General features: G+C 46.6%; 54 protein-coding genes and 3 tRNA genes (2 of these 57 cut by a window edge). 10 read left to right on the top strand and 47 right to left on the bottom strand.

The window, feature by feature from the left end; genetic code table 11:
• From DW835_RS05820 to DW835_RS05845, 6 genes are all read right to left on the bottom strand, one after another.
• Nucleotides 1-389, bottom strand: partial view of an ATP-binding protein gene (locus DW835_RS05820; RefSeq protein ID WP_118730829.1) — the beginning only. It extends 907 nt beyond the left edge of the window; 389 of the gene's 1296 nt are visible here — the first part of the coding sequence; it begins with the start codon at nucleotides 387-389; its stop codon lies off the left edge, out of view.
• Nucleotides 390-855: 466 nt separating this feature from the next.
• Nucleotides 856-2178 carry an IS30 family transposase gene (locus DW835_RS05825; protein WP_118730830.1) on the bottom strand — a complete coding sequence of 441 codons (1323 nt, stop codon included), beginning with the start codon at nucleotides 2176-2178 and terminating at the stop codon, nucleotides 856-858.
• A gap of 332 nt (nucleotides 2179-2510) precedes the next feature.
• A complete protein-coding gene (locus DW835_RS18605) occupies nucleotides 2511-4109 on the bottom strand; it encodes an InlB B-repeat-containing protein (protein WP_118730831.1) in 1599 nt (532 codons plus the stop codon).
• 280 nt (nucleotides 4110-4389) lie between these two features.
• The gene (gene ppdK, locus DW835_RS05835; protein ID WP_118538103.1) at nucleotides 4390-7014 is read right to left on the bottom strand and encodes a pyruvate, phosphate dikinase; all 2625 of its coding nucleotides are present in this window, start codon (nucleotides 7012-7014) and stop codon (nucleotides 4390-4392) included.
• 417 nt (nucleotides 7015-7431) lie between these two features.
• On the bottom strand, nucleotides 7432-9411 hold the full coding sequence (locus DW835_RS05840; RefSeq protein WP_118730832.1) for an oleate hydratase: 1980 nt from the start codon (nucleotides 9409-9411) through the stop codon (nucleotides 7432-7434).
• A 146-nt stretch (nucleotides 9412-9557) separates the two neighbouring features.
• Nucleotides 9558-10133, bottom strand: a complete 576-nt coding sequence (locus DW835_RS05845) for a TetR/AcrR family transcriptional regulator (RefSeq protein WP_118730833.1) — start codon at nucleotides 10131-10133, stop codon at nucleotides 9558-9560.
• A 276-nt stretch (nucleotides 10134-10409) separates the two neighbouring features.
• On the opposite strand from DW835_RS05845, the gene DW835_RS05850 reads away from it, so the two are divergent.
• Both DW835_RS05850 and DW835_RS05855 read left to right on the top strand, forming a co-directional pair.
• Nucleotides 10410-10484 (top strand) — tRNA-Pro (locus DW835_RS05850).
• A gap of 279 nt (nucleotides 10485-10763) precedes the next feature.
• A tRNA-Pro gene (locus tag DW835_RS05855) sits at nucleotides 10764-10838 on the top strand.
• Between the two features lie 506 nt (nucleotides 10839-11344).
• On the opposite strand, the gene DW835_RS05860 is transcribed toward DW835_RS05855, so the two are convergent.
• The 6 genes from DW835_RS05860 to DW835_RS05885 form a co-directional block, all read right to left on the bottom strand.
• Nucleotides 11345-12178 carry an alpha/beta hydrolase gene (locus DW835_RS05860; protein ID WP_118730852.1) on the bottom strand — a complete coding sequence of 278 codons (834 nt, stop codon included), beginning with the start codon at nucleotides 12176-12178 and terminating at the stop codon, nucleotides 11345-11347.
• 80 nt (nucleotides 12179-12258) lie between these two features.
• Nucleotides 12259-12450, bottom strand: a complete 192-nt coding sequence (locus DW835_RS05865) for a hypothetical protein (RefSeq protein WP_243037066.1) — start codon at nucleotides 12448-12450, stop codon at nucleotides 12259-12261.
• Between the two features lie 189 nt (nucleotides 12451-12639).
• Entirely contained in the window at nucleotides 12640-13683 is a 1044-nt protein-coding gene (locus DW835_RS05870; protein ID WP_118730834.1) for a low specificity L-threonine aldolase, read from the bottom strand.
• A gap of 140 nt (nucleotides 13684-13823) precedes the next feature.
• Entirely contained in the window at nucleotides 13824-15278 is a 1455-nt protein-coding gene (locus DW835_RS05875) for an aminoacyl-histidine dipeptidase (RefSeq protein ID WP_118504307.1), read from the bottom strand.
• A 297-nt stretch (nucleotides 15279-15575) separates the two neighbouring features.
• Complete coding sequence (locus tag DW835_RS05880; RefSeq protein ID WP_118504340.1) at nucleotides 15576-16907, bottom strand: MATE family efflux transporter; 1332 nt, start codon at nucleotides 16905-16907, stop codon at nucleotides 15576-15578.
• Between the two features lie 130 nt (nucleotides 16908-17037).
• Complete coding sequence (locus DW835_RS05885) at nucleotides 17038-17514, bottom strand: MarR family transcriptional regulator (protein ID WP_118504305.1); 477 nt, start codon at nucleotides 17512-17514, stop codon at nucleotides 17038-17040.
• A gap of 304 nt (nucleotides 17515-17818) precedes the next feature.
• Between DW835_RS05885 and DW835_RS05890 the strand changes: the two genes are divergently transcribed.
• The 3 genes from DW835_RS05890 (at nucleotide 17819) to DW835_RS17810 (ending at nucleotide 18667) form a co-directional block, all read left to right on the top strand.
• Entirely contained in the window at nucleotides 17819-18160 is a 342-nt protein-coding gene (locus tag DW835_RS05890; RefSeq protein ID WP_117465036.1) for a type II toxin-antitoxin system HicB family antitoxin, read from the top strand.
• Nucleotides 18161-18177: 17 nt separating this feature from the next.
• Nucleotides 18178-18248, top strand: a tRNA-Gly gene (locus DW835_RS05895).
• A 14-nt stretch (nucleotides 18249-18262) separates the two neighbouring features.
• Nucleotides 18263-18667 carry a hypothetical protein gene (locus DW835_RS17810; protein ID WP_147326645.1) on the top strand — a complete coding sequence of 135 codons (405 nt, stop codon included), beginning with the start codon at nucleotides 18263-18265 and terminating at the stop codon, nucleotides 18665-18667.
• Nucleotides 18668-18768: 101 nt separating this feature from the next.
• Here the strand turns inward: DW835_RS17810 and DW835_RS05900 are convergent, their stop codons facing one another.
• The 12 genes from DW835_RS05900 to DW835_RS05955 form a co-directional block, all read right to left on the bottom strand.
• The gene (locus tag DW835_RS05900; protein WP_118730835.1) at nucleotides 18769-20280 is read right to left on the bottom strand and encodes an alpha-N-arabinofuranosidase; all 1512 of its coding nucleotides are present in this window, start codon (nucleotides 20278-20280) and stop codon (nucleotides 18769-18771) included.
• Between the two features lie 130 nt (nucleotides 20281-20410).
• On the bottom strand, nucleotides 20411-21445 hold the full coding sequence (locus DW835_RS05905) for a LacI family DNA-binding transcriptional regulator (protein WP_117465035.1): 1035 nt from the start codon (nucleotides 21443-21445) through the stop codon (nucleotides 20411-20413).
• A gap of 76 nt (nucleotides 21446-21521) precedes the next feature.
• Nucleotides 21522-22382, bottom strand: a complete 861-nt coding sequence (locus DW835_RS05910; protein WP_118504299.1) for a carbohydrate ABC transporter permease — start codon at nucleotides 22380-22382, stop codon at nucleotides 21522-21524.
• Between the two features lie 3 nt (nucleotides 22383-22385).
• Nucleotides 22386-23300, bottom strand: a complete 915-nt coding sequence (locus DW835_RS05915; RefSeq protein WP_243029025.1) for a sugar ABC transporter permease — start codon at nucleotides 23298-23300, stop codon at nucleotides 22386-22388.
• Nucleotides 23301-23441: 141 nt separating this feature from the next.
• Entirely contained in the window at nucleotides 23442-24872 is a 1431-nt protein-coding gene (locus DW835_RS05920; RefSeq protein ID WP_118730836.1) for a sugar ABC transporter substrate-binding protein, read from the bottom strand.
• A gap of 88 nt (nucleotides 24873-24960) precedes the next feature.
• A complete protein-coding gene (locus DW835_RS05925) occupies nucleotides 24961-26901 on the bottom strand; it encodes a beta-L-arabinofuranosidase domain-containing protein (RefSeq protein ID WP_118504293.1) in 1941 nt (646 codons plus the stop codon).
• Between the two features lie 257 nt (nucleotides 26902-27158).
• On the bottom strand, nucleotides 27159-27947 hold the full coding sequence (locus DW835_RS05930) for an HAD family hydrolase (RefSeq protein WP_117465032.1): 789 nt from the start codon (nucleotides 27945-27947) through the stop codon (nucleotides 27159-27161).
• Nucleotides 27944-28174, bottom strand: coding sequence for a hypothetical protein (locus tag DW835_RS05935; protein ID WP_182430257.1), 231 nt, complete (start codon nucleotides 28172-28174; stop codon nucleotides 27944-27946). The genes DW835_RS05930 and DW835_RS05935 overlap by 4 nt, the downstream gene beginning before the upstream one ends.
• Before the next feature lie 87 nt (nucleotides 28175-28261).
• Nucleotides 28262-28618 carry a 50S ribosomal protein L20 gene (rplT, locus tag DW835_RS05940; RefSeq protein WP_022153562.1) on the bottom strand — a complete coding sequence of 119 codons (357 nt, stop codon included), beginning with the start codon at nucleotides 28616-28618 and terminating at the stop codon, nucleotides 28262-28264.
• Nucleotides 28619-28641: 23 nt separating this feature from the next.
• On the bottom strand, nucleotides 28642-28839 hold the full coding sequence (gene rpmI / locus DW835_RS05945; protein WP_022153561.1) for a 50S ribosomal protein L35: 198 nt from the start codon (nucleotides 28837-28839) through the stop codon (nucleotides 28642-28644).
• Nucleotides 28840-28905: 66 nt separating this feature from the next.
• A complete protein-coding gene (gene infC, locus DW835_RS05950; RefSeq protein ID WP_022153560.1) occupies nucleotides 28906-29400 on the bottom strand; it encodes a translation initiation factor IF-3 in 495 nt (164 codons plus the stop codon).
• Nucleotides 29401-29760: 360 nt separating this feature from the next.
• On the bottom strand, nucleotides 29761-30081 hold the full coding sequence (locus tag DW835_RS05955; protein WP_118504289.1) for a DUF1540 domain-containing protein: 321 nt from the start codon (nucleotides 30079-30081) through the stop codon (nucleotides 29761-29763).
• A 396-nt stretch (nucleotides 30082-30477) separates the two neighbouring features.
• Between DW835_RS05955 and DW835_RS05960 the strand changes: the two genes are divergently transcribed.
• A complete protein-coding gene (locus DW835_RS05960; protein ID WP_118504287.1) occupies nucleotides 30478-31116 on the top strand; it encodes a class I SAM-dependent methyltransferase in 639 nt (212 codons plus the stop codon).
• Between the two features lie 149 nt (nucleotides 31117-31265).
• Here the strand turns inward: DW835_RS05960 and thrS are convergent, their stop codons facing one another.
• From thrS to rho, 11 genes are all read right to left on the bottom strand, one after another.
• Nucleotides 31266-33029: a threonine--tRNA ligase gene (gene thrS, locus DW835_RS05965; RefSeq protein WP_118730837.1), complete on the bottom strand. Its 1764-nt coding sequence runs from the start codon at nucleotides 33027-33029 to the stop codon at nucleotides 31266-31268.
• A 383-nt stretch (nucleotides 33030-33412) separates the two neighbouring features.
• Nucleotides 33413-33991: a CarD family transcriptional regulator gene (locus DW835_RS05970; protein WP_022313537.1), complete on the bottom strand. Its 579-nt coding sequence runs from the start codon at nucleotides 33989-33991 to the stop codon at nucleotides 33413-33415.
• A gap of 96 nt (nucleotides 33992-34087) precedes the next feature.
• Nucleotides 34088-35251 (bottom strand): GDSL-type esterase/lipase family protein, encoded by a 1164-nt coding sequence (locus tag DW835_RS18690; RefSeq protein ID WP_347559357.1) that lies wholly within the window; start codon nucleotides 35249-35251, stop codon nucleotides 34088-34090.
• Nucleotides 35248-35535: a hypothetical protein gene (locus DW835_RS05985; protein WP_118730838.1), complete on the bottom strand. Its 288-nt coding sequence runs from the start codon at nucleotides 35533-35535 to the stop codon at nucleotides 35248-35250. Before DW835_RS05985 ends, DW835_RS18690 begins: the two co-directional genes overlap by 4 nt.
• Nucleotides 35536-35738: 203 nt before the next feature.
• Complete coding sequence (prfA, locus tag DW835_RS05990) at nucleotides 35739-36815, bottom strand: peptide chain release factor 1 (RefSeq protein ID WP_118504281.1); 1077 nt, start codon at nucleotides 36813-36815, stop codon at nucleotides 35739-35741.
• A 151-nt stretch (nucleotides 36816-36966) separates the two neighbouring features.
• Nucleotides 36967-37845 (bottom strand): peptide chain release factor N(5)-glutamine methyltransferase, encoded by an 879-nt coding sequence (prmC, locus tag DW835_RS05995; RefSeq protein WP_118504279.1) that lies wholly within the window; start codon nucleotides 37843-37845, stop codon nucleotides 36967-36969.
• Nucleotide 37846: 1 nt separating this feature from the next.
• A complete protein-coding gene (locus DW835_RS06000; protein ID WP_118504277.1) occupies nucleotides 37847-38842 on the bottom strand; it encodes a DUF1385 domain-containing protein in 996 nt (331 codons plus the stop codon).
• 100 nt (nucleotides 38843-38942) lie between these two features.
• On the bottom strand, nucleotides 38943-39143 hold the full coding sequence (rpmE, locus tag DW835_RS06005; protein ID WP_022153877.1) for a 50S ribosomal protein L31: 201 nt from the start codon (nucleotides 39141-39143) through the stop codon (nucleotides 38943-38945).
• A gap of 120 nt (nucleotides 39144-39263) precedes the next feature.
• Complete coding sequence (locus DW835_RS06010) at nucleotides 39264-39566, bottom strand: type II toxin-antitoxin system RelE/ParE family toxin (protein ID WP_118504275.1); 303 nt, start codon at nucleotides 39564-39566, stop codon at nucleotides 39264-39266.
• A complete protein-coding gene (locus DW835_RS06015) occupies nucleotides 39559-39822 on the bottom strand; it encodes a type II toxin-antitoxin system prevent-host-death family antitoxin (protein WP_022312769.1) in 264 nt (87 codons plus the stop codon). Before DW835_RS06015 ends, DW835_RS06010 begins: the two co-directional genes overlap by 8 nt.
• A 103-nt stretch (nucleotides 39823-39925) precedes the next feature.
• Nucleotides 39926-41500, bottom strand: coding sequence for a transcription termination factor Rho (rho, locus tag DW835_RS06020; protein ID WP_118504273.1), 1575 nt, complete (start codon nucleotides 41498-41500; stop codon nucleotides 39926-39928).
• Between the two features lie 306 nt (nucleotides 41501-41806).
• Here rho and DW835_RS06025 point away from each other — a divergent pair, with 306 nt between their 5' ends.
• Genes DW835_RS06025 through DW835_RS06035 form a run of 3 tightly spaced genes read left to right on the top strand, consistent with a single transcriptional unit; the run spans nucleotide 41807 to nucleotide 44466 of the window.
• Nucleotides 41807-42958 carry an NADP-dependent malic enzyme gene (locus DW835_RS06025; protein WP_117568617.1) on the top strand — a complete coding sequence of 384 codons (1152 nt, stop codon included), beginning with the start codon at nucleotides 41807-41809 and terminating at the stop codon, nucleotides 42956-42958.
• On the top strand, nucleotides 42958-43932 hold the full coding sequence (locus DW835_RS06030; protein WP_118504271.1) for a TIGR01212 family radical SAM protein: 975 nt from the start codon (nucleotides 42958-42960) through the stop codon (nucleotides 43930-43932). The genes DW835_RS06025 and DW835_RS06030 overlap by 1 nt, the downstream gene beginning before the upstream one ends.
• An 18-nt stretch (nucleotides 43933-43950) precedes the next feature.
• Nucleotides 43951-44466, top strand: coding sequence for a DUF4364 family protein (locus DW835_RS06035; protein ID WP_022312765.1), 516 nt, complete (start codon nucleotides 43951-43953; stop codon nucleotides 44464-44466).
• A 22-nt stretch (nucleotides 44467-44488) separates the two neighbouring features.
• On the opposite strand, the gene DW835_RS06040 is transcribed toward DW835_RS06035, so the two are convergent.
• From DW835_RS06040 to DW835_RS06070, 7 genes are all read right to left on the bottom strand, one after another.
• Nucleotides 44489-45841 carry a replication-associated recombination protein A gene (locus DW835_RS06040; protein WP_118730839.1) on the bottom strand — a complete coding sequence of 451 codons (1353 nt, stop codon included), beginning with the start codon at nucleotides 45839-45841 and terminating at the stop codon, nucleotides 44489-44491.
• A gap of 85 nt (nucleotides 45842-45926) precedes the next feature.
• Nucleotides 45927-47252: a diguanylate cyclase gene (locus DW835_RS06045; RefSeq protein WP_118730840.1), complete on the bottom strand. Its 1326-nt coding sequence runs from the start codon at nucleotides 47250-47252 to the stop codon at nucleotides 45927-45929.
• A 130-nt stretch (nucleotides 47253-47382) separates the two neighbouring features.
• Entirely contained in the window at nucleotides 47383-48924 is a 1542-nt protein-coding gene (locus tag DW835_RS06050; protein ID WP_118668228.1) for a hypothetical protein, read from the bottom strand.
• 36 nt (nucleotides 48925-48960) lie between these two features.
• Nucleotides 48961-49932 (bottom strand): SHOCT domain-containing protein, encoded by a 972-nt coding sequence (locus DW835_RS06055; RefSeq protein ID WP_118730841.1) that lies wholly within the window; start codon nucleotides 49930-49932, stop codon nucleotides 48961-48963.
• A 28-nt stretch (nucleotides 49933-49960) separates the two neighbouring features.
• Complete coding sequence (locus DW835_RS06060; protein ID WP_022313028.1) at nucleotides 49961-50482, bottom strand: LemA family protein; 522 nt, start codon at nucleotides 50480-50482, stop codon at nucleotides 49961-49963.
• A gap of 50 nt (nucleotides 50483-50532) precedes the next feature.
• Entirely contained in the window at nucleotides 50533-51096 is a 564-nt protein-coding gene (locus tag DW835_RS06065; protein ID WP_118504267.1) for a hypothetical protein, read from the bottom strand.
• A 137-nt stretch (nucleotides 51097-51233) separates the two neighbouring features.
• Nucleotides 51234-51971 carry a LytTR family DNA-binding domain-containing protein gene (locus DW835_RS06070; RefSeq protein ID WP_022312819.1) on the bottom strand — a complete coding sequence of 246 codons (738 nt, stop codon included), beginning with the start codon at nucleotides 51969-51971 and terminating at the stop codon, nucleotides 51234-51236.
• A 143-nt stretch (nucleotides 51972-52114) separates the two neighbouring features.
• On the opposite strand from DW835_RS06070, the gene DW835_RS06075 reads away from it, so the two are divergent.
• On the top strand, nucleotides 52115-52906 hold the full coding sequence (locus tag DW835_RS06075; RefSeq protein ID WP_117466585.1) for a MerR family transcriptional regulator: 792 nt from the start codon (nucleotides 52115-52117) through the stop codon (nucleotides 52904-52906).
• 1 nt (nucleotide 52907) lies between these two features.
• Here DW835_RS06075 and DW835_RS06080 read toward each other — a convergent pair whose 3' ends face one another.
• The 5 genes from DW835_RS06080 to clpB all read right to left on the bottom strand — a co-directional run.
• Nucleotides 52908-53609, bottom strand: a complete 702-nt coding sequence (locus DW835_RS06080) for a polysaccharide deacetylase family protein (protein WP_181968730.1) — start codon at nucleotides 53607-53609, stop codon at nucleotides 52908-52910.
• A gap of 150 nt (nucleotides 53610-53759) precedes the next feature.
• Nucleotides 53760-55970: a methyl-accepting chemotaxis protein gene (locus DW835_RS06085; protein ID WP_118539651.1), complete on the bottom strand. Its 2211-nt coding sequence runs from the start codon at nucleotides 55968-55970 to the stop codon at nucleotides 53760-53762.
• 102 nt (nucleotides 55971-56072) lie between these two features.
• Nucleotides 56073-57332, bottom strand: a complete 1260-nt coding sequence (locus DW835_RS06090; RefSeq protein WP_172594769.1) for an ASKHA domain-containing protein — start codon at nucleotides 57330-57332, stop codon at nucleotides 56073-56075.
• Nucleotides 57325-57498 carry a DUF4250 domain-containing protein gene (locus DW835_RS06095; RefSeq protein WP_022312824.1) on the bottom strand — a complete coding sequence of 58 codons (174 nt, stop codon included), beginning with the start codon at nucleotides 57496-57498 and terminating at the stop codon, nucleotides 57325-57327. The genes DW835_RS06090 and DW835_RS06095 overlap by 8 nt, the downstream gene beginning before the upstream one ends.
• Nucleotides 57499-57600: 102 nt before the next feature.
• Nucleotides 57601-57671, bottom strand: the final stretch of a protein-coding gene (clpB, locus tag DW835_RS06100) for an ATP-dependent chaperone ClpB (protein ID WP_022312825.1). Its footprint extends 2530 nt past the window's final position; only the last 71 of its 2601 coding nucleotides appear in the window; the start codon falls outside the window, past its right edge; its stop codon occupies nucleotides 57601-57603.

Consider the following 57671-nt stretch of genomic DNA (forward strand, 5'->3'; position numbering starts at 1 on the left):
GCTCTGTTGACGGCAACGCCCAACAGGCTGCCTGCCACAATAATATGATAATCCGGGGCATCCTCACAAAAATATTTCAATGACGTTAAAGCCCTTTCGCAAAGCTGTACCTCGTCAAATACAATCAATGTTTTTTCTTTTACAATCGTCTGACCTGCAATATGAGATAAAATCGGTATCAAATAATCAGGACTGATCTTTTCCTCAAAGGTTTCATTCAGTTTTGGATTCGTTTCAAAATTGAAATAGGCTACATTTTCATAATGAATTCGCCCGAACTCTAAAATAGAATAAGTCTTCCCCACCTGTCTTGCCCCCTGCAAAATAAGAGGTTTGCGGTGTTCATTTTCTTTCCATGCTTCCAGAAAACCCATGATTTTTCTATACATGATCCATCCTCCTTAAAGGTCCTGAATATAGTATAATTATTATTCATGTAAAATTCAATATGTTTTTGTGCTGTTTTTGCATTAAATGCATGAATATTTTTATAAAATCATCATTTTCCGACATGTTTGCTATGGTTTTTACATTTTTTGGTAAATAGCAAATTTAACTTCCGTTTTGCAAAAGTAACTTCTGTCTGAATTATTTTTGCAAGATTAACTTCGGAATCAGCACCTTGAAAACAGAAATAAGTCTTGCGAAAACAGTGCCAACTGGAAATTAGTATTGCAGGAGTGGACTTTAGTATTACAAACCGCTTGAAATAGGGCTTTTTAGCATGTTACTATACTCTTGAAGTCATATTTTACTGTATGCAAATAAGAAGTCATCGCTTCGTTTGCATGTTTGCAAGGGAAACTTCCACCTCTGGGATATGGGTGACATGATCAGGAGATGACATTGGCAGTTTTACTTCAGCAGTTCAGGTTTTAGTATGATTTCATTAGCAGGAACAGCTTCCAGGTTAAGCTTAGAGGCTGTATCCGCGCCATAAAAGAAGCTGAATAGTTGATGTGCGGATCGATTATTCAGCTTCTTTCTTGTATAGGAGTTAATGTGACTCATCATCAGGTTGACTTTATCCTGTGTAAGAAAAGCAAATGATGTTTTCTTAGGAACAATCCTTCTGATGAATTCATGAGTTACTTCAATACTTCCTTTTTGATCAGGACGTTGCGGATCACAGTAAAACACATAGGTTCTGCGTCTTCCATCCTCATCAAACTCTATTGCCAACGGATCCGTAAATTCGCTTCCGCGATCTGCTAAGATGACCTGGAACATCTCACAGAATTGTTCCCGCCCAAGTATCTCATAAAGATGGTTCACCGCTTCTGTTACCGACTTGGCTGTATTCGCTTCCCTAAGATATGCCAGCATAAGGGAACAGTTTCTAAAGAATACTGTAAGCAGCACCTTTGTGGAATCCCTGGTGCCTTCTACCGAATCCATTTCCACCACGTTGAAATCAGGATGTCCTTTCATAAAAGCTTCAAAATCTTCGTAGGTACGCCCGATATGGCATTTCTTATCGACACGTACAACCTTTTTGGATTTGCGTTTTTTATAACGCACTTTTCTTGGAAGATCTATATTTCCAGCAGAAAGTATGCCGGCATCTATGTAGTTATAAATGGTCCTTTCATCTATCATGATTTCTGCTGCATTGTTCATACAAATTTGATGAATCGACTGGCCTTGTTTGATAAGAGGCGAAAGGATGGCATCAAGCCGATCCAGTTCTTCTGGTGTTATATCGATACCCTTACGGGAATCAGAACGTGTCTTTTCGTATGTTTTATGAGCTTCCTTTGCATCATAGAACTGTTTGGCAAGAGTACAGGAACGTACCTGTTTACATGAATTGCAAGCATAGGGTGCTTTCTTTAGACTTGAACATTTTTCCTCTTCAAAATCAGGACAATTGACCATGCACAAAGCACACTCAGAACAGTATGTTTTTCCGTGCCATAACCGATTAATAAACCCACAGCTATCTTCGCCACAGATATACTGCCTAGTGCATCTCTTTCTGTGTCTGCATGGATTATAGCCTCTGGAACGCGTACCAGTATTTCGATAATCAAGATGGGCTTTCACTTCTTTAGAAACAGTTGATGGATCCTTGCCTATCAGAGCGCCTATTTCAACGAACGTCTGCCCCTCTTTTAAAGCTTTCTGTATGGTAATGCGATCATCCAGTGTCAGATGCTTATATTTATAGGATGACATGTATTTATCCTCCTTAGTCTTGCTGCCATCTCCTGACACTACTGAAGTGATTACCATTATTACACAAAAAAGAAAAGGAAGATCATCTATTTACAAGACTATCTTCCATCTTCATGTTTGTATGACTTATTTCTGTTTTATAAAATATAAAAGCCTTAGTAACTGGAAGTTACTTTTTCAATTGAGTTTTTACATTTTTTACGTTTTTACATTTTTTTACATTTTTACATTTCTTTACAAGGAATCGCGTTTGCAGTAAAAGCAACCCCCGCCACAGGTTTTTATTCCTGTAGCGGGGGGTGCTGTAAAATATGGGATTCAACTATCGCAGATCAGTATTCCAATACATAGGTTGCTGTCTCGGTAATCGGGAAGCATACCTGTCCGCCTGCATTCGAAACTGTCTTGACAATGCGGGTTCTGCCGTTGGCATCTACCTTGTAAACCGTCACTTCTCCGTTTTTCACGGGTACTGTGGTATGGAATACAACGTTTGTACCCAATGCCTGTTTGTTGGTAAAGTCGATGGTTCTGGAATGCTCTGTAACAGTATCCTTATGTTCAAAGTTGGTTTCCTTGTAACCGGACAACTTGCTCTTTGCAAGGAAGGTTACTGCATCTGAGTTGCTGATGAATACATGCAGGCCACGCAGAGCTGAGGTGGACACTGCTTTCACTGTTGCTGCAGGAATTGTCTTGTCAAAGCCGCTGGCATCTACATGAAGCAGATCCTGGTTGGCACCGGATACATTCTGCTGCTTGTCTTTTGTCTGGGTAGAGATCACTTTTGTAATGGCATCCCATCCGGTGATCTGCTCTCCTGCGATATTTGTGGTGGTCAGTACCGGTTCAGGAGCTACTGAGCCGGAGTCAGAGGAATCACTGCTGGTGTCTCCGGCGGACGGTGCAGTTGTCGGGGTTACAGGAGCAGGTGCCGGAGTCGGGGTCACAGGAGCAGGCGCCGGGCTCGGGGTTACCGATGGATTTTCAGAATCATCCGATGTTGTGCCCGGAGTTCTCAGAACGTAATAAGTATGCTGGATCATATTTTCTTCCAGAGTTGCTGGATCCGGATAATAACCTACACTTTTGTACTTGGAGTCATATACAATATAACATACGGTACTATAATTATAGATTCTTCCTATAATAACCTCATATGTATCCGTAGGATACGGATATCGCACAATATATTCGTCCGCAAATTTTTCTGCCTCTTGCAAGGTAAAAAAGGGCAGTTCCGCACTCTCCAACTCTTTTATGGTCGTTGCTCTCACCCAGTCCTTACTACCATCCGGCCATTTTTTGCACCAATGTGCATGAATTTCTGTTGCTGAGCTGTATACATTATATGACGATGCCTCATTTTTATTACTCTCGGGCTTGTCACTCTGAGGATCGTCATACCAGCCCGTAAATATATAGCCATCTCTAGTAGGTGTCGGGAGACTTGTAAGCATTCCGGCTATCATTTTAACGCTAGTGTTCATACTCATTTGCCCTTCGTGAAGATTAAATGTGGCATCATACTGGGGATAATAATAATATGTGGCGTTATTCAGATCCAATTCTGTACACGAATCTTCTACAGCCTCATATGAATTTAAATACTTTTTATACAGATAGATATAACTGTCACCTTTTTTCCCTAGCAGGTAATAATAATTACCGTTTGTACTGTCGCTTAGCGTGAAATATTTTAAATGAACTTCTTTCGCTGCGCTAATAAAGTTAATATAAGTTGCATTGTCTAATTGACTCAAATCCGCTAAGTTTTTAATTACATCCTCTTGATTCTCAGCTGTGACTTCTGTCCAGCCCGTGTTTACACTCTCTGCCGCCTTTGCGTGCATCTCCGGCACCATGCCTGCTATCAACGTAATAGCCAGTGCCAGACTAAGCACCTTTCCTAAAAATTTTGTTTTTCTCATTCTCTTTCCCCTTTCTTCTGTACTTCCGATTTCTATAAATCTGAGTTGTGTTTATTATAACAGCATTTCCAGAAAATAAGCGGCAGATTGCACCAATCGACCCAAAAACGACATCAATCGACCGGGACGGAAATATCGTGCTTTAATTCAGACGAAATAGTAACAAAAAAGAGCCTCATTACTGATATTTCTATCAGTAATGAGGTTCTCATCTTATTCTCATATACCCCAATTTATTGCTTGCGCAATACCCTCTCAGATCTGCGTGTTTACCGCCAAATTACTTATCGGCGATAGCAGCCTGTGCTGCAGCCAGTCTTGCGATAGGTACACGGAAAGGTGAGCAGGATACATAATCCAGACCAATCTTGTGGCAGAACTCTACGGAAGAAGGATCTCCACCGTGCTCACCACAGATACCAACGTGCAGCTTAGGATTTACAGGCTTACCAAGCTTGATAGCCATCTCCATCAGCTTGCCGACACCGGTCTGATCCAGCTTAGCGAACGGATCGTTCTCGAAGATCTTGGTATCATAGTAAGCGTTCAGGAACTTACCTGCATCATCACGGGAGAAGCCGAAGGTCATCTGGGTCAGGTCGTTGGTACCGAAGCAGAAGAAATCAGCTTCCTTAGCGATCTCATCAGCAGTCAGAGCTGCTCTGGGGATCTCGATCATGGTACCTACTTCGTACTTCATATCTACACCGGCAGCTGCAATCTCAGCATCAGCTGTCTCGACAACTACCTTCTTAACGAACTTAAGCTCCTTCACTTCACATACCAGAGGGATCATGATCTCGGGCTCTACATTCCAATCGGGATGTGCCTTCTTAACCTCGATTGCCGCACGGATAACAGCCTTGGTCTGCATCTTGGCAATTTCAGGATAAGTAACAGCCAGACGGCATCCTCTGTGACCCATCATAGGGTTGAACTCATGCAGAGAAGCGATGATGGTCTTGATGGTCTCTACGCTCTTGCCCTGTGCCTTAGCCAGCTTCTCAATGTCAGCTTCCTCGGTAGGAACGAACTCATGCAGAGGCGGATCCAGGAAACGGATGGTAACAGGGTTACCCTCCAGAGCCTCATACAGCTGCTTGAAGTCGTTCTGCTGATAAGGCAGAATCTTCTCCAGTGCTGCTTCTCTCTCCTCTACAGTGTCGGAACAGATCATCTCACGGAATGCTGCGATTCTGTCCTCTTCGAAGAACATATGCTCAGTACGGCACAGACCGATTCCTTCAGCGCCCAGCTCACGAGCCTTCTTAGCGTCTGCAGGAGTATCTGCATTGGTACGAACTTTTAACTTACGATATTTGTCAGCCCAAGCCATTACACGGCCGAACTCACCGGCGATGGTAGCATCAACAGTCTTGATCTCGCCATCATAGATGTTACCGGTAGTACCATCGATGGACAGCCAGTCACCTTCATGGAAGGTCTTGCCAGCCAGAGTGAACTGCTTGTTCTCCTCATCCATAGCGATATCGCCACAACCGGATACACAGCAGGTACCCATACCACGAGCAACTACTGCTGCGTGAGAGGTCATACCACCACGAACGGTCAGGATACCCTGGGAAGCCTTCATACCGGTGATATCTTCAGGAGAGGTCTCCAGACGAACCAGAACAACTCTCTCTCCTCTTGCATGCCATTCTTCTGCATCTTCTGCGGTGAATACGATCTTACCACATGCAGCTCCGGGAGAAGCACCAAGACCCTTGCCGATAGGAGTTGCAGCCTTCAGAGCAGCGGTATCGAACTGAGGATGTAACAGAGTATCCAGGTTACGAGGATCGATCATTGCAACTGCCTCTTCCTCGGTTCTCATGCCCTCATCTACCAAATCACAAGCGATCTTCAGAGCTGCCTGAGCGGTTCTCTTACCATTTCTGGTCTGTAACATGTACAACTTACCATGCTCAACAGTGAACTCCATATCCTGCATATCTCTGTAATGATCTTCCAGAGTCTTACATACTTCCTGGAACTGAGCAAATGCCTCAGGGAATTTGTCAGCCATCTCAGCGATCTTCATAGGTGTACGAACACCTGCTACTACGTCCTCACCCTGTGCGTTGGTCAGGAACTCACCGAACAGGCCCTTAGCACCGGTAGCCGGATCTCTGGTAAATGCAACACCGGTACCACAGTCATCACCCATGTTACCGAATGCCATAGACTGAACGTTAACAGCAGTACCCCAGGAATAAGGGATATCGTTGTCACGACGATAAACGTTTGCACGCGGGTTGTCCCAGGAACGGAATACAGCTTTGATAGCGCCCATCAGCTGTTCCTTGGGATCATCAGGGAAGTCTACACCGATCTTAGCCTTGTACTCAGCCTTGAACTGGCCAGCCAGTTCCTTCAGATCATCAGCAGTAAGCTCAACGTCCTGCTTAACACCCTTCTTCTCTTTCATTGCATCGATCAGCTGCTCGAAGTACTTCTTACCTACTTCCATAACAACGTCGGAATACATCTGGATAAATCTTCTATAGCAGTCCCAAGCCCAACGAGGATTGCCGGACTTCTCAGCGATTACGTTAACAACGGTCTCATTCAGACCAAGGTTCAGAATGGTATCCATCATACCGGGCATGGATGCTCTTGCGCCGGAACGAACGGATACTAACAGAGGATTCTCGTGGTCGCCGAACTTTTTGCCGGTGATCTCTTCCATCTTAGTAATGTACTCGTTGATCTGACCCTGGATCTCTTCATTGATCTCGCGTCCATCTTCATAATACTGTGTACATGCCTCTGTTGTAATGGTGAAGCCCTGAGGAACCGGCAGACCAATGTTGGTCATCTCAGCCAGATTCGCGCCCTTACCACCAAGCAGTTCGCGCATGTTTGCATTACCTTCGGTAAACAAATATACCCATTTCTTCATACTTCTTTGTCTCCCTTTTTATAATATTTTTGACAAAACTTTGTAACCCAAACCATTACCGGAGCATTTCGGCCTCGGTTTTTAGTACTTTGATATTGTAACAATCTACCAATATAATATCAAGCCGAAATTGATAATTTTTTGACAGACTACCGATTTTCGTGCACAATGTCGAAAATAGCTATTGTGTTTTTGTTTGTTTTGTCTAGTACTTTGGTATTATGTAACCGCTTACATTTGTTCAACTTTCTTTACATGCTTTTTACAGAAGCTTTTTGCATAAAAAAGAATATCGCTTGCGAGATTCTCCGCCTGCGGCGGGTCGCTTTTGCGACATATTTCATAACCGCCGCAGTGCGAAGACTCCCACCGGATTTTTCCGATGGGAGTCTTTGCACTTTTATTCCATATACAATTCTAATCCAGCATGCCGTCCTTGATCACGTTGTGGTCACGCAGCAGTTTTTCCACTACAGTACCCTTCACTACGCGAAGCAGAGGCTTCTTCAGTGCATTTAAAGGTCCGGGCAGTTCAATCTCCAGGGGAGACATGCCATCCATCAGCTTCACGCTGCTGTCCAATAACTCTCTGACATCATATACACTTCCCCATACCTCAGGCACACCTCTGTCTACACCTAACAGTCCATAGACAGCCTCCATAGCGGTTCTCACGGAATACTCTGTGGTGAACACGGTGTCTCTCGGGGTCTCTGCAAACTGGCCTAAGAAAGCGAAGTTCACACAGCCGTCGGGAATGACATCGGGACGGTCACCCTTGGTTCTGGGCATGAAGAATGCGGTAATATAAGGCATCATGGTAGGTACGCAGACTGCGCTGTGCTCTGCCAGATCCTCGATATCTTCTACGGGCACACCTAAGTGATACAGCCACTCTTCGGTGATCTCTTTACCGGTACAATCCTTCATGGGCTTCTTAATATAATCGCCGGGTACGTCGGTAAACAGACCGTATACCCATACACATACCTGATTTTTGTCCTGTTCCTTGAACTGTCCCTGACGGTTGATTGTCCAGCTCATGAGCCACTTGGAATCCTGGCAGCTTACGATACCGCCGGTTACGACCTTACCGCTTCTGGGGTCACGCTTGCAGATATTGGTGATATAAGGAATGATCTTGTCATCCAGTGTGGTCACGGTAGCGGATTCCCAGTTAGTCTTGGAGACATCAGAACAGAACTTCTCGGGATGTCCGAAGGAAGGATCCTGTTTTGCGATATTTTTCCACAGGCTCCATACGCCGCTGGTGCGAACCTCTGCGTCACCGTTGGGTGCATGGTTCTGGTCACCGTAGATAGTACCCTCGGTACAGCTTCCGTTGGTAACGAATACCAGGTCATTCTCGGTGAGGACAATGCCCTTCTCTACACCTTTTACCTTACACTCAATAGCCTTTGCCACCTTTTTGCCGTCATTGATATCGAAAATAACATTTGTCACTTCGGTGTTGAACTGGAAGTCCACACCTGCTGCCTCCAGATACTTCTTCATAGGAAGGATCAGAGACTCGTACTGGTTGTACTTGGTGAACTTCAGGGCACTGAAGTCAGGCAGTCCGGAAATATGATGGATGAATCTCTGGAAGTAAAGCTTCATTTCCAGTGCGCTGTGCCAGTTCTCGAAAGCGAACATGGTTCTCCAGTATAACCAGAAGGTGGAGTTAAATACTTCATCATCGAAAACATCTTCGATGGTCTTATCATACAGATCCTCGTCCTTGGTCATGAACAGCTTCATGATCTCCATACAGCCCTTCTGGCTTAAGTTGAACTTGCCATCGGTGTGGGCGTCCTGTCCGCAATCCTTCGTTGCACGGCACAGGGAATAGTTGGGATCTTCCTTGTTCAGCCAGTAATACTCATCCAGCACGCTGGCTCCGGGTACTTCCAGAGAGGGAATGCTGCGGAACAGATCCCACAGACATTCAAAATGGTTCTCCATCTCACGTCCGCCACGCATGATGTAGCCTCTGGTCGGATCAAAAATGCCGTCACAGGCACCGCCTGCGATGTCCATTGCCTCCAAGATGTGGATATGGGAACCTGGCATCTGTCCGTCACGTACCAGGAAGCATGCTGCAGCTAAAGATGCCAGACCGCTGCCTACGATGTAAGCGTTCTTCTCATCCACTCCTGCGGGCTTCTTAGGTCTTGCGAAGGCTTCGTAGTTACCGTTGGAATAATAGATGCCTTTGCTGTTTTTGTCATATCTGCCAAGTTCAGTGTTTCGGTAGTCCTGCTTTGCTGCCTTGACGGCTGCCTTTCTCTCTTCTTTCTTCACCTCTGCCTTATGTCCCTTGGTTACTGCTGCCACTGCGCCTGCACCTACTGCCAGCGCTGCCAGTCCCAGTCCGATATTATTCTTTTTTGCCATAATGATTACCACCTTTCTTTGATGACTCTCAAATGTTTTTCTGTTTACAAATAGTATCCTACTTCTTTTTTATAAGAAAACCAATTTACAAAAGAGGATAAATGATAAAGTTTTTATCATCCTGCCCTTTTTGTAAAGTACTTATACTATTTCAGAATTGCTTTTTCCGTCTGCTCAAAATTCTCGATGGAGCGGCTGATGTTTCCATAAAGAGTGATTGCCAGTTCTTCAACGATCTTATGATAATCATCCTTCATTCCCCGATCGATCCAGTCTAACATCACACCCACAAAACCATATTTGTAAAATCCGGCAATGAATTCCTTGTGTTCCTCCGCCACCTGCATACCGGCGCATTTTTCCTCCACCACGTCCACAATGAGCTGGTAGGTCAGCTTGTTTAAGTAGCTTTCGATCTTCTGGCGATCCACGCAGCGGTAGACATTCATAATGAAAGGTTTGTTCTCCAGCACTGCCTCGAAAATCTGGCAGAAGCCTTCTTGCCAGTTCTCGTAGGTCTTCTTCCCCTGCAGTGCCTTCGTGCCGTCTTCCACACAAACCCACTCTACCAAATCGTAAATATCTTTGAAATGATAATAGAAAGCCATGCGGCTGATGCCGCAGTCCTCTGCCAGTTCATTAATGGTGATCTTATCCAGAGGCTTCGTGAGAAGCTCTTTTTTCAAAGCTGCTTCCAGTGCCAGTTTCGTTGTATTGGCCATAACCTGTCCTCCACTGTTTTATGTATTATTTTCTGTTCTTCCTCGATATAGCTTATGTAATTCTATTATAAGCTCACGCATTCGTACCATCGTACTCTACATCTTACTTCACAGGATATTCATTCGCTAAGGTTGTCGTTCGTCAATCATGTAAACATGTTGACTTCCTTACACTCATTATATTGTACGACAATAGACTCAAAATAGGCAAATTAACTTTTTATTAAAAAACTCTTGCTTTTTGTAAAATTCCATGGTATCATCTTACTTGCGTTTCGGGGTGTGGCTCAGCTTGGTTAGAGCGCCGTCTTAGGGAGGCGGAGGTCGCGAGTTCGAATCCCGCCACTCCGATTCATGTATAGGCGTCAAAATCTTTTTACGAGGTTTTGACGTCTTTTGCTTTTGTATTTTATTTATTGATTTGGAAAAATAATGCTTTTTTCCATCCAGCCGCTAAAACAATGCACCTTTACTATTTTCACCCTCTTACTTATTAGGACTTCCTATTGCCTTACAAATGTAAAACATCCTACATTTGAAACCTTGCTTTTGAAAATTGTAGAAAAAATTTGAAAAATTTAAAAAATGGCTTGCTTTTTATAAAATTCTATGCTATGATAATTTTCGTTCCGGGGTGTGGCTCAGCTTGGTTAGAGCGCCGTCTTAGGGAGGCGGAGGTCGCGAGTTCGAATCCCGCCACTCCGATTCATTGTAAAGTCCTTGATTTTCAAGGACTTTTTTGTTACATTTCATGTTGTATCATGGTACTTTTCTGATTTTCTCTATGTTTCCTTTTGGTGTTTCCCTATAGCCACATATGCGTATTGAATCTTTCTGCTTGGAAGTCATCGGGGTATACTGTAGAATTTTGGTAGATTACGCCCCACTATCGAAACACTAACGGGGCTTATCTGAAACATTTTAAAGATTTACGCCCCGCTTTCAGAACGCCAACGGGGCTTATCTGAAACATTTTAAAGATTTACGCCCCGCTTTCAGAACGCCAACGGGGCTTATCTGAAACATTTTAAGATTTACGCCCCGCTTTCAGAACGCCAACGGGGCTTATCTGAAACATTTTAAAGATTTACGCCCCACTTTCTAAGTTTCGACGGGGCTTAGCACAAAGAAATTATAAATTAAGCCCCAGTACTCAAGATTTAGCGGGGCTTAACAAACACAATTTCAGCATGCTTATGAGCTCCACTTAATCATCCAGACACTCCTTTCCCATCTACCTCGCTGAAAAATTTTTCTATCAGTCTGTTTACCTCATCCGGTTGGTCAGTATTGGAATTATGACCGGCATTTTTTATCCATTTAAGCGGTAAACCTTCTCTCTGATGCCATTTCTTATTATAGCTTTTTGCTGAACCTGCTCTATCCTTTTCTCCACAGATAAGAAGTGCCGGACAACTGATACGATATGGCAGATCTGCTTTGATTGCCTCAGCAAGCATTCTGTACCCAAAACCGGCGAGCCCTGCATATTCTTCAGGATCTGAATCATAGGACATCATCATCTTCCGCATAAGATTCTGACCATAATCCGTCTCTGCGCACCCTCTTGACCCTGCCCTAAGAAGCACTTTCCATGGATATATCTTATATAATGGCTCTGCTCTTTCAAGAAGCCATATTTCCACTGCGGTCATATAAGACTTTTGAAGAGGTGCAGAATCAATGGAGATAAAGCCTTTTATCTTATCCGGATATAATTCCATATACATTTGAGCCAGATATCCCCCCATAGACTGACCGATAATTATGGGATTATAAATTTCTTCTTTTACTAAGATTTCATAAAGCCATTCTGCCATGTCAGACAGACTGTAATTATTCGTAAATGGTCTGGATAATGCATGTGATGGTGCATCCCATACAAACACATTCTGTCTCTTCTCAAAATATTCTGTCTGCTTTTCAAAAAGCCTATGGTCTGCCGTAAGTCCCGGTAAAAACACTAACGTAATTTTCTGCTTGTCTATTATATTTACAAAATAATGAATGCAGCCACAGGGTGTCTTATAACTGTTTTCTGTCATTTCCCGTCCCCTTTCCATAAACCATTTCCCAATGATTTATCCTTCATATGCCACCTTCATTGACCGATTAACAGAAGACCTCATTGGATATCGCATTGACCTGCCTTAGCTTGTTTATAAAGCAGACCGCTTTTAATAAACAATAATAAGAACATTACGGTTATCGCATACGGCTCTCTTGCCATAGCCAAAAACAAAACAGCAATTATACTAAGTCCTACAGACAAAGCGGTAATTATCTTTTTACCTTGTTCAAATTTGAAATAGACCATCAGTATTTTTACAATTCCTATAATCGTTAAACTAACAAACAATGCCCAATAACCACTGAAATGATGCTTAACTGAATGGCATTGGTCATTTCTTTATCCATGTGTTTTCTCCTCTGTTCTATACCTCATTAATTACTGATTTTTAAAATTCCGCAAGCCTTTCCCGGCTTGCGGAATCTTCCAAACATATTATAATTTTTCCACGCACCGGATCAGTGCATCCACATTTTCTTCCTTCGTGGCCCAACTGGTACAGAATCGCACGCAGCTGTGTGTGGCATCGATCCGTTGGTCATAGCTGTACTCGAACTGCTCTGCGATTTTTTCAAGATGAGCATCTGGTACAATGACAAAGATCTGGTTCGTCCGGTTGGGTGCCAGATATGTGTAACCCTTTGCCGTAAATGCTTCCCGCAGCTTCTCAGCCATGGCAATGGCATGGGCGGAGATTTCCTGATAGAGACCATCTGTGAAAAGAGCGTCAAACTGTAGACCCAGCAGTCTTCCCTTGGCAAGCATGCCGCCGTTCTGCTTGATGAGATATCGGAAATCCTGTGCAAGCTCCGGGTTTTTGATCACTACTGCTTCTCCAAACAATGCGCCGACCTTGGTTCCACCAATGTAAAAGACATCGCAAAGCGCCGCGATATCCGGCAATGTCAGATCATTGTCCGGCGCTGCCAGTCCGTAGCCCAGTCTGGCGCCATCTAAGAACAGATACAGTCCGTATTTGTGACAGGTCTCGGACAGAGCGGTCAGTTCCGCTTTGCTGTAAATGGTTCCAACCTCTGTGGGATTTGAAATATAAACCATTTTCGGCTGTACCATGTGTTCAAAGCTGTCGTTGTGAATATGGGCTTCGTAAGTCTCTGCTACCTGTGCTGCCGTGATCTTACCGTCGGGGCTTTCTAGTCCCAGTACCTTATGTCCGCAGGCTTCCACCGCACCGGTCTCATGGACATTGATATGTCCCGTGACAGCGCAGAGCACGCCCTGGTGCCTGCGAAGTGCTGCATTGATCACTGTGACATTGGTCTGGGTCCCACCTACCAGGAAATGGACTGCCAGGCTGTCATCCCCACATGCCTTACGGATCTTCTCGCGCGCCTCTTCACAGTATTTATCCTCACTGTAGCCCGGTGTCTGCTCCATATTGGTCTGCACCAGGTGCTCCAGCACCTTCGGATGCGCTCCCTCATTATAGTCACACTGGAATAAAATCTTATCGCTCATTTTTTTATTGACACCGCCGTGACAGTGTATTTCCTCCAAACGTTATTTATATTTTAGCTTTTTCAATTTGCAAACTCTTTACATTTTTCGATCGTTTCTATCTTATTGGCTTCTCTGGACTTCCTGTTACTCAAATTCAGTCAGTCCTTCGTCTCCAGAACCCTTACCAGATATTCCCATACTCTCTTCGTGGAAGATATGCTTAAGGTCTCCTCGGTCGTATGAATGTCCTTCATATCCGGTCCCATGGATACACAATCAAGGTCTGTGATCTTGCTGCCTAACAGTCCGCACTCCAGTCCTGCATGGATAGCCTCCACCTTGGGCTCAATGCCGTACATTTCCGCATACAGCTTCACCATTTTTTCCCGCAGTGGAGAATGCACACGGTATTTCCAGCCGGGATAATCTCCGGTCACCACGTAATCGCCGCCTGTCAGTTCCACCAGTGCAGAAAGCTTTGCGATCAGGTTATCTTTCTCACTTTCCACGCTGCTTCTGACAGAATACTCTGCCCGCAAAACTTCCGCATCTGCTTTCAGGATACCCAGATTCAGAGAAGTCTGTACCAGCCCCGGCATATCTGCGCTCATCGCCTGTACGCCGTTGGGAGTCGCCTGTAAAAAGGCTGCCACACGTTTTGTATCTTCCGGCGCAGCACAGGTGATTGTCTCTGCAGTGTCTGTTAACTTTTTTGCGGTTACTTTTACATCCGGATCCTTGGTGGCAAGTTCGTCCCCCAGTTCTGCTGCCAAAGCTGCTACCTGCTGCTCTAAGCTTTCCGCATCTTTTTCCTCTACTACGACGACTGCTTTCGTCTGTCTGGGGATGGCATTGTCTGCCAGTCCTCCGTCCGCAGATACCAGTCCTACAGGCATTTTCTCAGACAGCTTCCACAGGAGCCTTCCCAGGATACAATTGGAATTACCTCTTTCCTTATGTATCTCTCCGCCGGAATGTCCTCCTAAGAGGCCGGAGACTTCCACCTCATAGCGCACGCCCGTAAGCTCCTGTTTTTTCATCGGGAAACGGCAGTTCACTCTGGCACCGCCAGCACAGCTGGTCAGGAAAATGCCTTCGTCCTCGGAATCCAGATTGATCATGCGATGACCCTGTAACATAGACAGGTCAATCTCTCTGGCTCCGTCCATACCGACTTCCTCATCCACCGTAATGATGACTTCCAAACGGGGATGCCTGATGTCCTCGGAATCCAATAATGCCAGTGCATAAGCCACAGCAATACCATCATCGCCGCCGAGGCTGGTATTCTCCGCATAGACGCTGTCTCCGTCGATTCCTACCTTCAGTCCTTCCGTCTTCATATCCATGGTGCAATCCGGTGTCTGCACCGCTACCATGTCCATATGTCCCTGCAGGATCACCACCGGTTCCTTCTCGTATCCGGGAGTTGCCTCCTTGACCATAATGACATTTTTCATAGCATCCTGTATATAGAAAAGCTTATGTGCTTTCGCAAAGTCCACCAGGAAATCGCTGATCTGCTCCACATTGCCGGAGCCATGAGGGATCTTCGTGATCTCTTCAAAATAGTAAAATACTTTCTTCGGTTCTAAGTTCGATAAAACACCCATTTTCAATTCCTCATTTCTGCGCTTTTATAGAGAACAAAGTGCTCTTTCAGTATAAGTATTTGTCATTTTTCTGTCAAGGGAACAATCCGGTGCGCACTGTTTTATAAGTGTCACACCGGATTATTTTAAGCATAATTGTAACTATTCAGAACCCCATTCGCAAAATTGCCTCTACGAGGCTTCCTTGGAGAACAAGCCTGCCTGTTCTCTGCTCATATGGTTACTTCGCCATATAAAACTGCTTATCTGCCTGAATGCAGGCATTCGCAGAACGCAGTTTTGCATGGTTCTGAATAGTTACGCATAATGATATTGTTTTCTCTTGGCGATCAAAAATCCGATCGTCACAAACAGTGCCAGGAACTCCGCCAGCACAATGGACAGCCATACGCCGGTAATGCCGATCAGCTTCGGCAGGATCAGCACGATGACGATCTGGAATGCGAAGGTGCGCAGGAAGGAAATCGCTGCGGATACAGCTCCGTTGTTCAGTGCTGTGAAGAAGGAGGAACCCCACACATTCATGCCACGGACAAGGAAGGCAATGGCGTAGATACGGAATCCCCAGGTAGTCATTTCCAGCAGTTCCTGATCATAGCTTGCAAAAATTTTCACCAGTGGCCCCGCAAGAATCTGGGAAGCTGTCAGGAGGATTACGCCACAGGCAGAGATAATGACCAGACTTTTCCGGCACAGATTCTTCAATTCCGCATGATTGACGGCACCGTAGTGGAAGCTTACGATAGGTGCAGATCCCAGGGAATAACCGAGATACAAGGTCATGAAGATAATATCCACATACATAATGATACCATATGCCGCCACGCCGTTTTCTCCGGCCGCTTCCATCAGTTGAAAGTTATAGAGCACACCAACAATGGACGTAGACAGATTCGTCACCAGTTCGGAAGAACCGTTCATGCAGGTCTGCCAGATGACTTTTCCGTGCCACTTTGTCTTTCCAAGTCGCAACAGACTACTGTTTTTTCCGGCAAAATAGATGATTGGGATTACTCCGCCGACGACTTGTCCTGCCGCCGTTGCCAGCGCCGCTCCCGCCAGTCCCAGAGGGAACACCACGATCAGCACGTAATCCAATACCGCGTTGGTCAGTCCCGCGATCACATTTACCTTTAGACTCAGTGTCGGCTTCTCCGCTGCAATGAAAAAGCTCTGGAACAGATACTGCATAACGAATGCCGGTGTGGATAAAAACAGAATCCGGGAATAACGCACACAATCCGCTTCCAGTTCTCCGTTTGCTCCCAGTGCCAGAGCGATCTGTGGTGCCAGTGCAAAACAGATCAGTGCCACCACGATGGATACCGCCAGCGTCACATATACGATCAGGGAAAAATATTCGTTGGCAAGCTTCTTTTTACCTTCTCCCAGAGTCATGGAGACCACGGCGCTTCCTCCGGTACCCGCCATGAATCCGATGGTTCCTACTCCCATCAGCACCGGCATCACCAGATTCAGAGCGGCAAAAGGTGTCTTTCCCACAAAATTGGATACAAAGAAACCGTCTACGATGCTGTACACCGAAGTACATAGCAGCATTAAAATGGACGGTGCCACGAAGCGCAGCAGCCGCTTATAACTAAAATGATCTGATAACTGTATTTTCATAATAACCTCATGTCTTTCTGTAGCCTGCATGCCTTTCTGTAATCTACATGCCTTCCGGCACTTTTGCGTCATGTACTTATACACATTGTGCAGGCATAATTTTTCATGTCGTCCCCGAAGATTACGACGATTATATGGGCTCCGCTCCCTCTGTCAGTTTCACTATTTCTCCGCGGAATAATTCCGTATGTTTTTTCATGGTCCGCAGGAACACTTCTTCCTCCTGCTCTCCCACAGCCGCCAGCGCCCGGCGCTCCGCCTCCATCAACGGAACCACGATCCTATCCACGGTCTCCTTCCCCTTCTCCGTAAGATAGATTCTCTTGTTCTTGCGGTTGCCTTCCTCCGCACGCAGAGTAAGCAGACCTTCCTCCGTCATATTTTTCAGTGCAGAATTCACCGTCTGGGGTGTGTAGAACCAATATTCGCAGATCTCCCGCTGGGTAAATGCCTCTTCTTCCCGCTCCCGGATACAATACAGAATCCAGAAAGCCGTCTCCGACAGATTGCAGTTCTTTGCATAGACCCGGTACAGGTCATCCATTTCTTTGATCAGCTGATTATACAATGTGATCTGCGCATAAGATTTCCCTCTTTCCTCTTCCATGACCGCTCTCCTCCTGTAATTCCGAATTTCCTCGTCTATTTTTATCCGATTTCGGACTAAGTGGCATTATAATCCGAAATCGGAATATTGTCAATATGTAAAAAAATACGCAAAACAGTCACTTTCCATTGTGCCCTTCTGCGTATCGTTATATAATAACTTTGGCATCAGTTCCGGGAGGAGTGCGGTTCGCCCGTATCGCCAGTGTCTAGGTTCACCTTATTGAATATCCCGTAGAACACTCGGCGGCTGATGCTATTCTGAAATATTCTGTTTTTTCTTACTAATAATTTTGTGATTACCCATGACGCCGTTAATTATCACACCCGTTCCACGTTTAGATGAGGATATCTATGAATATACTTTGAATATACTTTTTTATACCGCATTAATTCACAAAGCTGAAGAAGGTGGGTTTTGGATTACCTTTCCTGATTTTCCAGAATGCATGACGCAGGGAGAAGACATTCAAGCTGCCTATGCCATGGCTTATGATGCCCTTGAACCGGCTGTAGCATCCCGTCTGGAAAATGAAGAACCTCTGCCAGAGGAATCCCATGTCTGCTCTTTCGATGCAAACTCTTTTAGCATTGTTGTTCCCTTTTTTCAAAAAAATACTGGAAAAAGGAAACAATATCAGTTATAATATTTCTTGTACCATTTGCAGATATGGTTCATCGGTAGAACGCTAGCTTCCCAAGCTGGAAAGGCGGGTTCGATTCCCGTTATCTGCTTATTTGAAAATTCGTTGAAAACATGGGAAAGCCAGTATTTATCGGCATTCCCACAGTTTTTATTATTTCCAAGCAGGAAGCACTTTTTCCCTGTTGTAACTGGAGAGTTAGTTTGGTGTAAAGAGCCTCAAAACAATGAATTCCGTACAAAAAACTTCCTAAACCAGGATTTTTTGTACGGAATTTCTTTATTTTGCTTATGTAGCGAAAATAGAGACTTTTTACATAGCAAAATCTCATGTTTTTGTATTTTTTTCGCAGAAATTGGCGTTTTAAATACAAACAGAGTTCCCGGAGGACCTTCTGCCGCTTCAGGAGTTTTGCATTTCATAAAAACCGTTATAAATGCACTTTTTATAAAAAAAGAACTGTATAAAAGAAGTTTTTTCACAAATTCGGCAAAGAAAACATTTTTATGAAACGAATAGCCCCGGCAAGGTATAAGGAAAAGGTGGCCACCTTTCTTATACCCTGCCAGGGGCTATCATTTTTTAACTGGCTTTCCACTTTTGTCACTATCTTATTTTCTTCCCAGCCGGATCACATTCCAGGATGCTTTCCTCAGCACGGTCTCCAACTGGCCGCCTTCTGCTTTGGCATCGTCGGCCTGACGGGGCTGTACTTTCTCTCCTGCTGCGGAGTTCACGGTCTGTAAGTCATCGGATACCAGCTCGGTCTTGCCGATCAGTTCATAGCCTTCGAAACTGCGCAGGTCCATGGTCAGGGGCAGGTCTTCTTCCAGATTACGGTTCACGGCAAATACGGTCACTTCCTCCGCTTCCTCATTCCATACCGCTACCGCTTCCACATCTGTGATGCCTCCGTGGCCGCTGGTCTCATGCTTCGGGCTGTCGATAGCCAACTGCAATACAGTTCCTCTGCCATAGCAGGATGCATGATAGAAAGGATAAAAAATGGTCTGTCTCCAGGCAATCCCGTTCTCCTCCGTCATGATCGGTGCAATGACATTCACCAGCTGTGCCAGACAGGCGATCTTTACACGGTCCGCATGCTTTAACAGCGTGATCATCATCAGACCTACCATCAGGGCATCTTCAAAGGTATAATGATCCTCCAGCAGATGAGGGGCTTTCTGCCAGGGATGATTCTCTGTGGTGTCGGCATCCTCCTTGCTGGCGTGGAACCATACATTCCATTCGTCGAAGCTTAAGTTGATCTGCTTCTTGCTGCGCTTCTTCGCTTTGACATAATCGCAGACAGACACTACCGTACGGATGAAATCATCCATGTCATCGGATTTTGCCAGATAATCATTGCTGTCCATAGCTGCATTGCCGTAATAGGTATGCAGGGACAGATAATCTACATAATCATAATTGTGTTCCAGTGTGGTAGCTTCCCACTGAGGGAAAGTAGGCATCTCCCGATAAGAACTTCCACAGGATACCAGCTCGATGGAAGGATCGATCAGTTTCATGGCCTTGCCCGCTTCCTGCGAGATCCGTCCGTATTCGTCCATAGTCTTGCTGCCCAGCTGCCAGGAGCCATCCATCTCATTACCCAGGCACCACAGTTTGATATTATAGGGATTTTCCACACCGTGGGATCTGCGAAGGTCGCTATATTTGGAGCCGCCGGGATGGTTGCAATATTCCAGCAGATTGCAGGCATCTGCCACACCTCTGGTACCCAGATTCACTGCCATCATGATCTGTGCATTCACCTGCTTCGTCCAATGGTAGAATTCCTCCAGTCCGAAGGTATTCGGCTCCAGAGATCTCCACGCCAGATCCAGTCTGGCCGGACGCTTATCCACAGGGCCTACACTGTCCTCCCAGAAAAAGTTGGATACGAAGTTACCACCGGGATAACGGATCAGGGGAACCTGCAGTTCTCTGACCAGTTGTACCACGTCCTGTCTGTAACCGTATTTGTCCGCCGTGGGATGTCCCGGCTGGTAGATACCGCCGTACACCGCCCGGCCCAGATGCTCAATAAAGGAACCGAACAGACGGTCATCCACCTTCGCCACCTTGTATGCCTTATCTAATGTAATCTTAACCTGTTTCATGCCCCAATCTCTCCCAAGTTTTTCTATAAATGATTTCTTCGTTCTTCGAACTCCCGAAATTACAACAAACATGCGTAATCCGGTCTGATCGCCGAGAGTGAGCAAGCTCTCTCTGGCTCTCTTGCGCTCATTATATCATATTCACCGAATTCCTTATAAACGGCTTACACTCCACGGAATACACCCCGTTTTTCTGATGTATCTCCTCGCCCCGCAGAAGCTTTAAGATCACCTCGCTGGCACAGTATCCGATGTCATGTAACGGCAGTCCCATGGTGGTCAGCTCCGGCTTCTCATAGCTTGCCATTTCCCTGTTATCAAAGCCTGCCACCGCAATGTTCTTACCTACCGTATATCCCAGTTCATCCAGTCGGTCATAGGCTCCGCCCGCCATAAAATCATTCATACAGAAAATCGCCGTAGCTCCCCGCTTCACCAATTCTTCCGTATGCTCATAACCGCTTTCACGATCCCATTCTCCGTAAACGATCATTCCGGGATCGTACAGCAGATTCGCTTCGAACAACGCGCTCTGGTATCCTTCCAGTCGGGACTGTGTGTGGATACTTTCCTTTTTCCCGGCGATGACACCGATTCGTTTGTGTCCGCAGGAGATCAGATACCGTACCAGCTGCTCGGCACCGCCCTTATCCTTTACCACCACAGAGGGGATCTCCGGCTTGTTGGTAAATCCGTAGGCCACCACCGTAGGAATCGGCAGATCCGCCGGGATCACATTGATCAGTCTCTCATGAGACGCCACATAGATGATCCCCTCCACCTGCTTCGACAGCAGCTTCTGGATCTCCTTCTGCACGATGTTCCGGTGGATATTGTCCTGATAATAGGCATCTCCGTATTTTTTATACAGACGTAAATTCACCAGCAGGATCTGATAATCTTCTTTTTCGCAATACTCCGTGATGCCGTCGATGATATCCGGCAGGGCAAAGACTGTCATATCCTCCGCGATGACCCCGATACTCCGGGTATTCTTCGTCTTCAGATTCTGCGCTACGATGTTCGGCGTGTAATTCATCTCCTGAATCACCTGCAGCACTCTCTTTTTGGTCTCTTCGCCCACTTTTCCCTTGTCGTTGATGATATTGGATACCGTTGCCACGGATACCCCGCACTCTCTGGCGATCTCTTTTATGGTAGGCATAGTGTCCCTCCCTTTTGTAAGCGACTTGTCTACCACCATTCTAACACAACTTTTCCCTATATCACAACAGGCTGTGTTAATTCTTCATACCGGTCAGAACGATACCTTCCACGAAACTCTTCTGTCCGAAGATATAGATCACGATACCAGGCAGGATTGTCATGAACGTCGCTGCCAGTGCTACCGGCCAGTTGGTGCCGAAGGATCCGGTAAAGTTCGTCAGTGCCACGGCAAAAGTGAATTTCGACATACTGTTAATGTAGATCAGCTGCTGCAGCATATCGTTCCAGATCTGGATAAACAGCATCATGGCTACTACCACAACTGCCGGCTTGATGGATGGCACCAGGATCGTCCACAGGATACGCATTCTGCCCGCACCGTCAATGGATGCTGCCTCGTCCAGCTCCTTCGGGATCGTCATGAGGAACTGACGGATCAGGAAAATATTGAAGAAACCGCCACCGGTTAAGTACGGCAGGATCAGCGGCCAGTAGGTATCCCCCAGTCCCAGTCCCTTGGTCCATACCACGTACAGAGGAAGCAGGGTAACCATGCTGGGCAGAAGGATCGTTCCGACGCAGATATTAAAGATCAGCTTCTTGCCGCGGAAACGAAGTCTTGCAAAAGCATAGCCACAGAAAATTGCGGTCACCGTACCAAAAGTAACTGCCGGAATGATGATGGAGAAAGTATTCCGGAAATATCTCCAGTATTCGAAGGTCTCCAAGGCTTTTGAATAGTTCGCCCACAACCACTCATGAGGAATGAAGGAAGGCGGATACTCGTTCAATTTTGCCGTACTCATCAGGGAGGACCGGAAGATCCACCAGATCGGCAGTACCACTAACAGTGCCAGCAAAAGTACGATCAGCGTTGCCACCAGATCCAGAACCAGTTGTTTCCGTTTTTTACTCGGTGATAAATTTGCTGCCATCTTCTATTCCTCCTCTCCAAATAATTGTTCTTTCTGTGTTTTGAACAGAACTATGGTAAATATACCCACAAGAATGAAGAAGATCACCGCATACGCCGCAGCGTAGCCCATCTTGTTCTTCTGGAAACCATACATATAGATCACATAGGACATGAACATGGATCGTTTACCGGGTCCGCCGTTGGTCAGCGCCAGTGCCGGGTTGATGACCTGTAAATGTGTGATCAGTGCTGTCAACACATTGTAGAAGATAATGGGAGTGATACTGGGGATCGTAATATTCCAAAATCTCTGCCATGCATTGGCCCCATCGATCTTCGCTGCTTCTATGTATACGCCGGGGACATTCTGTAATCCCGCCAGGAAGATAACGATCAGGTTGCCACTGGTCCATATGGCGATAAGCACCAGACAGGGAATAACCTGATTCGGGTCGTCCAGGAACCTCTGCTTCGGAAGTCCCATCATCCGGAGCACGAAGTTGAACAGACCGAAGTTACCTTCATATAACCATTCCCATCCTTTAAATACGCCGATGGCCGGCAGCAGATACGGGATGAAGAACAGGGAGCGGAACAATGTCCGGCCTTTTATATTCATGTTTAAGAGGATCGCTATGATCAGTGAGTATACCACGGCACCGATCACCGCCAGAAAAGCATACCATACAGTTGCTTTGATAGAATCCCAGAAATAGATATCTTTCGTAAAAATACGCTGGAAATTGGCAAGCCCTATAAATTCCGGCTTCGTAATGCCGTTCCAGTCAAACAGACTTAATACAAATACTGCAAGTGTGGGAAGATAGCTGATCAAGGTCACTCCCAGGAATGCCGGTATCAGACAGAGATATGCGGTCAGTTCTTCCTTTCTTCCTGCTCTTGTTGTAGCGTTATTTTTCTGTTTCCCTTTTTTCATTGTAACCCTCATTTCTTCACACATTTTTGCAAAGAGTAACTTATTTTCGTGAATAATTCCAAATCTTCTGATAACAACAGGTGGCCACATCACTGTAAGCCACCTGTTATGTTGTCCCAATACATTGTTGCGGTAATAGTATTACTGGTTGTTAGCCTCGTAGATTCCCTGTAACTCTTCCAGATTCTCATCAATTGCTTCCTGCATGGTCTGCTGTCCGGCCCATACATTGGAGAATACAGTATCCAAAGTAGCGTTGAATTCATCGGTGCCGTTCACATAGTACCAGGATGTGGATACCATGTTGTCCTTTGCATAGTCAACAACTGCGCTCTTATACATATCCTTATCGGGGAAATTAGGATTATCGATCCACTTATCTGTCTTCTCAGCATCAGTATACCAGGAATCCAGAATAGGCATCCAGGTACCTGCTTCGATCAGAGACCAGGAATTCTCTTCCTGATAATACCACTTTAACCACTCCATTGCTTCCTCAGGATGCTTGGTAGTAGCAAATACTACGTTAGGGCCACCGGTACAGATGGTAACCTTTTCCTTCATATAAGGAAGAACACCTACGCCATATTCGAAGTCAGCGCTCGGCCCAAGGAAGGTGCCGACATTCCATGCACCATCAGTTGCCATAACGACCTTCTTGCTTCCCAAAGAAGACTCCAGAGCGTTTGCTGCACTGGTTACGGGAGGTGCGCAGTGATATACTTCAGACAGATCTGCAATCTTCTGTAATGCGTCTACGGTTGCGGGATCATTGATGGTGCACTCAGAACCATCCTTGCTGTAGTAACCGCCGCCGTTGGACAGTGCCCATACTTCCAGCTGCCAGGGCAGGGTATTGATGGTACATCCGTAAATATCAATATTGTTGGGATCGAAGTCAGGATCCAGAGCATTTTTACCATTGATATCGATGGTAAGCTTCTGTGCTGTCTCTACAAAAGTATTCCAGTCCCAGGCATCTGCTGCACTTGCGGGAGGAGTCATTTCCTTGACATCCAGATTCTGTTTCTCACATACTTCGTTTAATAGATCAATGTTGTACCACAGATTCAGTACCTCGTTTGCTGCGGAATAAGCAACAGGCGTTCCCTGATATTTGAAGGTCAGTGCATCCAGAGGCTTTGCATCGCCTTCGCCGTACATGGAGCTGATGTCAGCCAACAGTCCGTTCTCTGCGAACTTCAGTACACCGGCCTCACTCATAATACCGGTATCGGGAAGCTCTCCTGCAGTTGCCATGGCATTCAGCTTGGTTACATAAGTATCATGGTCGATCTTAACCACTTCTACTTCGATACGATCCTGCTCACTGTTGAACTTGTCAGCCACCTTCTGAGTTGCTGCAGTCTCCGTCTCGTTACCCCACTGTGCATAGGTGATATGTACTCTCTCACCACTGCCACTGTCAGAACTCGTCTGTGTCTGTGCCGGCTGGCTTCCTGCATCTGCGGATGCTGCCGGTGCCTGATTGCTGTTGCCACACCCTGTAAGTACCATTGCTGTTGCCATTGCGGTTGCAAGGACTGTACTTACGATTTTCTTGTTTTTCATACCTTTCTCTCCTTTACCTTTCTTTATTATAACGACAATAGGTTGTCGTTGTAAACACCCGATTGTAAACGCTTACACGTTCACCGTTCTACACCTTTACCTTGACCCACACCAGCATTTCTCCCGGTGTACGGTTACACCAGAGCCCATAGGGAACTGCTGTAAGGTGCATCTGTTCTTTCTCCAGTTTCAGCTCTCCGTACAGGTTTCCCTGTTCGGTGGACCGGTTATGGATCCTTGTAGCTTCATACTGTAATGTCGGAATCTCTCCCGGGAGATCCGTCTGCGGATTCCCCTTCGTGACCTCTGTGTTCTCTTCCACATACAGGTCTGCCAGATATTTTCCGTTGTCGGTCTCCTCCAGACAGTAGACCACGGGGCCGTTCATCAATGCACATCTTCCAGCATCCGCTCTCACTTCGTCATTGGCGGCGATCCATCTGGGCTTTACACCGAAATCAATACAGATTTCATGCTCTCCCGCCGGAGTATTTATCAGCAGATAGCCTTTTTCCAAAACAGCCTTTGCTGTCTGGCCATCCACTGTAATCTCCTGTTTCCCCGCATATCCGGGGCGGCGGATCTTAAAGGTTACTTCACTGTCCTGTCTCGTCCGGATCTTCACCTTACTATCCTGCAACAGTGTGGATTCCATGCCGATCTCCACGGTTCCACTTTCCAGGACTGCCTTTGCAGTGGAGGAAATGAACTGGTGGATACATACCGCATTTTCTTCCTGTGCGTAGATGTATTGTCCAAGAGACGCTAACGTCCTCGCCACATTCGGCGGACAACATGCCACGGAGAACCATTTCTGTCTGACAGCCTTCACATGATCCATGTAAGTATGCTCCGTGCAGAACTCCGGTACGACCTCCAGAGGATTCACATAAAAGTATCTGTCTCCCGCTCTGTTGATGCCCGCCAGCACTGTATTGTACAATGCCAGTTCCACGGTATCGTAGTAGCCCGCCTCTCCGGTGGCTGCGCTCATCCTCTGTCCGAACATCATCAGTCCGATGGAAGCGCAGGTCTCCGAATAGTTCGTGGTATTCGGCAGATCGTAATCCGTGGTAAACCTCTCCCGAAAACCACTGGATCCGATGCCGCCGGTCAGATACATTCTGTGATTCACCGTGCTGTCCCACAGCCGCTTACAGGCTTCCAGCATCTCGGTGTCCTCGCATTCCACAGCCAGGTCTGCCATGGCGGAGCACATATACATGGCTCTTACCGCATGCCCTTCCGCTGTCTTCTGCTTTACCGGTTCTATATGTGATTGTGAATATTCCAGATCGTAATTTTTGAACTCCGGGAAAAATTCCCAGCCGCCTCTGTCTTCCATCTCCTGTAAAAAATAGCTTGGCTTCTTCCCTCTCTCATGAAGGAAATAAGATGCGGTGTCCAAATACTGCTTTTCGCCGGTCACCCGGTAAAGCTTTACCAGCGCAAGTTCAATCTCCTGATGTCCGGGATAACCTTTTTTCTGTCCTTCGCCAGTACCGAATACTCTGCAGATTAGATCCGCATTTTTCCTGGCGATGTTAAGAATCTTCGTCTTCCCGGTGGCCTGATAGTAAGCAACCGCTGCTTCTATCATGTGTCCTGCCGTGTAAAGCTCGTGTCCTTCCACCAGGTTCGACCACTTTTTGTCTGGCTCGTTGACTGTGTAGTAGGTGTTCAGGTATCCGTCGGTCTCCTGCGCCCTTCCTACCAGTTCGATCACTTTATCTGCCAGTGCTTCGTATTCTCTGCCCTGCCCCCCGGCAATACAGAATGCTACGGATTCCAGCCATTTATACAGGTCCGTGTCCTGGAAAACTACCCCCTTTCTCTCTCCCGGCAGCTCCCCCGCTGCCACGCGGAAATTCTGAATACAGTAGGTAGGTTCGGAGTCCTCCAGCTGATCGTTCAAGATCTTCCATTGATGCGGAATGATCTTCTCACTGACCTTTTGCACGTATTCACCGAACAGCTTGTCTGTGATCCTGATATTTCCGTATTCCAGCTGCTTCCTGTGATGTCCCATACCTTTCTCCTATCCTTGTTCGTCCCAAAGGTTAATCGTTTAATCTTTTGTGAGAAAAGAAACAGCCATCTGGCTGTTATACTGCTGTATTCTTCTTTTCTGTAAGTTAATCGTTTTACCTTTTAATGAACTTATCATAGCACCAGATAGGTGTTTTGTAAATAGGTTTTATGCAAATCATCATAATATATAAGTTTTGCCACTGTTTTTTGTACATTTTGCACATTTTAGTACAAGCTGTCAGATTCTTAATCGTTTTACTTGTCTAAAACACCCAACCACTTCAGAGCGTTCCAGATGCCGTCTTTATCCACATCCGTGGTGATATAATCTGCTGTTTCCAACACCTGTTTACTGGAATTACCCATAGCAATGCTGGTGTGGGCATACTTTAACATCGGCAGGTCGTTATTGCTGTCTCCGATGGCCACAGTGTCTTCCATGGGGATCTTCAAATAGTCCGTAATGTAACGGATTGCTGTTGCCTTGGAATATCCTTTGGGGACAATCTCATAAAACCCTTGTTCTCTGTCAATAAAATCCAGTATTTCCGACAGGTCATGCTTCATTCCGTCCATTCCCGCCGGTGTCTCTGCATAAGCATATAATTTATCATAGTTGCCCGGTGCATTAGCATAACGATCGTATTTTCGATTCTCAATCTCACGTGCCATATGACGGAAGGTCTCGGTAAATACTTCTTCTCCTCTGGGTGCATAGTCTTCCCTGCTGCCTTCCAGGACAGCATCCACATGATATTTTTTCATGGCTGCCAGAATTGCCTTAGACTCCTCCATGGAAAATGTCTTGTGCATCAGCTGTTTTCCATGATATTCAATCTCCGTTCCGCAGCCCAATAACAATCCGTCGAATTCCACCTGTCCGGTAAGATTTTCCCCAACCAGCCGTTTCGTACGCCCGGTGTTGATCATGCAGATATGACCGTTGGCTCTGGCGATGCGGATGGCTTCCTTCGTGCTCTCTGACATCAGTTCACTTCCTCCGCATATTAAGGTTCCGTCAATATCAAAAAATATTATCTTCATCTCAGATTCTTAAGCTCCTCTACCAGATCCAGATCGGATTTCTGTACCTTCAGATTCGTGGACACGGGCTCTTCGCCGGGTCTTGTGATTGTGATCTCGATAATAGTTCCTTCCGTGATCACTCCGCCCATAAAAAATCTGCTTACAAACGCTGCAAATTTGGGATGATTGCTCTCAAAGGTATTCTTCGCATTCATCAGTTTCATCATCATTCCGGGATTTATCATAATGGTCTCCTTCCAAATAGTTACAAAAAAGAAAGGCTGTCCGCACCATCCGAAGATAATGTGTCCAGCCTTAACAGTTGCTATTATTTATGCGATCTTGGACTTAGCCAGCTCCGCAAGGGTCTTGAAACCTTCTGCATCGTTAACTGCCAGGTCTGCCAGCATCTTTCTGTTCATATCAACGCCTGCAAGCTTCAGACCGTACATGAACTTGCTGTAAGATAAACCGTTCATTCTGGCTGCTGCATTGATACGAGCAATCCACAGCTGTCTGAACTGACGCTTTCTCTCTTTTCTACCTGCATAAGAGCTGGTCAGAGCTCTCATAACAGACTGCTTTGCTACTCTGTACTGCTTGCTTCTTGCGCCTCTGTAGCCCTTTGCAAGCTTTAATACTCTATTGTGCTTCTTCTTGGCATTTAAGCCACCTTTAATTCTTGCCATGTCTTATTTCCTCCTCGCCTGAATTATAAATAAGGTAAAATCTTCTTCATATTCTTAACATTAGTTGCATCCGTAATTGCAGGCTTTCTCAGATTACGTTTTCTCTTGGTAGACTTCTTGGTTAAGATATGGCTCTTGTAAGCTTTAGATCTCTTTAACTTACCGGTTCCTGTTGCTTTAAAGCGCTTAGCTGCTGCTCTGCTTGTCTTCATTTTGGGCATAACGAGTTCCTCCTAAACTTTACTTAATCTATCGTGTCGGAATCCGACACTTTTTAACTGTACGAATTAACGCTTCTCAGTTAAAAACATGGTCATGCTTCTGCCTTCTACCTTGGGAGCTTTTTCCACTACCGCAATATCGGACAGGCTCTGTGCGATATCATCTAAGATATGCTTGCTGTTGTTCATGTGTGCCATCTCTCTGCCGCGGAATCTCAGGGTGATCTTCACTCTGTCTCCCTTGGTCAGGAACTTCCTGGCTGCACCGATCTTGGTGTTCAGATCGTTGGTATCGATATTGGGGGAAAGTCTGATCTCCTTGATATCGATGACCTTCTGCTTCTTCTTTGCTTCCTTCTCTTTTCTCACCTGCTCGTATTTGTACTTACCGTAATCCACGATCTTGCAAACAGGAGGCTTTGCCGTAGGAGCAATCTTCACCAGGTCGAGTCCGGCTTCCTCTGCCATCTTCAGAGCATCTCTGGAAGAAACGATTCCGAGCTGTTCTCCGTCTTCTCCAATCAGTCGTACTTCTTTGTCTCTGATCTGTTCATTAATCATTAAATCGCTAATGGTTGTGTACCTCCATAAGAAAATGTGTTAAACAATAAAAAAAGCAGATAGCATAACTATCCACCTGTTCCCTTCACGGACTGCCCTCATTCAAACAAATTCCAAACGAGTTCTCTGTCTATGAAAAATCTGAACGCTTACCAGCCTGCGCCGTAAGGTGAGAGTGGATACTCTGCTTGTTGTGTCGTGTTCTTCACACGCTTAAATAGAATACCACGAAGTTTTCCTGATGTCAACCCCGTTTTTTTAATATTTTTATATTTTTATGTACCGGCGGTCTCCCGCCGACCTGTTTCCATGCCTTATTATCTGCATTTTCAGGATTTTTGTCAAGCAGAAACCGCTCTCTTATTTTTCAGAAAAGGTAGCGCATGCTGTTTCCTTACAGTCACAGGCGCCGCAGCCCTTGATATCCACATGATCCGCCACACACTTGTAATTGCTGTTATGAACGCATTTTACAGCCTCACAGTCGATGCTGATCGTCTTGCTGGGATGTGCGATCGAACTGGTAAAAGAATCCGCTCCTTCTCTCTTGTGGTCAAAGCTTTCACAGCAGGTGTCATCACAATTGCAGGCATGTTTTCCTGCCACCATGATATCTCCTTTACTGCACAGGCAATCCTTATTATAGGTACAACTTTCTACGACACATTTCAAATCTGCCATATTTCCCTCACCTTCTGCCGCAGCCGGCGGCCCGCATTCTTCGTCACAAATCAGTTTGTAACCGGACAAAAACTACATTTACAAAAAAGACACGCGGCAAAAGAGCAGGCGCAGTCCCACCACGCGTCATCCTTATTTTGTGCGGTGTGCGGAAAAATATACATACTACTGGATTTTTATTTATGAATATGATATATTCTTATTGTTAGTTGTAACTAACTATTTTATTCTTTATTTTTTTTATTAATTACACAAACATATCCATATCTTTGTAACAGCTTATATTTTTTTCTGAAATCAATGGTTCCACTACAGTTCGACCTGATTTTGGAGAAAAATCAAGTGTTGCGATCCGGATTGTTATTCATTTCACTACTTCTAGGAGGAAAATTTACAATGACATCAGAAGAGTATAAAGCATTATCCGTAAAAGAGTTCACCGAGGCAGCCAAAATCTATGACAGCGGTCATTCCGGTGTCTATGAGATGTGTAAGGACGACTATCCGTTTTTATTGGAAGAATTAGAAAAAGAGTCCTTCGATTCCGTACTGGACTGCGGCTGCGGTACCGGTCCGGCGATTGAATTATTGCACGAAAAATATCCCGAAAAGCATTTCACCGGTCTGGATCTGACACCGGAGATGATCCATGTGGCACAGGAGAAAAATCTGTCTAATACCACATTCGTCGTCGGAGACTGTGAGAACATCCCTTTTCCGGAAAATACTTTTGACGCAATCATCTCTTCCAACAGTTTCCATCACTATCCGAATCCACAGGACTTTTTCAACAGTGCTTACCGGGTTCTGAAAAAGGGCGGACGTCTGATTCTGAGAGATTATACCTCCAAATCATCCCTGCTGTTGTGGCTGTGTAATCATATTGAAATGCCGCTTGCACACTTGTGCGGCCACGGTGATGTCCGCATGTATTCCGGTGCGGAATTCAGAAAATTTGCGGAAAACACAAGTTTTGAGGTTGTTTCTTTTGAAGCGCAGAAAAAAATGCGTGCACATCTGGTGGCACGGAAATAACTTCAACTCGTCGTTCACTCCTTGCCATCTCCCCGGCAATCGTAATGGAATTCGCTCTCGCGAAATCATAGCGACATGCAAAAACACCACCCCACTGGGAAAACGCATTTTAATCAATACCGTTTTCCTTGCAGGGTGGTGTTTTTTAATTACTTGCTCAGCTTCTTGGTTGCGATCTCATCCTTTAACATAGCCAGGAATTCGTCTCTGGATACCGTAGTGGTGTTCTGCTGTCCATGCAGACGATAGCTTACGGTGCCGTCCTGTGCTTCCTGCTTTCCTAAGATGATCAGGTAAGGAATCTTCTTCACCTGTGCTTCTCTTACGCGGTAGCCCAGCTTCTCTGCTCGCTCATCGATGTCTGCTCTGATGTTATTGTCCAGCAGATAACCGTACAGATCATGCGCATAGGCATTCAGCTCTTGGTCATCGTTCTTGACCGGCAGGATCATAGCCTGTACGGGAGCCAGCCACAGAGGCAGGTTACCCTTGGTCTCCTCCAGGATATAAGCCATGAATCTGTCCAGAGATCCTAAGATTGCTCTGTGCAGGACCACGGGAGTCTTCTTCTGACCGTCCTTGTCCACATAGGTCAGGTTGAATTTTGCAGGCAGGCAGAAATCCAGCTGGCAGGTAGACAGGGTGTACTCGTTACCTACTGCAGGTTTTACGTTTACATCCAGCTTCGGTCCGTAGAATGCAGCTTCACCGATCTCCTCGGTATACTCAATGCCCAGGTCGTTCAGAACCTTGCGCAGAGCGTCCTCTGCATTGTTCCACATTTCGTCGTCATCGTGATATTTTACCTTGTCCTCCGGATCTCTCAGGGACAGGACACATCTGTAATCGGTAATACCGAAATCCTTGTAGGTATTAAAGATCAGATCTACTACCTTGGAGAACTCGGACTCGATCTGCTCCGGTGTTACGAACAGATGGGCATCATTCTGGCAGAAATGTCTGCCTCTCTCGATACCCTTCAGGGTTCCGCTGGCTTCGAAACGGAAGTCATGGGCGATCTCACCGATACGGATAGGCAGATCTTTGTAAGAATGCTGCGTGTTAGCGTAGATCATCATATGGTGAGGGCAGTTCATGGGACGCAGTACGAAGGACTCTCCTTCTACTTCCATGGGAGGGAACATGTTCTCTTTGTAGTGATCCCAGTGCCCGGAGGTCTTGTACAGATTTACAGTACCGACACAGGGAGTCATAACGTGCAGATATCCCAGTCTTCTCTCTTTGTCCTTAATATAATTCTCCAGCTCCTGCCATACGGTGTAACCCTTAGGAAGGAACATAGGAAGTCCACGGCCTACCAGATCATCGGTCATGAACAGTTCCATCTCTTTGCCGATCTTTCTGTGGTCACGCTCTTTGGCCTCTTCTAACTCCTTCAGATGCGCTTCCAGTTCCTCTGCGGTAGGGAAGCAGACACCGTAGATACGCTGCATCACGTGGTTGCTGGCATCGCCCTTCCAGTAAACGCCGGAGTGTTTTACCAGCTTGAAGTTCTTACACAGCTTGGTGTTGTCTACGTGAGGTCCTCGGCACAGATCGGTGAAATCTCCCTGGTCGTATACTGTGATGTTGCCGTCTTCCAGATTGCTGATCAGGTCCAGCTTGTACATATCGTCCTTGAACATTTCCATAGCTTCTGCCTTGGAGACTTCTCTTCTGTAGATCTTCTTGCCTTCCTTGCAGATCTTCTTCATCTCTTTTTCGATGGCAGCGATCACTTCATCGTTGACCACATCGTTGCCGAGATCGATATCATAATAGAATCCTTCCTTTACCACAGGTCCTACCCAGAATTTTGCATGAGGGTACAGATGCTTTACTGCCTGTGCCATGACATGGGCGCAGGAATGATTGAGAGTTGACAGTCTTTCGTCTTCCTTAAAATTTACCATTTTCGTTCTCCTTTTTGTTGTTTTCTAAACTATTCAGAACCTCCATTTGCGAAATCGCTCTTTCAGAGCTTTGCTGAATAGTCACAAAAAAGTCCCTTGCAACAATCTGCAAGGGACGTATCACACGCGGTTCCACCCTGATTGCAATTATCTAAAGATAACTGCCACTCATTTGCTCATAACGGGAGCTGCCGGGCTGTATTAAAGCCACTCCGAGACGGTCTTCGTCCGCATCCGGCAAAACCGCTCACAGCGCCTGTCTCCGACAGGGCGGTTCTCTCTGGTGCCTTCACTGCTTCCTACTCTTCTCTTCAACGTTTTCTGATCTTAAATAATCATAAATTTCTGTTGCTTTAGGACTTATGTTGATATCATAGACCTTTTCACACGGATTGTAAAGAGGTATTTATATAGCTTTCCACATTTTCTCTGGACATATCCAGTGCCACCGCCAGCTCTCCGTACAACTGGTCCTCTGCGATCCGAAAATATCTGGCATCCACCGCCGTCTCCTTGCGTCCCGCCTTTTCTCTGGCCCGCTTGCGCAGGTAGATGGTCTTGATAATCCGGATCAGATCCTGGCAGTTACAGGCCTTCAGACAATTCTTATATTCCTGCTCCAGCAGTTTGTCATTGGCAATGGTGATCAGCGGGATCTCCGGAATCTGTCGGATCAGACTCTCCGCCTCCTCATGTGCAAGCACTTTCCGCATGGAACCTTCTGCCGTATCCACCGGAATATATACCGTACTGGAAGACAGATACAGAGGTTTTAAAATATAATACTCTCTCTTCTTGTCTACTCCTGCAATATCCAATGTCGTGATCTCTTCCACCACGCAAACGCCCTTACTGCCACATACTACACGTTCGCCCTTCTGAAACACCTTGACCTTCCTTTCCTCTGCCCATTGCAGAAAATTGAAAACACAATTTCCGTTTACTACCAATAGTATACCCATATTTTAACAGAAAAAACGCCGAAATGTCAGTATCTTTCGGCGTTTCTGATTATTTTCGTGAATATTGCTCATAAGAAATCAGTCAGGTGTTGTGCATTATTTCTGATAGGCGATGCGTGGATCTCCGTTTTTCAGGTAAATAATGCCTCTGCGTTCGAAGCTGTTCTTCTCTAATAAGTGCTGCATGGTGTGATTGTCAAAATGGGTATCCGCACGCAGGTAAGGTACTTTCTTCTCACAAAAGGCAACACATTTTGCAAACAGTCCCTTCACTTCCCCATCTCCTGCCAGACGATGGATTGTTCCGTAAGGTGTCTCCTCCCGCCAGCTGCCGCCCTCGATATAAGCATAGGTCGGTTCCTCCTCCAGTAAAAGCATGAATACCCCGTGGATGCGTCCGTCCTTTTTATACACATATAGCCGCTGTTTCTCAATGTCTGTCCGCAGCGTCTCCGGATCCGGATAGGCTCCGTTCCACTGGTTGGGATTGCCGTTTGCACGCATGTAGGCTTTGGCGATGTCATATATCTCCAGGATTCTGGGCAGATCTGCCTCTTTTGCCGTTACGATCTCCTCTGCCTCATCGTTCTCTTTTCCCCCTTCGCCTTCCGCTTCCGGGGCTTCCAGAATCTCCCGCACAGCCGTTTCCATCCGCTCCGCCAACTGTCTGTGCCCCTTGGCTGTCAGATGTACGTGATCTGCCTTCGTCAGTTCACAGCCTCCCGCATCCAGAAAATCCACCTGCTCTGCCACCGCCAGAAAAGCATATTCTCTGGCCAGCGCTTTCGTGGTCTCCACACAGTCCGGGGCAAATTCAGGATAGGTCACTCCTTCTTCAATAGGAACCGGTGCCACGATCAGGATCTTCGGTCCGTCCGCCCCCCAGCAGGGAACAGACTTTGCCTCTTCCACAAGGATCTGCATTCCTTTGGTAATCTTCTTCGCATCCGTGCCAAATTTTTTCTTGGCATCATTGGTTCCCAACATCAGGATCAGCAGATCCAGCGGCTCATGGCTGTTCAGCAGCGCATGCAGTACCGGCAGCAGATTCACCGAATCCATGGCCGGATCCTCATACACACAGGTTCTGCCGCTCTGGCCCTCTTCAATGACCAGATACTCTTCGCCCAGTGCCTTTTGCAGCAGACAGGTCCAGCGCTCTTCTTCATTATACCTGCTGCCGTGGTCAGCGTTCTCCGACGGATCGGTGCAAAGCCCGTGAGTATTCGAGTCTCCAATGCACAGGATGTGTTTTTTCATAGTTGCGCCTCCAGTTCCGGGAAATACACAATAGTATCATCCCCCTGGCATTCCACGTACATACCCTCCAGTTCCATATTCACATCATCCACATTGTGATCGTCGAAATATTTGGTCAGGTTCATGATCGTCTCCATATAGGAATTATCTCCCTTTACCAGGATCCCCAGACCCTTTTCCGGCTCCTGCTCATAGAACTCCAGACCTTCGGTTTCATTGACATATTCACGTATTGCTTCTGCTACGGTCATTTGTTTCTCTCCTTCTGCTGTTCCTTTGTTCATATTTGCTGCTTCTCTTTATTGTATCATAAGCTCACGAATTCGTGCTATCGCACTCTACATCCTGCTTCGCAGGATATTCGTTCGCTAATGAGCCCAGAAAAACAAATGTCTGCTTGCAGCCACTTGTTTTTCCTTGAGGCTCATTATATCATAAAAGGCGAACCCTGGCACCGCCAAAGTCCGCCCTTTATCAGCTTCTTCTCTTATTCCTCATTCATCTTAGCCAGCTTGGCTGCCTGGTCGGCTGCGATGCAGGCATCGATGATCTCTTCGATATCTCCGTTCATGATCTTGTCTAACTTATACAGGGTCAGACCAATACGATGGTCGGTGACACGACCCTGGGGGAAGTTGTAGGTACGGATCTTCTCCGAACGGTCTCCGGTACCGATCTGGCTGCGGCGCATCTCTGCTTCCGCATCGTGTCTCTGCTGCTGCTCAATGTCATACAGCTTGGATTTCAACAGTGCAAATGCCTTCGCCTTGTTCTGGATCTGGGACTTCTCTGTCTGGCTGTATACCACGATTCCAGAAGGATAGTGGGTCAGACGTACTGCGGAGTCGGTGGTGTTGACACACTGACCGCCGTTACCGGATGCTCTCATGACATCGATACGGATATCCTTATCCTCGATGACGATATCTATATCATCATCTACTTCAGGCATCACCGCCACACTGATGGTAGAAGTATGGATACGTCCGCCGCTCTCGGTCTCCGGCACACGCTGTACACGGTGTACACCGCTCTCATACTTCATCTTGGAGTATGCGCCCTGCCCACTGATGGTGAACTGCACTTCCTTCATGCCACCGATACCGATCTCATCCACGTTGATCAGCTCTACCTTCCAACGCTGCTTCTCGGCATAATGCACATACATACGATAGATCTCCGCTGCAAACAGAGCAGCCTCATCGCCGCCGGCACCTGCACGGATTTCCACGATTACGTTCTTGTCATCATTAGGATCCTTGGGCAGTAACAGGATCTTCAGTTCCTGCTCCAGTTCTTCCACACGCTTCTTGCTGTCATTCAGAGTTTCCTTGATCATGTCACGCATTTCTTCGTCTTTTTCCTCTTCCAGCATGGAAAGGGAATCTTCAATATCCTGCTTGCACTTTTTGTACTCTGTATACGCATCCACGATAGGTGTCAGATCACTCTGCTCCTTCATCAGCTTGCGGAAACGTTCCTGGTTATTCGTGACCGTGGGTTCATGCAGTTCGCCCATGATCTCTTCAAAACGAATCAATAAATCTTCTAACTTGTCAAACATAACTAATTCCTCTCAATATAAGTTGTAACAGTTCAGCCATGAACATATTGGAGAGCAAAAATCATGCTTGCATGATTTTGTGAACGAATATGTTCATGAACTAAGCGCCAGGTTTATGAGCAAAGGTAGTCACGAAGTGACGGAAAGCGTGTCAGCGCGACTTTACGAATGGTGCGGGCTGAACTGTTACATACGTTCCAAAAACTACCCGGTCCAGACCGGCATAATCCTGCACCACTTGTACCTCGCGGTACCCTTCGGTGCGCATCAGTTCCGATACAGCCTGTCCCTGGTCATATCCGATCTCAAAAAAGAGCATTCCACTGCTCACCAGATGTTTTCCTGCTTCTTCGATGATACGGCGGTAAAAATGTAAACCATCCTCCGTACCGTCCAGTGCCATCCTGGGTTCATGATCCCGTACCTCCGGCATCAGCTTCTCCACTTCCGCACTGGCGATATAAGGCGGATTCGACACGATGATCTCGAATTTTCCCTCCACCTTGTCAAACAGGTCACTCTGTAAAAAATGAACCCGATCTGCGTTCGCCGCATCCAAAAGCGTCTCCGCATTTTGCTCTGCCACTTCCAGCGCATCTGCAGACAAATCCACACCCAGTCCTTCACAGGCATTGCTGTAATGCAGAAGGCTTAACAGAATACATCCGGATCCCGTACACATGTCAAGCACCCGCATTCCGTCATGGAGTTCCTTCAATACTTCCTCCACCAGAATCTCCGTATCCTGTCTCGGGATCAGTACGTGCTCATTGACGGCAAAGGTCAGTCCCATAAAGTCCTGCTCCCCGGTCAGCTGCTGCAGCGGAATGTGCTCCGCCCGCTGTCCGATCCAGCCAAGATATTTCTCTTCCGCTTCCGGTGTCACCGACTGTTCCCCGTGCACCAGCAGATCATTACGATTCGTACCGCATACCGCTTCCAGCAGAAGTCTCGCATCCAGTGTGGCTTCTTCGATTCCCGCTGTCTGCAAAGCCAGACAGCCTTTTTCATAGCATTCCCGATAGGTCATCTTAATCCTCTGGTTCTGCGGATGCATCGTCCTTCATCCAGCTCTCATCCACTTCGTAACCGAAGGTATCCTGTAAATATTTCTTCCAGTCGAACACAGCTTCTACGGAAGCGATGGCTACCTCTGCCATGCTCTCATCGGGTTCCCTGGTGGTCATACGCTGGATCCACATACCGGGAGCAGACAGGATCTTAATAAACACATTATCCGTGCGTCCGGCCAGACGGATGATCTCGTAGGAAATTCCGGCCACAACCGGCATCAGCAGAATACGAAGGATCACTTTCTCCGCCACATTATCCACCTGGATAAAGAAGAACAGCACAATACTTACCAGCATAACAAAGAAAATGAAGCTGGTACCGCAACGTTTGTGCAGTCTGGAGCTGCGCATCACATTGTGCACCGTAAGGGGTCTGCCCTTCTCGATACAGTTGATGCATTTGTGCTCCGCCCCATGATACTGGTACAGCCTGCGGATATCCTTCATGGCGCTGATGCCCCATACATACAGCAAAAACAGAGCAATACGGATCACACCCTCAATAATCGCCATCAGGGAGCGGTTGCGGATAAAGCTCTCAAACAGAGAGGAAATGAAATACGGCAATACGATAAAGATGCCTACTGCCAACATAATAGAGATCACCGTCACAATACCGGACAGCAGCTTTTCTCCGTTGCCACCGCTCATCTTGTCCATCGCCTTATCGAATTTCGTTTCTTTGCCTTCCTCTTCTTCATAGAAGGAAGCGGAATAATTCAATGCTCTGGTTCCCAGGATCAGGGAATCCAGAAAATTAAAGATACCACGGATAAAGGGAAGCTCCTTGAACTTACCTCCGTGAGCCAGACCCTGATATGTCTCCACTTCCACTTCAATCTCGCCGTCCGGCTTGCGGACCGCTACCGCATACTTCTCTTTATTTTTCATCATAACGCCTTCCAGCACGGCCTGTCCGCCGATACCGGAATAACGACTCTTTCTTCTAGCCATAAAACCTCATCCTTATAAATGCAGTATTAAATAGGAACATAGTTTCCTATACGACAAGAAAAGGTTGAGATAAGAATACCTCAACCTTTCGCTTGCAATCTTATTTAACACCGTATTTCTTATTGAACTTATCAATACGGCCATCGGTTCTTGCAGACTTCTGCTGGCCAGTGTAGAATGAATGACACTTGGAGCAAACTTCTACGTGAAGCTCGGGCTTGGTGGAGCCGGTTACAAATGTGTTACCACAGTTGCAGGTTACAGTTGCCTGGTAGTAAGCGGGATGGATTCCTTCTTTCATTTCTTTCACCTCTCTATAAAAATGTCGTGTATAAGTTCTTGTTCTCATCCTCACTGCTTATGGAACCACAAACAGCGGTATTATTGTACCATAAGAGTTTACACGACGCAAGACCTATTTTTACATATTTCTCCCCTGATATTGCACTGTAATGACATAAACTGTTTTTTCAGTCTCATCAATCTTATAAATTGCCATATAATTATCGACCAGAAGCTGTTTATACCCCTTTCCGGCATACTTACCCTCTAATCTATCCTGATGTGAACCGGGAAAAGTCTCCAGTTTTTTTATCGCTCTCCAAATTCTGTCTGTTTGTGCTTTTGCATTTTCCGGAACCTGTTTTTCTATGGCGATATACCTGTAGATTTCTTCCATATCACGATATGCTCTCGGATACAACTTTATATGGTATTTAACCATAATATTTTTTGTCTAGCCTTTCCATTGCGACATCCATATCCATCGTATCCGCACCCGCAGCAACTTCCTCTTCCGCCTCACAGATGGCCTGGTCGATTTTATGAATTCGTGCAAAACGCTCATAAAGTTCTGCGCTCATCACTACCAGATCGCTGTAGCCATTCTTAGTAATAAAAATCGGTTCCTGCTTTGTATGTGCTAATTCGGATATTTCACTTGTTTTTCTCAAATCTCTGATTGGCATGATCAATGGCATAATAGCACCTCCTTTATGTCATAATTGTAGCACAATTATAGCACATCGTAAAGGTATATATTCTGCCATTATTTCCAATTTTTGTCAATTTTCTATCTCTTGCCTAGATAAACCGGTTCTTCTTCACCATATTCACAAATTCCACATTATTGCGGGTATGGGAGAACATATCAAGGATGCGGTCGGTAGCTTCGTCGGGCTTTAAGCCATTCAGGGCCTTACGCATGATATTGATGGCTTCCAGTTCTTCCGGTGTCAGCAACAGATCCTCTCTTCTGGTGCCGGATTTTGCCAGATCGATAGCCGGGAAAATACGTTTCTCGGACAGCTTTCTGTCCAGAACCATTTCCATATTACCGGTTCCCTTGAATTCCTCGTATACCACATCATCCATCTTGCTTCCGGTCTCTACCAGTGCGGTGGCCAGAATGGTCAGGCTTCCTCCCTCACGCATATTACGGGCTGCACCGAAGAATCTCTTGGGCATGTGGAGTGCGGCGGGATCGAGACCACCGGACAGAGTACGTCCGCTGGGGGGAACCACCAGGTTGTACGCTCTGGTCAGACGGGTGATACTGTCAAGCAGGATCACGACATCCTTCTTATGTTCTACGAGACGCTTTGCACGCTCGATCACCATCTCTGATACTCTCTTGTGGTGCTCGGGAAGCTCATCGAAGGTGGAATAGATCACTTCCACATTGTCTCCGTGGATTGCTTCCTTAATATCGGTAACTTCCTCGGGACGCTCATCGATCAGCAGGATCAGCATGTGCATCTTGGGGTTACCGTTCAAAATAGACTTTGCCACTTCCTTCAACAGTGTGGTCTTACCAGCCTTGGGCGGGGATACGATCATACCACGCTGTCCCTTACCGACAGGGCTTACCAGATCCATGACTCTCATAGCCACGCTGCAGCCGGGAGTCTCCATCTTGATGCGCTCATCCGGGAAGATCGGCGTCATATCCTCGAATGCCATTCTCTTGGCTGACTCTTCCACTGTATAACCGTTGATGCTCTTGACGAACAGCAGTGCACTGAACTTCTCCTGCTGGGTCTTGATTCTCTTGTTGCCCTTCAGGATATCACCGGTCTTCAGTCCGAAACGGCGGATCTGGCTGGGAGCCACATACACATCGTTCTCACCGGGCATATAATTCTCGCAACGGATAAATCCGTAACCATCCGGCATAACCTCTAAGATACCGCTGGCTTCGATACCGCTGTCCAGTTCCTTGGGATACTGGCTCTCATCGTATGCCACGTTATTCGGATTGAAGGTACGCTCTCTGGTGTAAGCTTCACTTCTTACGCCGACCATCTCTGTACCGGTTTCGGAACGGTCAGTGCGTTCTGCACGATCCGTACGCTCGGTACGGTCTGTCCGATAGTTTCTGTCATTTCTATCCTGTCTATCATATCTGTCCTGTCTGTAATTCCTCTCCTGTCTGACAGGGCGTTCTGTTCTCTCCGGCTTCTCTGCCTCTTCGCTCTTGGCAGCCTCCTGTTTCTCTTCCGCTGCCTTAGCTTCTTCCTCTTTTTTCAGGCGCTCATCTTCTGCAAGCATAGCTTCTACCAAATCTGCCTTTTTCATTGTGGAAGTTCCCTTCAGGCCACGTACTTTTGCCAGCTCCTTTAACTGAACTAATGCAAGTGATTCATATTTTTCTCTCATATACCCTCCTATGGAAATAAGATTTACTATAAAACTGTTAACTAAGGGGAATTACATCCGATTTACATTCGACATGTCAGTTGAATAAAAAGATATTAAAACTGCATCTGAAGCCATTATAATACATTTCTTTCCAAATAGGAAGTCCCAAAATAAAAATTTTATTTTTTGTAAAAGTGGTGCTAAATCCTTGCGAAGATATCGATTCTATTATATCATTATGAATAGCGTCCGGATTTCGTATCCGGCAAATCATCCATGATTATATGAAGTAATGACCAAACAAAAAATAAGAGAGGTATTGTCATGACAACCAATGAAAAAGCGTTACTGATGCATGAAAAATGGAACGGTAAACTGGAGACCGTGTCCAAGACTCCCGTCAAGACCCGTGAGGATCTGGCTATTGCTTATACTCCCGGTGTTGCGGAGCCCTGCAAAGTAATCGCCCAGGACAAGGAAGCTGCTTACAAATACACCATGAAGGCCAACACCGTAGCCGTTGTCTCCGACGGAAGCGCGGTTCTTGGTCTTGGCAACATCGGTCCCTACGCAGCCATGCCCGTTATGGAAGGCAAGGCAGTCCTCTTCAAAGAATTCGGTAATGTAAATGCTGTCCCCATCTGTCTGGACACCCAGGATACCGAAGAGATCATCAAGGCTGTGACCTATCTGGCTCCCGGCTTCGGCGGAATCAATCTGGAAGACATCAGTGCTCCCCGTTGTTTCGAAATTGAGGAACGTCTGAAGGAGATTCTGGACATCCCCGTATTCCATGATGACCAGCACGGTACTGCCATCGTCGTTCTGGCCGGTGTCATCAACGCCCTGAAGGTAGTCGGTAAGAAAAAGGAAGACTGCCGCGTAGTGGTAAACGGTGCCGGAAGCGCCGGGGTGGCTATCACCAAACTGCTTCTGACCTACGGTTTCCCCAATATCATCATGTGTGACAAGGTAGGTATTGTCTCCAGAGATACCGAAGGCCTGAACTGGATGCAGAAAAAGATGACCGAAGTGACTAACTTAAACAACGAGACCGGCTCTCTGGCCGATGCTCTGAAAGGTGCCGATATCTTCATCGGTGTTTCCGCTCCGAACATTGTCACTCCCAAGATGGTAGCTTCCATGAACCGCGATTCCATCCTGTTTGCCATGGCGAATCCCATTCCCGAGATCATGCCGGATGTAGCCAAGGCTGCCGGTGCCCGTGTCGTAGGAACCGGACGCAGTGATTTTCCCAATCAGGTGAACAATGTGGTCGCTTTCCCCGGTATCTTCAAGGGTGCTCTGGAAGGTCGTGCTACCCAGATCACCGAAGAGATGAAACTGGCCGCTGCCGAAGCCATTGCCGGTCTGGTACCCGCAGACAAGCTCTCCGATGACAATATCATGCCGGAAGCATTTGATCCCCAGGTAGCCGAAGTTGTAGCAAACGCTGTAAAGAGCCACATCCGCTAATGTGTTCGGACAGCATTGTGAGAGACTGGCACGGCAAGCCCTACTACTCTCTGGATTCCTATTGCAAAAATATGTTTCACCATAAATGCTATAAAATAGCCCTGAATGCCCGGATGTCCTGTCCCAATCGGGACGGAACTCTGGACACTCGGGGCTGTATCTTCTGTAGCTCCGGCGGCAGCGGTGACTTTGCTGTGGACATTGCCGAGAAGACTATGGAGGAACAGATTGCGGAAGGCATGGCAAAATTCGGTGATAAAGTGACCGGTCATGACCTGATCGCCTATTTTCAGGCATACACCAACACTTATGCACCTCTCCCCTATCTGGAAGAGGTGTATCGTTCTGCCCTGAGCCATCCCAAAGTCTGCGGCATCTCCATTGCCACCAGGCCGGATTGTCTGGGGCCGGAAGTACTGGCTCTGCTTGCAAAATTAAAAGGCGAATATCCGGACAAATTCCTCTGGATCGAACTGGGATTACAGACAATCCACGAAGAGACTGCCCACTATATCCGCAGAGGCTATCCCCTGTCCTGCTTTGAGAAAGCCTGTACCAAGCTGAAGACACTCAAAATCCCTTTTATCGTCCATACGATTCTGGGACTCCCCGGAGAGACCGACCGACAGGTACTGGAAACCATGAAATACTTAAACCATATTGCTCCCTTTGGCATCAAGCTCCAGTTACTGCATATTTTAAAAAATACCGATCTGGCAAAGGATTATGAAAAGGGAATATTTGAGGCACTGACTCCGGAACATTATCTGGATCTGTTGGTCTCCTGCCTCGCCCACCTGTCTCCGGACATCGTGATCCACCGGGTCACCGGTGATGGGCCAAAAGATCTGCTGATTGCTCCGAAATGGAGTCTGGACAAACGAAAGGTACTGAACTCACTGCACCACCGTATGAAAGAGCAGGGCATCCGTCAGGGTGACCTTTATGAAGCAATAAATAAAGATAAACATTAGAAAGGCTGTTATCCCATTATGTTACAAGATCCGCTTACTTTATATAAACTTATCGTTCTCTACATGCTGAACCGTGTGACTTTCCCTCTCACGGCCGCACAGGTCAGCGATTTTATCCTTGGAAAGGAATACACGAACTTCCTGACCCTGCAGCAGGTCATCAATGAACTGACGGATGCCGGAATGATCGCCACCCAGTCGATCCGCAACCGGACCCACCTGTCCATCACTGCCGAGGGCAAGGAAACTCTGAATTTCTTCGAGAACCGCATCGGTGATACCATCAAGCAGGAAATTGACAGCTATTTTCAGGAAAACGAGTTCACCCTGCGCAACGAAGTCTCTGTGCTGGGGGATTATTATAAATCCACCTCCGGTGAATACGAGGCTCATCTGGTAGCAAAAGACCGCGGTATCAATCTGGTGGACATCACCTTATCCGTTCCCGTGGAAGAAACTGCGGCTGCTATCTGCGACAACTGGCAGAAAAAAAATCAGGAAATATACAAATACCTGATTACGGAGTTGTTCTAATCCCGCAATCAGGTACCTGATTTTATGATTCTTTGTTTTTAGAAGAAGCCTCTGCGGCTTCTTTTTTGATTCTCGCCATATGCTCTCTGATCTTCACCTCATAACCGTTACCCGAGGGCTGATAGAACTCCCTGCCACTTAATTCATAGGGCAGATACTGCTGTTCCACATAGTCATTCGGGTAATCATGTGCATATTTATATCCTGTTCCGCGTCCCAATTTTGCTGCTCCTTTATAATGTGCATCCTGCAAGTGTGCGGGGATCGGCAGATCTCCTGTGGCCTGTACTTCCTGCATCGCCTGAAATACCGCTTCGCAGCTACGATTGCTCTTGGGTGCTGTAGCAATATAAGTCACTGCCTGCGCCAGAATGATCTGCGCCTCAGGCATGCCTACCCGCTCCACCGCCAGAGAAGCATTCACTGCCATTACCAGTGCCTGGGGATCCGCATTGCCCACATCCTCCGATGCACAGATCATAATACGTCTTGCAATAAAAGTAACGCTTTCGCCAGCATTTAACATCCTTGCCAGATAATATACTGCCGCATCCGGATCTGACCCCCGCATACTCTTGATAAATGCAGAAATCGTATCGTAGTGGTTGTCACCGTTTTTATCGTATCTCGCCGCTCTCCTCTGGATACACTGCTGTGCCACGTCGAGCGTAATATGGATCTTGCCATCCGGTCCCGGTTCTGTGGTCATGATGCCCAGTTCAATAGCATTCAGTGCATGTCTGGCATCGCCGCCGGAGATATCTGCCAGAAAATCCAGTGCATCCTCGTCTATGGTGCCGTTGTAGGCTCCCATTCCCCGGTCTGTATCGTAGACTGCTTTTTTCAAAAGCTCTTTGATGGCTTCCCTCGGAATCGGCTTCAATTCAAAGATCACCGAGCGGGAGATCAGAGCGCCGTTGACTTCAAAATAGGGATTCTCTGTAGTAGCTCCTATGAGAATGATCGTACCGTCCTCCACATACGGGAGCAGATAATCCTGTTGTCCTTTATTAAAACGGTGGATCTCGTCAATGAACAGAATTGTACGCTTCCTGTACATTCCCTGCAGTTCCTTCGCCTTTGCCACCACTTCTTCCATATCCTTTTTGCCCGCCACTGTGGCATTAATCTGTTGAAATTCAGCACTGGTAGTATTGGCAATGACTTTCGCCAGCGTCGTTTTGCCGGTACCGGGCGGTCCATAGAAAATGATGGAGCTGATCTTGTCCGCCTTGATGGCACGATACAGAAGCTTGTCCTTGCCGATAATATGCTCCTGCCCCACGACCTCATCCAAGGTTCTGGGACGCATTCTGGCCGCCAGTGGAGCTTCCTTTTCCATATTGGTGCTTCTCATGTATTCAAACAAATCCATAATATTACATCCTCTGTTTCTATTGCAAAGATACCAAAAGACTGAAGCACATTCTAAGATATGCTCCAGTCAATTATAACAAAGTTTATCGCAGCTTGCAATTTTGCATCCAGATCTTCACACGCCGCTTCAATGCATTTGCTTCCAGCGGAGCCAGCAAAAGATCCTGGATTACTTCGGTCTCCAGGGCATTTTTCATCTGTTTCAGATTGCCTTCCCTACAGATTGCGATGGTCGGAAATGTCTGTTCCGTCTGTACTTTCCGAAGTTCCTGCCAGCGTGCCTGTCCCTGATCCTCTTCTTCCGATACATCCACCACAAGAGCCAGAATTCCCTCTTCCGCCGCTTCCTCCATACACTCTCTGATCATTTCCACGGAATCCACCTGTTTCAGCTGTACGGAATCCGGCAACGCAAATTCTATCATACTGGTGACATTTCGGGACCCGGACCACACTATAGCCAGCTGTTTTCTGCTCTGCTCATGGTTTTCTTCGCCATATACACTGTAGCGTCCTTTTCCCGACTTCTTGGATACATACAATGCCTGATCTGCTTTTGCCGAAAGATCATAGTAGCAATGATCCTCTGGATCGGAAAATGCTATTCCCACACTGATGGATATATTTTCCGGTATGGATAAGTTCTCTTTATATTTTACGAGGTTGACCAGATTCTCTGCCTTGATCAGTGCGATCTCTTTGGACGGAATGTCTCCCATCAATACTGCGAACTCATCTCCACCCATACGTCCCACATAATCTGTGCTGCGGAACTGTGAAGAAATGACTCCTGCAATGACGCTGATCACATGGTCTCCCATAGTATGACCGTATACATCATTTATGGATTTGAAATTATCGATATCTATCACCATAAGAGCATGCAGACCATCCTCATGTTCTGTCAGAGTCTTCGTGATCAGCTTCTCTACTGTCATCTTGTTGAACAGACTGGTCATCTCGTCGATCTGCGACTTTGTCTTCCAGGCCTTCTGCTCATCTCTGCTATTCTGTAACCTGCGTTTTACCCCCAGTGTATTGTTGATGCGGGTAAGCGCTATCCGGGTATCTACCGGTTTGATAATGAATTCATCCGCCCCCAGTGCAAATGCTTCCGACTGGGAAGACACCGATTCCGTATTCGTCAGAACGATAACCGGCGTGTCCTTGAAGCCCTCCATATTCTGTCTGCGGCGCAGTACTTCAAAGCCGTCGATCCCCGGCATGACCAGATCCAGCAGCACCAGATCAATGGCATCGCTTTCCTTCTCCATGATCGTAAGACATTCTTCACCGGAAACAGCCTCTGCGAAGTTAAAATGCTCCCCGAGAGACTGTCTGATCACTACTCTTTGAAATTTTGAATCATCAACGATTAATAATGTTTCTTTCTTTTGTAAACTGCTCATGGCTGTCGGATCCTGCTTTCCGTATCACGTCGTTTAAAACGCGATACAGTTATAGTATATCCAACAGCCATGTGCTCGTCAATTTAAAAATATATCTACTTTTTACACAATCTTTATGTGGTTTTTCCCTTTAAAGTTGAATTTTACTACGTCTGCAGAGAAGTCCGCCGAATGTCACCAGACCTGCAGCTGCAAACAGCAGTACCTCGGGCATCCATCCCATCACACCTTCTCCGGTCTTGGGCACGCTGTCCAGCTCCGGCTGTGCAGCTGCGGTGTTTGCAGCTACTGTAAATGTGGTGCTGGCGGAATCATCGATCCACATGATGTCCACAGTATGTTCACCCTCTGACAGGGATGCCAGGTAGGAAGGCTTCAGGGTCACGATAGTGGAACCTGATTTTGCTTCGTAGTGGGCACTGGGGATCCAGTTGCCGTCTACACGGACACCGGCGAATTTAGCAAAATCACCATCGCCGCGGATGGTCAGGCCTTCCGTGGTGCTGCCGTTCCAGGTACCCTTGGTGCCTTCGATGATCTTATAGGGATCTTCCTGGCTGTCATCGGTACCACTGTCAGAAGCTGATGTATCTGTATTATCTGTAGTATTTGTAATCTCTCCCGTTGTAAAGGTATATTTCAATGTCAGATACCGTCCCTCAGCTAAGTCAATTGACGTATACTCCACTTGTGGATTTGTGACAATCCAGATGCTGTCATGATTGAATTTATAGCCACGTTCTGCAACCAAGGTCAGAATTGCATAATACGTTGTGTTCGGTTCAGCATTGCCGATTGCCGCCTCATTCTCATTTCCCTCTTTCAACCACAAAATACTGTTCTTCGTAACATCAGTAATTCCTTCCGTATTAATCTGCCATTTTTTAGGTAAGAGCTGTCCGGCTACCGGTGGGGTGACTACCATGTCCAGACTGGAGATTGTCCGATCAACTGTGCCAACATTAAACGACATTATATCTGTTTCCCTATGTTCATCCCCTTGTGGATCATCATATACTGCTTTTGCATACACCTTATATCCCGCCACTTTGGCACAGTTTTCTGTTTTATAGCTAATCTTCACTGTTGCAGTTCTGTTATCTTCACTATAATTTATGATTTTTGCATCAAAAATGTCATCTGCACGGTAACCCGCTCCATCATAGAAATTAAATGAAACATTTACTTTAGAAAAATCATAATATGAATTTATTTTTAAATCATACAAAAAATAAGATTTCTCATCATTTGAAACCAACTGTGCCGGTTCCGACAAGCTAGAATGAAATTCCAGATTGACTGCTTCACCTGTCATAACTATTTTACCTGTTCCATGATTTGGAAGCCGATAATAATAACATTGTTGAACGCTGTCATAGGTTGCACTTGCTTCTATTTCATTAACATCATCCGTAGAATATACAACTTTCGGTGCTGTCAAAAACCAATATTCTTTTCCATTATAACTGTCATCTCCCGGGTATATAGAAAAACAATCATACATTTTACTATCTATCATAGTACTTAGCATTATATGACAGTTTTTTAATCCGGTTCTATCAACTGTCCAGTTTCCCGTATAATCGTCCGCCTTAGCATTCATCCCCTGCCAACCCCACAGCAGCAGCACCGCCGCTGCCAGCAGTCCGATTCTCTGTAATATCTTTTTCATCTGTTTCCTCCAATCCGTATTCTTGTAAAATCAGGTTTACAGTCCCAGCAGCTGTTTCTTCTTCGCTTCGAATTCCTCTGCCGTAATGACACCTGCATCCAGCAGTGCCTTATACTTAGGCAGTGCCACGGTGGGATCCTCTGCCTGTACCGGTGCGGCCTGCGGTGCACTCTGCGTACTCCGGGTTGAGGCGTGGGGATCGATTACCTGTTCCTGTGCCTGCGGATCGATGATCTGCATCAGGTTCTGTGCCAGTGCATGCAGTCCTTCTGTCTTCTGGGTATAATCATCCAGATAGTCGATGGTGCTGGGCTGATTGGAATCGAACTTCGGTGCTCCTGTCTCTTTGTAGAAACTCTTCCAGTAAGGATGATCCAGTGTGATCTCCACAGCGAATTTCTCCACCGGATTCGGAATATTAAAGTCCGGCTCGTTTACACGATCTCTGTAATCTCTGTGATCCAGATCTTCTCTTCTGTCATCTCTCCGGTTGTTCTCATCCATACTGCGACGCATTTCCTCCATCATCTCATACTGATGACGCAGCATTCTGTATTCGTCGATCCTGGGCTTTAACTCATTTAAACGTTCCTTGATATCACTCTTGCAGCTCCGGAAGTTCCCCTTTTCTCCTTCGTACAATACCTCGCCGTCCTCCAGAATACGGAAGGACTTAATGTCGGAGGGCTCCAATGCAAATGCCGTGTCAACGACTCCCAGCCGCAGTAGCTGATGATCCATATCCAGCAGCAGACTGCCCTTGAAAAAGCCGAAGTCATAACGGTAAGTCTCCGTGAAACTGTCACGCAGCGGCTTGTTGGCATCATAACACTTGATATATTCCCGGAAATCATCCAGCGTCATGGAATTCAACACACCATCCGGCAGATCGATCTTGGCTGCACATTCCTTACAGAGATTCTGCCCCTCCACCGCGGATGCCAGCAGTCTCGGTGTCGGACTTCCGCAGATTGAACATAACTTTTTGTTGTTTGTAAATAATCCCATCGTTTTACCCTCCTTAAGAATATATGGATTACATGATCTCAATTAACTTTTTCCGGTGAAATCCGCAGATTCCCGCTGCGATACGATCCGGTATTCTGTGAAGCATACTATTGTAGTTTTCCACGGAATCGTTATAAATCAGTCCACTGGTCTCCACCATATGTTCATAGCTTTTTGCTGCTTTCCAGTACTTCTGATAAGTCTCCTGTGCCTGCAAAAGCGGCATGCTTTCCGAGATCTCTGCAATTTTTTTCTGTACTCTCAATAATTCTCTCTGTTGTTCTGCCACCCATTCCGGCAGTCCGGCCTCTCCGGCAGTCTGTGCACTCTCCAGCGAATGTTTCATTCTGCGGAAAGTCTCCGCATCCATGGTCTGTCCGAGAAACTCCGCCAATCCTTCCAGTGCCTCCCGCTCTGCGGAGAGCTGTACCAGAGTCTGGTACATGGCATTCCGGATATTTTCTTCCTGTGTCTCCAGCTTACGCCGCACCGACAATAGCCAGACACCAAAAAGGGAGGCAAGCAGCAACACGATAATCACAATTTCCATCGTTAACTCTCCCTCCCCTTTTCGTCTTTTTAAGATCTTTTCAAACTATCTTACTGTACAAAATAAAGTCCGTCATAACCATTCATATCAGACATAGCGATCAGTGTTACAGTATCTCCCACCTCAGACAAAAATCCGGCATAGGTAACCTCTGTTCCACCAAAATCAAGTGTCATCTTGATAGCTGTGTTGTCATCGGAATACTCATAAGTACCTTCTGCATTTCCGCCGCCCTGTACCATGGTAACTGCACCGTCTTCACCAAATACAAGCTGTAAGGTACCGCCATAAGTCTCCAGTGTTGCGTTCAGATCCTCTTCCTCCATCTCAACACCATCGATCATACCGCCGGCAAAGTTCCATTCTGTACCACTCAGATCCGGGATTTCCATAACTGCCACCTGTAACAGGGGACCGCCCTCTGCTTCTGTACCTGTCTCTGCTACAGTCTCTGTGGGAGCTTCTGCCACTTCCTGGGTCTGTACTTCCTGGGTCTGTACTTCCTGGGTCACTTCTTCGTTGGTGTTCTCCACAATTACCTCTTCCTCACCGCAGGCTGTCAAAGACAATGCCAGTACCAGTCCCATTGCGCATGCAAAATATTTTTTCTTCATAATGGTTTCCTCCTTCTTACAACAGTTCTCTGTTGTCTGAAGATAGTGTACCTTATTTTTTCCATTTATGACCGTTTTTGACACCAATCGACCCAAATATGACATGAAACGACCGGAGAAAAAATTCTCCGGTCGTTTTATGCTAAAAATGTCTGGTTTTTACGAAAGAAATAGGAAAAAAATTTGTCTTTCAGTTCCGAATATTTTCCATGCGGAATCGGGATCTGGGTACCGTCCGACAGGATCACTGCTTTGTTAGATATGCTCTTTACATAATCCATATTGATCATATATGACCTGTGGCAACGGACAAAGCATTCATAATCCTTCAACTGTTCGCACAAATCGTCCAGTTTACCAACGCTGTCCAGTACTTCTCCGTCCTCTTTGTGAAGCAGCAGATTCCTCCCCGTTACCTCGCAATACTTCAGTTTGTCCAGTTCCAGCCTTGTGATTCCCGTCTTACATCGCAGGATCAGACTGTTCTTTTCATTCTTGAGGCACTCCCTGAGTACCGAATCCATCAATCGGTAGAAGCTCTCCTGCCAGATAGGCTTCAACTGATAAAAATAGGCCCCCACTTCATAGGAATCCACAGCGTATTCCGAAGAGGATGTCAGATAAATGATCTTCACCGAAGTATCATACTTACGGATCTCTCTGGCGGCACTGATTCCATCCTGTCCCGGCATCAGAACATCCAGAAATATAATATCCAGCCGGGTCCCCCGCTCTACTTCCGACAGCAATTCCAGCGGACTGTGAAATGCTGCATAAGTAATATCCTGATTCCGTTCTACCCGATATCTGTCCATCAGAACGCTTAATTCCTTAAGTACTGACAGATCGTCATCACAAAAAGCTACTTTTATCATGATTCTTCCTTTGCCGCACAAACCGATGCAGCTCATTCGTTTTATCGTATGTGTCTTGACATGTTTTTCTACGCTTATTACAATAATTATATCCGTACATCGATGTACGATGCAAGGATAATTTTGAGAAAGGCATATTTTTGATGTCATCAAACGAAGAAAACGGAAAAAGTGAAAAAAGACTGATGTCCATCGGAGAAGTCTCCAAAGCGATCGGCATCACCAGAAGAATCATATTGAACTACGAAGCCAAAGGTCTCCTGCTTCCGGATAAAAAAGAAGGAACTGCCGGGAATCGCTATTATACCCCGGATTCCATCTCCCTGATCCGCTCCATCCGGGTACTGCAGAATTTAGGGCTGTCCCTGGATGAGATCTCCTCCTATTATAATGGATCCACGGATCTGGAACCATTGATCGAACGTCTGGAAGCCTTACGAGACGACCTGACGCAGAGTATTGAGAAGTTAAAGCAACGTACTGCGTCCCCGGCTGCTTCCGTGATACAGTTTCTTACCCTCCCCGCCCAGACGGTGTACTGCCGCAAGGGGGCTTTTAACGGAGTGGAAGAACGCAAAGAATTCCTGCGGGAGGTCTTCATGGAAGCCATTCATCTGTACGGCTCCGACAGCAGTATGCGGATGTTTTTCATTGAGTACAATCTGGAACATCCTGAAGAATTCACCTGTTGTATCTCCGTACCTCCTGCCAGCAAGGGAGAACATGTGGTGCATCTGCCGGAGCAGAAAGCTCTCGGCATCTTCTATCACGGCTGTTACGAATCACTCCCGGATGCCCGTAGAGAACTGTCTGCCTACGCAGCTGCGCAGAATCTGTCTCTGTCAGGCACGGTACGGCATACTTATCTGGAAGGTCCTCCCCAGCATAAGGATCCGGCGAATTTTATCACTCAGGTGGCTCTTGTTTTACAATGATTCAGTCAAACAGGATTTCCTCCACCGTTACGAACTGAAAGCCTCTTTTCTGCAGAATATCCACTACTTCCAGTGCTGCGGTGACAGAAGTCTCATAATAATCATGCATCAGAATAATATCGCCGTCCCCCGCCTTCTCCACCACTTTGGACGCAATACAGTCTGCATTGTGGGAACACCAGTCCAGAGGATCGATATTCCACAGAACCGGGAACATATTCAGTTCTTTCTCAAAGCTTTTGTCCCAACTGCCGTAAGGCGGCCGGACAAAGCTTATTTTCTCCCCTGTGATTTCTTCGAGAATTTCATTGGTCTGCACCAGCTCCTCCCGAAAGGTCTCCCGGTTGCGGGAAGTGAGCTGGATGTGACTATAGGTATGGTTCCCGATCAGATGTCCTTCGTCCTGTTCTCTCCGGATAATGTCCGGGTAATTCTCCGCATTCTCTCCCGTCACGAAAAAAGTAGCTACCACTCCCCGCTCCTTCAATCCATCCAGAAGCTGTTCCGTATACTTCGGATGCGGCCCGTCGTCAAAGGTCAGCGCGATCTTTTTCGGTTCTCCTGATGTCCCGCACACGCCGGTGTCTGTTTCTATATAGGTTCCATATGACTTCTGCTCTGCGTATCGTTCCGTTCCCACTGACAGACACAAGATTCCCAGAAGCATGTCAAAGATCAGAATTCCCGCCAGTACTTTTTTCATTTCAAGCCGTCCGTTTCACGCTTTCACAGAAAATATATGCATTCTCAAAAGTGACCATTCCTGCTGCCGCAATAAAACATGCTTGCAAAAAAGGAGACCCGAGACTCTCATCTCCCGGATCTCCTCTGTATGTTACTTTTTTATTTATACTCAGATCTTGAATACGGAAATCTCATTCTTAAGTCCTTCCATATTCTCATCCAGTACACTTGCAGTAGTGCTCAGCTTCTCCACATGGTTCAGAAGCTTATTGGCCACATCGTTGACGGTCTCGGCACTGCCTGCGGTCTCTTCAATGATATCGGAGATATTCTTCACGGCTGCCACAGCAGCGCTACGCTCACCGTCTGCCTTCTCCGTGCTTACCACGATATCTTTCAGTCCCTCGATCAGCTGGCCCATACGCTCCTGCATCTCGCGGAATACTGCGATCACTTCTTCCACAGCTTTGGTCTGGAGTTCTACCATTGCTTTCGCCTGGCTTGCACTCTCCACGCTGTTCTGGGTCTGGGCTGTAATGTTGGCCACATTGTTGCGGATCTCGCCGGCTGCCTTTGCAGAATCATCTGCCAGCTTGCGGATCTCTTCTGCTACTACAGCGAAGCCTCGTCCAGCCTCTCCCGCTCTGGCTGCCTCGATAGAAGCATTCAATGACAGCAGGTTGGTCTGCTCTGTGATCTCTGTGATCGTAGCTACGAAACTGTTGATGATCTCAGATTCCTTGCGAAGAGATTCGATACTCTCACTCACTTTCACAGTCATCTGTGTTGTCTCGCCAGCACGATCACCCAGTACCTGTACGATCTCCATTCCCTTGTTGATCATGCCTTCCGTCTCGCCTACCAGCTTCTCCACACGTTCTACCACATGGCTGACTTCCTGGATCTCATTGGAGAGGATATCGGTCTTCTCCACGCACTCCTGTGCATGTCTGGACTGTTCTTCCATACCTTCGTTGATCTCACCGATGGCACGGGTAATATCCTGTGAATACTCATGAATCAGTTCAGAAGCCTGTCCCACGTTCTGTGCAGACACTTCCAGCTCTCCGGTAGCATTGCTTACCTGATTGACCAGCTTCTTCGTATTCGTGATCATGTTGGTAGCCGAGCCTGCCAGATCCTGGAACTCATCATGTCCCTTGGCAGATACGGTAACCGTCAGATCACCCTTCGCCACATCACCGAACTTTCTGGAAATGCGTCTCATGTTATTCTCAATACCTGCAGTGATAAAGATACCTACGATCACTACGATCACACATGCCAGGATCACCAGACCGATGGTCATGTTGCGGATCTCGGTAGCCTGACTGGTCACTACTCTCATAGGTACCAGTGCACAGGTGGTAAAGCCGATATCTGCACTGTGGCTGTAAATGAAAAGATACTTCTCACCCTGGAAATCTACCTCCGCAGTACCTGCATCCGCTACTGCCTCACCCATGACAGCTGTATAATACTCCTGTCCGGAGAATACATTTCCCTCTTCCGGAAGGACACTTTCTTTTCCTTCTTCTACATTCTCAACAACCAGTTCTCTGCCTCCGGGAGTTACAAATCCGATGATACTGCCGTCTCCGATATCGATTTCTTCCATGAAATCCGTAATAGCAGAAGGCTTGATATCGATGACAACGCAGGCATTGTTCGACTGGCTCATCATTTCGAAGGCCATAATATAATCTTTTTCGGTCTCCGTTACCTTTTCATCCAGTACAGGATGACTGTCGATCCACTGCGGGATACTTCTTCTGCCTTCTCCGCTTGCCACGTCTTCCTTGTACTCATCCAGGAAACCGTCCACACCGGATGAAAGCTTAGTGGACAGAAGGTTTACTCCCTTCTTGGGAATAATGTGCATGTGGCTGATGAACGGGTTGGAGGTCTGCACCGACAGAAGGTTGGACTTCGTAGATGTCAGGAAATTCAACTTATCCACGGGATTATCTTCGAACATTCCCAGGAAATATTTCCGCAGATCATCATCGTAAGCATATTTCAGACCCTCTGAGCGGATAAAATCACAGCTCATATTCAGATTTTCCGTGGCCATACGCATCGTCTGTAATGTGGAATCGGTGAATTTCTCGCTTAATCCTTCTGCGGATTTCTGGTATGCTGACACACCGATGATCACCATAAACACAATAGGCACCAGGAAACATACAACGATCTTGTTGCGGATGCTGAGCAGTTTCGAGCTCTTTCCACTCTTTTTCTGCTTCGGAGCCTTTTGCTTCTTCTCCGCAGATGCCTTCTTTCCCTTCACTGCTTTTTCAGGCTTCGGCTTCTTTTCGGAAGTCGTCTCTTTTTTCACCGTAAAAAGAGATTTCTTTGGTTTTTCAACATTCGTACTCATTTAATACCCTCCGGTACTTGTTATACATATTTAGAATTATAGCATAATAATTACCAGAATGGAACAACATTTTCTGTCATTTGTTACGCTTTTTGTATATTTTTAGTTAAAATTTATCTTCGTCAGAAAGGTCTCAGGGAACTTCTCTTCCTCCGCCAGATTTAGGATACGTATCTGCAATTCCTGCCGTTTTCGAAGGTCATCCCCACCATCTGGCAATGTTCCTTCCGCCGTTTGCTTTCCACCTGCTGTAAGGATCCGACTGCCCACCATGGCTGCACCGCTCAGTGCCGTATTGCCGCCGGTCACCGTGCAATCTGCCAGTTCTTCCGGAAGCAGCCCGATAGCCACAGCCGCCTTCGGATCCAGATAATAACCGAATCCTCCCGCCAGCACCACTTTCGAAATGTCCGAAAATCTTATGCCATAGCTGTCCGCCAGAATCTCAATGCCTGCGGCAATGGCTCCTTTTGCCAGCTGCACTGCACGCACGGACTCCTTCGTCACCAACACATCGCCGATACGGACTCCTTTCGTAAAATAAGGTTCCTTCAAAAGACCCTGTCCGTCCATCAGCCCCTCTTCCAGAAGTTTTTGTAACAGTCTCACCATATCCGCGCCCCAGATGCCCCGGTTGGCTCCGCCTTCGAAAGCAGGGCCAGCCGCCGTGGCACAGGCATGTAATCTGTGCCGGTTTCCCAGTGCCATCTCCCCGTTGGTTCCAAGATCGATGAGCAGGGTGGAGGCCTCCTGTTCCAGCATTCCACTGGCCAATATTCCGGCAGTGATATCGCCGCCTACAAAGGCTGACAATCCCGGTATGATATGACAGGCCACTCCTGCAATTTCTGTCTCCACTGCGCCGCTATGACTGACTGTAAAAGGTGCTTTGCCCAGTTCCTCCGGATTCCAGCCCATGAGCAGATAGGTCATGGTGGTATTTGCCGCAACGACCATCTGCAGAGTCTCCTGCGGCTGCAGCTTTTTGGAAAAACGCTGCACTCCTTTTTCCATGAGGTCACGGACTTTTTTCTGCATATCTGCCGCTTTTCCCGGATCCTTTGCTGCCTCTATCCGTGAGAGCACATCGGCACCATAGCTGACCTGGGGATTCACACTGGGAAAGCTGTCCACCACTTTACCGGTCATGTCATACAACTGCATGGCAATGGTAGTGGTACCAATATCCACAGTCATCAGCCGTTTACCGTCCGGATTTTGTAATGTTAACGGAGGAAGTTCCAGCTTTTCCGTCACCACCTGCATCCCCCGGATCACTCCTGGACATCTGCCACAACCGGTACAGATCAGGCATCTGGTTCCCTTTTTTCCTGTGGGATTGGTACTGCTCGTATTATACAAACTGATTCCTCTCTTCATCGTAATGATAGTCAATGGCTGCCAGTTTATCTGTGATCTCCTGTTCCTTCACATCCAGATCATCGCAGAGTTGTTTCAGGCTTCCGTAGAAATCACGGAGTTTTAAATTTATAAAGCTTAATAACATTACGGGATCCTGTGGTATCATAACGTTTTCCTCTCTTTTCCTGTTTTTGACAGAGTTATATTGTAAACGAAAGGAGCAAAAATGACAAGTATCATCATCTTTGCTCCTGTTTTATTTTACAGATTATTGATTTTTCGATCCTTTTTCGCACTTGGCGGCCAATTGATCATTCTCCACGGTAATGACAATGGTAT

This window comes from Clostridium sp. AM34-9AC (assembly GCF_003480225.1).
Classification (GTDB): Bacteria; Bacillota; Clostridia; order Lachnospirales; family Lachnospiraceae; genus Acetatifactor; species Acetatifactor acetigignens.

Excerpts from the sequence above, each read along its gene's own strand:
- DW835_RS05960 (WP_118504287.1), top strand. The coding sequence starts at position 30,478 with ATGACATCAGAAGAGTATAAAGCATTATCCGTAAAAGAGTTCACCGAG.
- prfA (WP_118504281.1), bottom strand. The coding sequence starts at position 36,815 with ATGTTTGACAAGTTAGAAGATTTATTGATTCGTTTTGAAGAGATCATG.
- DW835_RS05875 (WP_118504307.1), bottom strand. The coding sequence starts at position 15,278 with ATGGGTGTTTTATCGAACTTAGAACCGAAGAAAGTATTTTACTATTTT.
- rho (WP_118504273.1), bottom strand. The coding sequence starts at position 41,500 with ATGAGAGAAAAATATGAATCACTTGCATTAGTTCAGTTAAAGGAGCTG.
- DW835_RS05885 (WP_118504305.1), bottom strand. The coding sequence starts at position 17,514 with ATGGAAGAGGAAAGAGGGAAATCTTATGCGCAGATCACATTGTATAAT.
- DW835_RS05920 (WP_118730836.1), bottom strand. The coding sequence starts at position 24,872 with ATGAAAAACAAGAAAATCGTAAGTACAGTCCTTGCAACCGCAATGGCA.
- DW835_RS18605 (WP_118730831.1), bottom strand. The coding sequence starts at position 4,109 with ATGAGAAAAACAAAATTTTTAGGAAAGGTGCTTAGTCTGGCACTGGCT.
- thrS (WP_118730837.1), bottom strand. The coding sequence starts at position 33,029 with ATGGTAAATTTTAAGGAAGACGAAAGACTGTCAACTCTCAATCATTCC.
- DW835_RS05930 (WP_117465032.1), bottom strand. The coding sequence starts at position 27,947 with ATGAAGATAATATTTTTTGATATTGACGGAACCTTAATATGCGGAGGA.
- DW835_RS05905 (WP_117465035.1), bottom strand. The coding sequence starts at position 21,445 with ATGCCTACCATAAAAGAGATCGCCAGAGAGTGCGGGGTATCCGTGGCA.
- DW835_RS05935 (WP_182430257.1), bottom strand. The coding sequence starts at position 28,174 with ATGATAAATCCCGGAATGATGATGAAACTGATGAATGCGAAGAATACC.
- rpmE (WP_022153877.1), bottom strand. The coding sequence starts at position 39,143 with ATGAAAGAAGGAATCCATCCCGCTTACTACCAGGCAACTGTAACCTGC.
- DW835_RS05925 (WP_118504293.1), bottom strand. The coding sequence starts at position 26,901 with ATGGGACATCACAGGAAGCAGCTGGAATACGGAAATATCAGGATCACA.
- DW835_RS05955 (WP_118504289.1), bottom strand. The coding sequence starts at position 30,081 with ATGGCAGATTTGAAATGTGTCGTAGAAAGTTGTACCTATAATAAGGAT.
- DW835_RS06060 (WP_022313028.1), bottom strand. The coding sequence starts at position 50,482 with ATGGAAATTGTGATTATCGTGTTGCTGCTTGCCTCCCTTTTTGGTGTC.
- prmC (WP_118504279.1), bottom strand. The coding sequence starts at position 37,845 with ATGACCTATCGGGAATGCTATGAAAAAGGCTGTCTGGCTTTGCAGACA.
- DW835_RS06070 (WP_022312819.1), bottom strand. The coding sequence starts at position 51,971 with ATGATAAAAGTAGCTTTTTGTGATGACGATCTGTCAGTACTTAAGGAA.
- DW835_RS05840 (WP_118730832.1), bottom strand. The coding sequence starts at position 9,411 with ATGGCAAAAAAGAATAATATCGGACTGGGACTGGCAGCGCTGGCAGTA.
- DW835_RS06030 (WP_118504271.1), top strand. The coding sequence starts at position 42,958 with ATGTGTTCGGACAGCATTGTGAGAGACTGGCACGGCAAGCCCTACTAC.
- DW835_RS06050 (WP_118668228.1), bottom strand. The coding sequence starts at position 48,924 with ATGAAAAAGATATTACAGAGAATCGGACTGCTGGCAGCGGCGGTGCTG.
- DW835_RS06045 (WP_118730840.1), bottom strand. The coding sequence starts at position 47,252 with ATGAGCAGTTTACAAAAGAAAGAAACATTATTAATCGTTGATGATTCA.
- DW835_RS05825 (WP_118730830.1), bottom strand. The coding sequence starts at position 2,178 with ATGTCATCCTATAAATATAAGCATCTGACACTGGATGATCGCATTACC.
- DW835_RS05845 (WP_118730833.1), bottom strand. The coding sequence starts at position 10,133 with ATGGCCAATACAACGAAACTGGCACTGGAAGCAGCTTTGAAAAAAGAG.
- DW835_RS05890 (WP_117465036.1), top strand. The coding sequence starts at position 17,819 with ATGACGCCGTTAATTATCACACCCGTTCCACGTTTAGATGAGGATATC.
- DW835_RS06055 (WP_118730841.1), bottom strand. The coding sequence starts at position 49,932 with ATGGGATTATTTACAAACAACAAAAAGTTATGTTCAATCTGCGGAAGT.
- DW835_RS18690 (WP_347559357.1), bottom strand. The coding sequence starts at position 35,251 with ATGAAAAAACACATCCTGTGCATTGGAGACTCGAATACTCACGGGCTT.
- DW835_RS06015 (WP_022312769.1), bottom strand. The coding sequence starts at position 39,822 with ATGCCATTGATCATGCCAATCAGAGATTTGAGAAAAACAAGTGAAATA.
- DW835_RS06065 (WP_118504267.1), bottom strand. The coding sequence starts at position 51,096 with ATGAAGAAAAAATATTTTGCATGCGCAATGGGACTGGTACTGGCATTG.
- DW835_RS05865 (WP_243037066.1), bottom strand. The coding sequence starts at position 12,450 with ATGGTCTATTTCAAATTTGAACAAGGTAAAAAGATAATTACCGCTTTG.
- DW835_RS06095 (WP_022312824.1), bottom strand. The coding sequence starts at position 57,498 with ATGATACCACAGGATCCCGTAATGTTATTAAGCTTTATAAATTTAAAA.
- DW835_RS05910 (WP_118504299.1), bottom strand. The coding sequence starts at position 22,382 with ATGGCAGCAAATTTATCACCGAGTAAAAAACGGAAACAACTGGTTCTG.
- DW835_RS05880 (WP_118504340.1), bottom strand. The coding sequence starts at position 16,907 with ATGAAAATACAGTTATCAGATCATTTTAGTTATAAGCGGCTGCTGCGC.
- DW835_RS06025 (WP_117568617.1), top strand. The coding sequence starts at position 41,807 with ATGACAACCAATGAAAAAGCGTTACTGATGCATGAAAAATGGAACGGT.
- DW835_RS06075 (WP_117466585.1), top strand. The coding sequence starts at position 52,115 with ATGTCATCAAACGAAGAAAACGGAAAAAGTGAAAAAAGACTGATGTCC.
- DW835_RS06035 (WP_022312765.1), top strand. The coding sequence starts at position 43,951 with ATGTTACAAGATCCGCTTACTTTATATAAACTTATCGTTCTCTACATG.
- DW835_RS05900 (WP_118730835.1), bottom strand. The coding sequence starts at position 20,280 with ATGAAACAGGTTAAGATTACATTAGATAAGGCATACAAGGTGGCGAAG.
- DW835_RS05985 (WP_118730838.1), bottom strand. The coding sequence starts at position 35,535 with ATGAACAAAGGAACAGCAGAAGGAGAGAAACAAATGACCGTAGCAGAA.
- DW835_RS06040 (WP_118730839.1), bottom strand. The coding sequence starts at position 45,841 with ATGGATTTGTTTGAATACATGAGAAGCACCAATATGGAAAAGGAAGCT.
- DW835_RS05915 (WP_243029025.1), bottom strand. The coding sequence starts at position 23,300 with ATGAAAAAAGGGAAACAGAAAAATAACGCTACAACAAGAGCAGGAAGA.
- DW835_RS05860 (WP_118730852.1), bottom strand. The coding sequence starts at position 12,178 with ATGACAGAAAACAGTTATAAGACACCCTGTGGCTGCATTCATTATTTT.
- DW835_RS06085 (WP_118539651.1), bottom strand. The coding sequence starts at position 55,970 with ATGAGTACGAATGTTGAAAAACCAAAGAAATCTCTTTTTACGGTGAAA.
- DW835_RS05970 (WP_022313537.1), bottom strand. The coding sequence starts at position 33,991 with ATGGGTATACTATTGGTAGTAAACGGAAATTGTGTTTTCAATTTTCTG.
- DW835_RS06080 (WP_181968730.1), bottom strand. The coding sequence starts at position 53,609 with ATGAAAAAAGTACTGGCGGGAATTCTGATCTTTGACATGCTTCTGGGA.
- rpmI (WP_022153561.1), bottom strand. The coding sequence starts at position 28,839 with ATGCCCAAAATGAAGACAAGCAGAGCAGCAGCTAAGCGCTTTAAAGCA.
- ppdK (WP_118538103.1), bottom strand. The coding sequence starts at position 7,014 with ATGAAGAAATGGGTATATTTGTTTACCGAAGGTAATGCAAACATGCGC.
- rplT (WP_022153562.1), bottom strand. The coding sequence starts at position 28,618 with ATGGCAAGAATTAAAGGTGGCTTAAATGCCAAGAAGAAGCACAATAGA.
- DW835_RS05870 (WP_118730834.1), bottom strand. The coding sequence starts at position 13,683 with ATGAGCGATAAGATTTTATTCCAGTGTGACTATAATGAGGGAGCGCAT.
- infC (WP_022153560.1), bottom strand. The coding sequence starts at position 29,400 with ATGATTAATGAACAGATCAGAGACAAAGAAGTACGACTGATTGGAGAA.
- DW835_RS06010 (WP_118504275.1), bottom strand. The coding sequence starts at position 39,566 with ATGGTTAAATACCATATAAAGTTGTATCCGAGAGCATATCGTGATATG.
- DW835_RS06000 (WP_118504277.1), bottom strand. The coding sequence starts at position 38,842 with ATGGCTAGAAGAAAGAGTCGTTATTCCGGTATCGGCGGACAGGCCGTG.